This window comes from Bdellovibrio sp. HCB117 (genome assembly GCF_047305915.1).
Taxonomy (GTDB): Bacteria; Bdellovibrionota; Bdellovibrionia; order Bdellovibrionales; family Bdellovibrionaceae; genus Bdellovibrio; species Bdellovibrio bacteriovorus_B.
Window position 1 is genome coordinate 745,646 of sequence record NZ_CP178622.1, and the last position, 57,671, is coordinate 803,316.

General features: G+C 45.8%; 54 protein-coding genes, 2 tRNA genes and 3 rRNA genes (2 of these 59 running past the window's edge). 50 read left to right on the forward strand and 9 right to left on the reverse strand.

The window, feature by feature from the left end:
- The 33 genes from ACLWBD_RS03595 to ACLWBD_RS03755 all read left to right on the forward strand — a co-directional run.
- Positions 1-234, forward strand: partial view of a tetratricopeptide repeat protein gene (locus tag ACLWBD_RS03595; protein WP_413569547.1) — the 3' end only. The gene continues 624 nt to the left of window position 1, outside the view; the window shows 234 of its 858 coding nt (coding positions 625-858); its start codon lies off the left edge, out of view; the stop codon is at positions 232-234.
- 15 nt (positions 235-249) lie between these two features.
- Complete coding sequence (locus tag ACLWBD_RS03600; protein ID WP_063206671.1) at positions 250-558, forward strand: hypothetical protein; 309 nt, start codon at positions 250-252, stop codon at positions 556-558.
- Positions 555-2,660: an AgmX/PglI C-terminal domain-containing protein gene (locus ACLWBD_RS03605; protein WP_413569549.1), complete on the forward strand. Its 2,106-nt coding sequence runs from the start codon at positions 555-557 to the stop codon at positions 2,658-2,660. Before ACLWBD_RS03600 ends, ACLWBD_RS03605 begins: the two co-directional genes overlap by 4 nt.
- A 48-nt stretch (positions 2,661-2,708) precedes the next feature.
- Positions 2,709-3,374 (forward strand): MotA/TolQ/ExbB proton channel family protein, encoded by a 666-nt coding sequence (locus tag ACLWBD_RS03610; protein ID WP_253696992.1) that lies wholly within the window; start codon positions 2,709-2,711, stop codon positions 3,372-3,374.
- A 19-nt stretch (positions 3,375-3,393) separates the two neighbouring features.
- Positions 3,394-3,870 carry an ExbD/TolR family protein gene (locus ACLWBD_RS03615; RefSeq protein WP_063209825.1) on the forward strand — a complete coding sequence of 159 codons (477 nt, stop codon included), beginning with the start codon at positions 3,394-3,396 and terminating at the stop codon, positions 3,868-3,870.
- Positions 3,870-4,460: an ExbD/TolR family protein gene (locus ACLWBD_RS03620; protein ID WP_063243828.1), complete on the forward strand. Its 591-nt coding sequence runs from the start codon at positions 3,870-3,872 to the stop codon at positions 4,458-4,460. Before ACLWBD_RS03615 ends, ACLWBD_RS03620 begins: the two co-directional genes overlap by 1 nt.
- Before the next feature lie 22 nt (positions 4,461-4,482).
- Positions 4,483-5,508: an LPS export ABC transporter periplasmic protein LptC gene (gene lptC / locus ACLWBD_RS03625; protein ID WP_063209829.1), complete on the forward strand. Its 1,026-nt coding sequence runs from the start codon at positions 4,483-4,485 to the stop codon at positions 5,506-5,508.
- The gene (gene lptB / locus ACLWBD_RS03630) at positions 5,505-6,227 is read left to right on the forward strand and encodes an LPS export ABC transporter ATP-binding protein (RefSeq protein ID WP_063209831.1); all 723 of its coding nucleotides are present in this window, start codon (positions 5,505-5,507) and stop codon (positions 6,225-6,227) included. The genes lptC and lptB overlap by 4 nt, the downstream gene beginning before the upstream one ends.
- Before the next feature lie 41 nt (positions 6,228-6,268).
- On the forward strand, positions 6,269-7,699 hold the full coding sequence (gene rpoN / locus ACLWBD_RS03635; protein WP_063209833.1) for an RNA polymerase factor sigma-54: 1,431 nt from the start codon (positions 6,269-6,271) through the stop codon (positions 7,697-7,699).
- A gap of 362 nt (positions 7,700-8,061) precedes the next feature.
- On the forward strand, positions 8,062-8,559 hold the full coding sequence (locus ACLWBD_RS03640) for an adenine phosphoribosyltransferase (protein WP_063209835.1): 498 nt from the start codon (positions 8,062-8,064) through the stop codon (positions 8,557-8,559).
- Between the two features lie 16 nt (positions 8,560-8,575).
- Positions 8,576-9,121 carry a 5'-nucleosidase gene (locus tag ACLWBD_RS03645; RefSeq protein ID WP_413570714.1) on the forward strand — a complete coding sequence of 182 codons (546 nt, stop codon included), beginning with the start codon at positions 8,576-8,578 and terminating at the stop codon, positions 9,119-9,121.
- A gap of 146 nt (positions 9,122-9,267) precedes the next feature.
- On the forward strand, positions 9,268-9,765 hold the full coding sequence (locus tag ACLWBD_RS03650) for a hypothetical protein (RefSeq protein ID WP_413569550.1): 498 nt from the start codon (positions 9,268-9,270) through the stop codon (positions 9,763-9,765).
- 84 nt (positions 9,766-9,849) lie between these two features.
- Positions 9,850-10,200 (forward strand): ribosome hibernation-promoting factor, HPF/YfiA family, encoded by a 351-nt coding sequence (gene hpf / locus ACLWBD_RS03655; protein ID WP_063209839.1) that lies wholly within the window; start codon positions 9,850-9,852, stop codon positions 10,198-10,200.
- A gap of 92 nt (positions 10,201-10,292) precedes the next feature.
- Positions 10,293-10,904, forward strand: a complete 612-nt coding sequence (locus ACLWBD_RS03660) for a hypothetical protein (RefSeq protein ID WP_413569551.1) — start codon at positions 10,293-10,295, stop codon at positions 10,902-10,904.
- A 131-nt stretch (positions 10,905-11,035) separates the two neighbouring features.
- Entirely contained in the window at positions 11,036-12,199 is a 1,164-nt protein-coding gene (gene metK, locus ACLWBD_RS03665) for a methionine adenosyltransferase (protein WP_081112285.1), read from the forward strand.
- A gap of 122 nt (positions 12,200-12,321) precedes the next feature.
- Positions 12,322-14,121: a translation elongation factor 4 gene (gene lepA, locus ACLWBD_RS03670; RefSeq protein ID WP_413569552.1), complete on the forward strand. Its 1,800-nt coding sequence runs from the start codon at positions 12,322-12,324 to the stop codon at positions 14,119-14,121.
- A 9-nt stretch (positions 14,122-14,130) separates the two neighbouring features.
- The gene (gene lepB, locus ACLWBD_RS03675) at positions 14,131-14,898 is read left to right on the forward strand and encodes a signal peptidase I (protein WP_063209846.1); all 768 of its coding nucleotides are present in this window, start codon (positions 14,131-14,133) and stop codon (positions 14,896-14,898) included.
- Between the two features lie 3 nt (positions 14,899-14,901).
- Positions 14,902-15,606 carry a signal peptidase I gene (gene lepB / locus ACLWBD_RS03680; RefSeq protein WP_413569553.1) on the forward strand — a complete coding sequence of 235 codons (705 nt, stop codon included), beginning with the start codon at positions 14,902-14,904 and terminating at the stop codon, positions 15,604-15,606.
- 41 nt (positions 15,607-15,647) lie between these two features.
- The gene (gene lepB / locus ACLWBD_RS03685) at positions 15,648-16,325 is read left to right on the forward strand and encodes a signal peptidase I (protein ID WP_063209850.1); all 678 of its coding nucleotides are present in this window, start codon (positions 15,648-15,650) and stop codon (positions 16,323-16,325) included.
- Between the two features lie 35 nt (positions 16,326-16,360).
- Complete coding sequence (locus ACLWBD_RS03690) at positions 16,361-17,266, forward strand: aspartate carbamoyltransferase catalytic subunit (protein ID WP_413569554.1); 906 nt, start codon at positions 16,361-16,363, stop codon at positions 17,264-17,266.
- Positions 17,266-18,330, forward strand: coding sequence for a glutamine-hydrolyzing carbamoyl-phosphate synthase small subunit (carA, locus tag ACLWBD_RS03695; RefSeq protein WP_063209854.1), 1,065 nt, complete (start codon positions 17,266-17,268; stop codon positions 18,328-18,330). Before ACLWBD_RS03690 ends, carA begins: the two co-directional genes overlap by 1 nt.
- On the forward strand, positions 18,327-18,974 hold the full coding sequence (locus tag ACLWBD_RS03700; RefSeq protein WP_063209856.1) for a hypothetical protein: 648 nt from the start codon (positions 18,327-18,329) through the stop codon (positions 18,972-18,974). The genes carA and ACLWBD_RS03700 overlap by 4 nt, the downstream gene beginning before the upstream one ends.
- Before the next feature lie 12 nt (positions 18,975-18,986).
- Positions 18,987-22,181, forward strand: coding sequence for a carbamoyl-phosphate synthase large subunit (gene carB, locus ACLWBD_RS03705; protein ID WP_413569555.1), 3,195 nt, complete (start codon positions 18,987-18,989; stop codon positions 22,179-22,181).
- Positions 22,178-23,065, forward strand: a complete 888-nt coding sequence (gene phnD, locus ACLWBD_RS03710; RefSeq protein WP_063209860.1) for a phosphate/phosphite/phosphonate ABC transporter substrate-binding protein — start codon at positions 22,178-22,180, stop codon at positions 23,063-23,065. The genes carB and phnD overlap by 4 nt, the downstream gene beginning before the upstream one ends.
- A gap of 5 nt (positions 23,066-23,070) precedes the next feature.
- Positions 23,071-23,814, forward strand: coding sequence for an ABC transporter ATP-binding protein (locus tag ACLWBD_RS03715; RefSeq protein WP_063209862.1), 744 nt, complete (start codon positions 23,071-23,073; stop codon positions 23,812-23,814).
- Positions 23,807-24,577 (forward strand): ABC transporter permease, encoded by a 771-nt coding sequence (locus ACLWBD_RS03720; RefSeq protein WP_063209864.1) that lies wholly within the window; start codon positions 23,807-23,809, stop codon positions 24,575-24,577. The genes ACLWBD_RS03715 and ACLWBD_RS03720 overlap by 8 nt, the downstream gene beginning before the upstream one ends.
- Entirely contained in the window at positions 24,570-25,358 is a 789-nt protein-coding gene (locus tag ACLWBD_RS03725; RefSeq protein ID WP_063209866.1) for a prepilin peptidase, read from the forward strand. The genes ACLWBD_RS03720 and ACLWBD_RS03725 overlap by 8 nt, the downstream gene beginning before the upstream one ends.
- Positions 25,359-25,526: 168 nt before the next feature.
- Positions 25,527-26,582: a type IV pilus assembly protein PilM gene (gene pilM, locus ACLWBD_RS03730; protein ID WP_063209867.1), complete on the forward strand. Its 1,056-nt coding sequence runs from the start codon at positions 25,527-25,529 to the stop codon at positions 26,580-26,582.
- Complete coding sequence (locus ACLWBD_RS03735) at positions 26,579-27,178, forward strand: PilN domain-containing protein (RefSeq protein WP_063209869.1); 600 nt, start codon at positions 26,579-26,581, stop codon at positions 27,176-27,178. The genes pilM and ACLWBD_RS03735 overlap by 4 nt, the downstream gene beginning before the upstream one ends.
- Positions 27,175-27,771 (forward strand): type 4a pilus biogenesis protein PilO, encoded by a 597-nt coding sequence (locus tag ACLWBD_RS03740; protein WP_413569558.1) that lies wholly within the window; start codon positions 27,175-27,177, stop codon positions 27,769-27,771. Before ACLWBD_RS03735 ends, ACLWBD_RS03740 begins: the two co-directional genes overlap by 4 nt.
- Positions 27,768-28,496 carry a pilus assembly protein PilP gene (locus ACLWBD_RS03745; protein ID WP_063209873.1) on the forward strand — a complete coding sequence of 243 codons (729 nt, stop codon included), beginning with the start codon at positions 27,768-27,770 and terminating at the stop codon, positions 28,494-28,496. Before ACLWBD_RS03740 ends, ACLWBD_RS03745 begins: the two co-directional genes overlap by 4 nt.
- A gap of 25 nt (positions 28,497-28,521) precedes the next feature.
- Positions 28,522-30,654 (forward strand): type IV pilus secretin PilQ, encoded by a 2,133-nt coding sequence (gene pilQ, locus ACLWBD_RS03750; protein WP_413569560.1) that lies wholly within the window; start codon positions 28,522-28,524, stop codon positions 30,652-30,654.
- 14 nt (positions 30,655-30,668) lie between these two features.
- On the forward strand, positions 30,669-31,217 hold the full coding sequence (locus ACLWBD_RS03755) for a hypothetical protein (RefSeq protein ID WP_413569561.1): 549 nt from the start codon (positions 30,669-30,671) through the stop codon (positions 31,215-31,217).
- A gap of 226 nt (positions 31,218-31,443) precedes the next feature.
- On the opposite strand, the gene ACLWBD_RS03760 is transcribed toward ACLWBD_RS03755, so the two are convergent.
- Positions 31,444-31,722, reverse strand: coding sequence for a hypothetical protein (locus ACLWBD_RS03760; RefSeq protein ID WP_413569562.1), 279 nt, complete (start codon positions 31,720-31,722; stop codon positions 31,444-31,446).
- Between the two features lie 143 nt (positions 31,723-31,865).
- On the opposite strand from ACLWBD_RS03760, the gene ACLWBD_RS03765 reads away from it, so the two are divergent.
- Positions 31,866-33,179 carry a replication-associated recombination protein A gene (locus ACLWBD_RS03765; RefSeq protein ID WP_413569564.1) on the forward strand — a complete coding sequence of 438 codons (1,314 nt, stop codon included), beginning with the start codon at positions 31,866-31,868 and terminating at the stop codon, positions 33,177-33,179.
- Positions 33,180-33,232: 53 nt separating this feature from the next.
- Here ACLWBD_RS03765 and ACLWBD_RS03770 read toward each other — a convergent pair whose 3' ends face one another.
- Positions 33,233-33,538, reverse strand: coding sequence for a cupin domain-containing protein (locus ACLWBD_RS03770; protein WP_063209883.1), 306 nt, complete (start codon positions 33,536-33,538; stop codon positions 33,233-33,235).
- 223 nt (positions 33,539-33,761) lie between these two features.
- Here ACLWBD_RS03770 and ACLWBD_RS03775 point away from each other — a divergent pair, with 223 nt between their 5' ends.
- The 7 genes from ACLWBD_RS03775 (at position 33,762) to ACLWBD_RS03805 (ending at position 40,604) form a co-directional block, all read left to right on the forward strand.
- Positions 33,762-34,274, forward strand: a complete 513-nt coding sequence (locus ACLWBD_RS03775) for a hypothetical protein (RefSeq protein ID WP_253696994.1) — start codon at positions 33,762-33,764, stop codon at positions 34,272-34,274.
- A 155-nt stretch (positions 34,275-34,429) separates the two neighbouring features.
- Positions 34,430-34,505, forward strand: a tRNA-Ala gene (locus tag ACLWBD_RS03780).
- A gap of 261 nt (positions 34,506-34,766) precedes the next feature.
- A 16S ribosomal RNA gene (locus ACLWBD_RS03785) occupies positions 34,767-36,280 on the forward strand.
- A gap of 162 nt (positions 36,281-36,442) precedes the next feature.
- Positions 36,443-36,519 (forward strand) — tRNA-Ile (locus ACLWBD_RS03790).
- Between the two features lie 110 nt (positions 36,520-36,629).
- Positions 36,630-39,570, forward strand: a 23S ribosomal RNA gene (locus ACLWBD_RS03795).
- A gap of 276 nt (positions 39,571-39,846) precedes the next feature.
- A 5S ribosomal RNA gene (gene rrf / locus ACLWBD_RS03800) occupies positions 39,847-39,963 on the forward strand.
- The 16S, 23S and 5S rRNA genes sit together here with 2 tRNA genes alongside, the layout of an rRNA operon.
- Before the next feature lie 362 nt (positions 39,964-40,325).
- On the forward strand, positions 40,326-40,604 hold the full coding sequence (locus ACLWBD_RS03805; protein ID WP_413569565.1) for a hypothetical protein: 279 nt from the start codon (positions 40,326-40,328) through the stop codon (positions 40,602-40,604).
- A 103-nt stretch (positions 40,605-40,707) separates the two neighbouring features.
- Here ACLWBD_RS03805 and ACLWBD_RS03810 read toward each other — a convergent pair whose 3' ends face one another.
- Positions 40,708-41,721, reverse strand: coding sequence for an alpha/beta fold hydrolase (locus ACLWBD_RS03810; protein ID WP_413569566.1), 1,014 nt, complete (start codon positions 41,719-41,721; stop codon positions 40,708-40,710).
- 10 nt (positions 41,722-41,731) lie between these two features.
- Positions 41,732-42,394, reverse strand: coding sequence for a hypothetical protein (locus ACLWBD_RS03815; protein ID WP_413569568.1), 663 nt, complete (start codon positions 42,392-42,394; stop codon positions 41,732-41,734).
- Positions 42,395-42,678: 284 nt separating this feature from the next.
- On the opposite strand from ACLWBD_RS03815, the gene ACLWBD_RS03820 reads away from it, so the two are divergent.
- From ACLWBD_RS03820 to ACLWBD_RS03850, 7 genes are all read left to right on the forward strand, one after another.
- Positions 42,679-43,812 carry a hypothetical protein gene (locus ACLWBD_RS03820; RefSeq protein WP_413569570.1) on the forward strand — a complete coding sequence of 378 codons (1,134 nt, stop codon included), beginning with the start codon at positions 42,679-42,681 and terminating at the stop codon, positions 43,810-43,812.
- A 245-nt stretch (positions 43,813-44,057) separates the two neighbouring features.
- On the forward strand, positions 44,058-44,732 hold the full coding sequence (locus ACLWBD_RS03825; RefSeq protein ID WP_253696874.1) for a FliG C-terminal domain-containing protein: 675 nt from the start codon (positions 44,058-44,060) through the stop codon (positions 44,730-44,732).
- Positions 44,733-45,158: 426 nt separating this feature from the next.
- On the forward strand, positions 45,159-46,886 hold the full coding sequence (locus ACLWBD_RS03830) for an alpha/beta hydrolase family protein (protein ID WP_413569572.1): 1,728 nt from the start codon (positions 45,159-45,161) through the stop codon (positions 46,884-46,886).
- Entirely contained in the window at positions 46,883-47,497 is a 615-nt protein-coding gene (locus ACLWBD_RS03835; RefSeq protein WP_413569574.1) for a pyroglutamyl-peptidase I, read from the forward strand. The genes ACLWBD_RS03830 and ACLWBD_RS03835 overlap by 4 nt, the downstream gene beginning before the upstream one ends.
- A gap of 61 nt (positions 47,498-47,558) precedes the next feature.
- Positions 47,559-47,984 carry a Spy/CpxP family protein refolding chaperone gene (locus ACLWBD_RS03840; RefSeq protein ID WP_413569575.1) on the forward strand — a complete coding sequence of 142 codons (426 nt, stop codon included), beginning with the start codon at positions 47,559-47,561 and terminating at the stop codon, positions 47,982-47,984.
- Between the two features lie 6 nt (positions 47,985-47,990).
- The gene (locus ACLWBD_RS03845) at positions 47,991-48,479 is read left to right on the forward strand and encodes a sigma-70 family RNA polymerase sigma factor (RefSeq protein WP_413569577.1); all 489 of its coding nucleotides are present in this window, start codon (positions 47,991-47,993) and stop codon (positions 48,477-48,479) included.
- On the forward strand, positions 48,476-48,775 hold the full coding sequence (locus tag ACLWBD_RS03850) for a hypothetical protein (RefSeq protein WP_413569579.1): 300 nt from the start codon (positions 48,476-48,478) through the stop codon (positions 48,773-48,775). The genes ACLWBD_RS03845 and ACLWBD_RS03850 overlap by 4 nt, the downstream gene beginning before the upstream one ends.
- 52 nt (positions 48,776-48,827) lie before the next feature.
- Here ACLWBD_RS03850 and ACLWBD_RS03855 read toward each other — a convergent pair whose 3' ends face one another.
- Entirely contained in the window at positions 48,828-49,928 is a 1,101-nt protein-coding gene (locus ACLWBD_RS03855; RefSeq protein WP_413569581.1) for an OmpA family protein, read from the reverse strand.
- A 247-nt stretch (positions 49,929-50,175) separates the two neighbouring features.
- On the opposite strand from ACLWBD_RS03855, the gene ACLWBD_RS03860 reads away from it, so the two are divergent.
- Complete coding sequence (locus ACLWBD_RS03860; RefSeq protein WP_063208661.1) at positions 50,176-50,745, forward strand: hypothetical protein; 570 nt, start codon at positions 50,176-50,178, stop codon at positions 50,743-50,745.
- Here ACLWBD_RS03860 and ACLWBD_RS03865 read toward each other — a convergent pair whose 3' ends face one another.
- Together ACLWBD_RS03865 and ACLWBD_RS03870 are read right to left on the reverse strand one after the other, a co-directional pair.
- Positions 50,746-52,257: a carboxylesterase/lipase family protein gene (locus ACLWBD_RS03865; protein WP_413569583.1), complete on the reverse strand. Its 1,512-nt coding sequence runs from the start codon at positions 52,255-52,257 to the stop codon at positions 50,746-50,748.
- 84 nt (positions 52,258-52,341) lie between these two features.
- Positions 52,342-53,124, reverse strand: coding sequence for a methyltransferase domain-containing protein (locus tag ACLWBD_RS03870; protein ID WP_413569584.1), 783 nt, complete (start codon positions 53,122-53,124; stop codon positions 52,342-52,344).
- Positions 53,125-53,158: 34 nt separating this feature from the next.
- Between ACLWBD_RS03870 and ACLWBD_RS03875 the strand changes: the two genes are divergently transcribed.
- Positions 53,159-53,488: a DUF1904 domain-containing protein gene (locus ACLWBD_RS03875; RefSeq protein ID WP_413569585.1), complete on the forward strand. Its 330-nt coding sequence runs from the start codon at positions 53,159-53,161 to the stop codon at positions 53,486-53,488.
- Here ACLWBD_RS03875 and ACLWBD_RS03880 read toward each other — a convergent pair.
- Positions 53,485-54,576 (reverse strand): M24 family metallopeptidase, encoded by a 1,092-nt coding sequence (locus ACLWBD_RS03880; protein WP_413569586.1) that lies wholly within the window; start codon positions 54,574-54,576, stop codon positions 53,485-53,487. The genes ACLWBD_RS03875 and ACLWBD_RS03880 overlap by 4 nt on opposite strands.
- A gap of 36 nt (positions 54,577-54,612) precedes the next feature.
- Positions 54,613-57,671 carry the 3' portion of a hypothetical protein gene (locus ACLWBD_RS03885; RefSeq protein WP_413569587.1) on the reverse strand. 418 nt of this gene lie beyond the right edge of the window, so the window shows 3,059 of its 3,477 coding nt (coding positions 419-3,477); its start codon lies beyond the right edge, outside the window — the gene reads right to left on this strand; its stop codon occupies positions 54,613-54,615.

A 57,671-nucleotide genomic window follows, 5' to 3' on the forward strand; every position in this document is an offset into this window, starting at 1 on the left:
TTGTCAGCTCATCGCAAGTACGACAAAGCTGCAGATCTTTATGCGCAGATTTTGAAAGACAACGGCAATAACAAAGAAGCTCTCTATAATTATGCAACACTGCTAGTGGAAAATATGGGCAAGTATCAAGAGGGGCTGGACGTCATTAACAGACTAAAGTTTGTAGGTGGGCCTTCAGATACTCGGAATAAAATTATTGCTTTGGAAAATAAGGCGAAAGCTGGTTTAAAATAGGTGAAGGTGGAAACTATGTTGCGATTGGTTAAACAACTTACTGTAATGGTGGCAATGATCTTGGCTTTTGACGTGAGCTTTGCCCAATCAACCAGTCGTTCATCCACTACAACCACGACAACGACGACGGTTAAAAAAGAAAGAAAGGCGACGCTGAACTTCGAAGACGAATTGATCGAAGGTTCTACGCAAAAGCCGGATCTTTTCTATCTCTTCCAAAAGAAGAATTTTAACTACAAAAGATTGATTAAGCTTAGAGAAAACTTTTTACCCGAGATGAGACGTACAACAGAAGATATTCAGCGGGTTCGGGGTGGTAATTGAGAGCGCCTTTAATATTTAGAATTTTCAAAAACAATCAGCTCGTCGGTGTTAAGCAGTTTGATCAAGATCAAATCGTGATCGGTCATAATGCCGAAGTGCATTTGGATTTAGACGGTGACGGAGTTTCTCCTATTCACTGTTTGATTGAGTTGCGCGACAGCGGTTACTACGTCTGTGACTTAGGTTCTTTTTCTGGAACATTTAAAAATGGTCAGGCGGTCTTAGATGAAGCCGTCAGTTCTGGTGATGAAATCGAAGTGGGGCCTTTTAAAATTGCTTTCTTCGTCGGCGTTCCAAAACCGAAAGTAGCTCCTGGTCAAGCCGTGACGGCGACACCGGTGATTCCCGAAGCTCCGCCGGTGAAAGTAGAAAAGCCTGCCGCCGCACCAATGCCTCCGGCCGCGGTTGTAAAAACAGAAGAAATCAAAGTTGCTCCGCCGGTGATTCCAGTGGAAGCACCTAAAGTGGAAGAAAAGCCGGTTATTACGGCTGCTCCGGTGAAACCAGAAATTCGCCGTGAACGCACCTCGTACAAAAAATTAAAAAAATCGAAAACTTTTGCTCCGCCAAGTGAAGTGCAGGATCTTCGCACTCATTTGAAACCGGGCAAAGGTAACACCGTTGAAGTCCTGGTAACGTGGAAAGAGCGTATTCTTACGACCTATCACTTTAAAGGAAACAAAACGATCCGCGTAAATGCGGGTGGTGATCATTCCATTTCTCTTCCTGACGGACTTGTTCCTCGCAACTTCCCTTTACTGGATTTCGCGGGTGGATTGAAAGTCAATACGACGGGAGATATGGGTGTGGAGCTTGTGTCTTCAGCGGGAATTCAACCGGTTGAAGATTTGGCTCGCAACGGAAAAGCTCAACGTGGCGGACAAGGCTATAATGTTCGAGTCGATCAGAACGAAATGTTATGCGTGACTCTGCCAGGTGGGAACATTTGCATTTACGTTCGCTTTGTTCCGCAGTCCCCGATTGTACCAATGTTGCCTCCTTTGATGTTAACGGGTTCAGAGATGACGGGTGTAGTGATGTCCATCGTGATGGTGTCATTGCTGGCGCTTTACATCTCCGCAACCATCCCTAAAGACTGGCAAGAAAACAAGCAAGAGGAAGTGCAACGTATCGCTCAGGTGGTATTCACAAATCCACCACCAGCGGCGACACCAGTTCCTACTCCTCCGCCGCCAACGCCTCCGCCAGTAGCGCCGACTCCGACGCCAACTCCTTCGCCGACGCCACAAAAAGTCGTGGTTTCAGATCAAACGAAGGAAGCGCAGAAGAAGGGGCAGACCGGCCAGAAAGCACAAAAGGCGCAACAAGCCGCTCGTGCTAGTGAAGTGGCGCCAAAACCAAACGCCAAAGATCGTACGAAGAAATTCACGTCCACTCGTCAAGGTGGCGCGATTAAGACGGGCAATACGGCAGGGGCCAATGCCCAGTCTTCGAATAAAGATCTTTCTAAAGTGGGATTATTCAGTGCCTTCGGTGGCGGCGGAAGTCGCGCGAACATTGACAAAGCTTACTCGGGTGCGGGTGAGGTTTTGGGTATGGCCGATAAAGCGACGGGAACTGCCGGCTTCAATGAAGATCGTGCAGGTGATGATCTTGGATCAAGATTTAAAGATGCCGGTGCCGGCGGCAAAGGAACAGCGACTCAAGGTATCGCCAACATCGGTACTAAGGGACGTGGTTCGGGCCAAGCGGCTTACGGTGCCAGTGATGGATTCGGAAGTAAAACCACGGTCGCTATTGAGGGCGGTGGTTTTGAAGAATCCTTCGATGGAACTATTGATAAAGAAGCGATTCGTCGTGTGATTCGTGCAAAAAAACACGAACTGCAAAGCTGTTATGAGCGTGCTCTGAACACTTTGGAAAAAGGCCGTCGTCTTGAGGGTAAAATCGTATTGGGTTGGGAAATCGTAGCGCAAGGCCAAGCCCGCAACGTGAAGGTGAAGAGTTCAACTTTAGGTAACGCCCAAGTTGAAAACTGCATCCGCGATCGTTTGGCAAGCTGGACCTTCCCAGAACCTCCACCAGGTCTTGTGGCCGAAGTGCAGGCATACCCGTTCGTGTTAAACCCAGCTAGTAACTAATATTTAAACCGACACCGTCGGATAAGATTTTTTTAAGGAGGAGTCCCCGTGAACCCAACAGTAACAGCAGACAACATGAATTTCATCCAGCGTGCTTTCGCTGAGGGTGGCTTCGTCATGTACGTAATCGCGGTCATCGCTATTTTGGCTTTGTTCGTGATCGTGGAAAGACTGATGAAACTAAAAAACCTTTCTGTGGATAAAAAAGAATTCACAGATCAAATTTTCCGCATGGTTGTTGCCGGTGATCTTCGCCAGGCGATCAGCTATTGCGATGCTCGTCCAGCTCCTTTGACAAACACGGTGAAAGCCGGTCTTGTTCAGGCGATGAACAAACGCCCTGACGAAGAAGTTCAAGTGGCGATGGATGCAGCGGTGATGAGAGAAATGCCAAAAGTAGAAGGTTGGACATCCTTCCTTGCAGTCTTCGGTAACGTTGCCGTACTTGCCGGTCTACTTGGAACAATCATCGGTATGATCGGTTCATTCCGTGCCGTGGCGGCTGCGGATCCAGCGACAAAAGCTTTGGAACTTTCAAAAGGTATTTCGCATGCCTTGAACTGTACTGCTTTCGGTCTTTTGGTAGCGATCATCTCTATCGTTGCTTACGGTTTGTTCCAGCATCGCATTCAAAAAACAGAGAACGAAGTTGTTGAAACAAGCATGAGTCTTTTGAATCTGGTAGTTGCTAATAGAGAAAAGATTAAAGACTAAGTCGTCTTAGAGGTTTTCAATGGCTCACATAGATAGTGGCGATTCCAGCGGCAGAAAAAAGAATATCGAGTTGAATCTCGTGCCTTTCATCGACTTGATGAGCGTACTTATCACGTTCCTCTTGATCACGGCCGTATGGACTCAAGTGTCTATGATTCAAATTGGCAGTTCTCTTTATGGGAAGAAGTCCGACACTCAACCGAATCCGACACCTCCACCTAATGCCGACGTGGTATTGAAAGTGGATGTGAAGGAGGGCGGTTATGTCTTAACTGTTGGAAGACAAGTGATCAGTCTTCCTATGGTGAACGAACAATTTGACGACGCGGGCCTTGTCGCACAATTGCAACGCGTGAAGCAGCTTTATCCGGAAAAAGTGGATGCAGTAGTGAGCGTTGCAGATGCCATTCCTTATGAACAGCTTATTAAAGCCATGGATAATTGCTTAAGCGCCGGCTTTTCCGCAATTTCTGTCGCAACAGGAGGGCCTCAATAATGGCCATCTTTAGACCTGGCGAAAGACATCGTTATCATAATATTTTAAGCAAACGTAAAGGGAAGCGTGACGTGACGGCTTTGCTGTCTTTGACGGCGATGGTGGACATGTTCACGGTTCTCGTGATCTTTCTTTTGCAGAATTACAATGCTACGGGCGAAATTCTTTATATCCCTAAAGAAGTTGTTCTTCCTAAAGCATCGAGCGTGCGTGAATTGAAGCCTGCGCATGTCGTAACTATTTCGAATAAAGAAATCCTTCTGGATAAAGACACTGTCGCGACTTTCGAGGAAGTCAAAGCGGCAGAAGACTGGAATATCCAAAGACTGAAAGAGTCCTTGCAGGAAGCTTTGGCTAAATCCAAAGCCGAACAGGACAGCAAGCTTCAAAACAAAATTCGTGACGTTGTTGAAACAACACGTGGCGAAGTCGAAGAAGATCCTAATGCTTGGAGTAAAGTGACTATCCAAGCCGATAAAGGCGTGGATTTCTTAACTGTTAAGAAAGTCTTATTTACGGTGACAGAGGCGGGCGCAGGCGAGATTAATTTCGCAGTGACTAAACAGCCTCAAGAATCGACTTCCAATTAAAATTCCGATATGATGCGCAAATATGGCGAAATTTAAGAATCTCATATTTGCTGCACTTCTCATCATTCTGTTTGTTGAGATTCTGATTATTTTCCCAAACCGTCTTGAACATGAAGACGAAGCTGAAGTTCGTAAGCGCGTCGAAGCGCAAGAGCAGTTGGCTAAAGAACGCGATGAAGCTATCAAGCGCGGTGAAAAGCCCCCTGAACAACCAAGCAGTCTCATGGAGCAAAAGATGCAGGGCGTGCATCTTGTTGAAAGTCAGCAAGGCACTCGTGATTGGGAGCTATTTGCTGTCTCTGCCGAGGGAAGCCAGACGGAAGGCACTTGGAAGCTTCGCCAGGTGCGCGTCCTATTTTATAACAAAGAAAAAGTGGAGTTCACGGTGACCGGAGATACCGGCACTATCAACGACAAAACAAAAGATTTGAGCGTTGAAGGAAACGTGGTGACCCGCTCTGAAAATGGATACATTTTTAAGACGCCTTCGATCTATTACTCTTCTAAAACTCGTCAGATTGACAGCCCTGAAGAGGTTGTAATGCAAGGACCCGCGGATAATTCGGGGGGAGGCATGAATCTGAAGGGGCACCGTATGAAGGTGCTCGTGGATCAGTCGAAAATGTTGATTCAAGATCGAGTCAGTGCTGAAAAACCTCTTAAAGACGGAAAAAAGTTTGATATCGTAGCGGACGGTGCAGAATTCAGTGGAAAACACAACGAGGCGAAGTTTTTCGGCAAGGTTCGTATGAACTACGACAACATGAAGCTGGAAGGGCCGGCGGCCTCGTTTCTTTACGATCGCGCTTCGAACTTTCTGGGATCCGTCGCCGTCACCGGTGGCGTGCGCGTTAGTGATGTGGATAAATTTGCGACATCTGAGAGTGTGAACCTGGACCTTTTAGCCGATAAATACACCTTTAAAGGTCGTCCGAAGGTTATTCAGAACAATGACGAGCTCACAGGCGAGGAAATCATCTTTCTTGAGGGCGGAAAAAAGGTTAAAGTAGAACGAGTACGTGCCCGCGTGGAGAACAAAGAACAATGAGCATGCTCACCATCAAAGACATTTCTAAATCTTTCAAAAAACGCAAAGTCGTTGATGGCGTTTCTTTTTCCGTCGAATCCGGGCAAGTCGTGGGTTTATTGGGACCGAACGGAGCGGGTAAAACGACCTCGTTCTATATGGTGGTTGGCTTAGTGCAATCGGACTCGGGCACGATCAACATTGATGAAACGAATATCTCGTCAGAACCAATGTATCGCCGCGCGCGAGTGGGTTTGAGCTATCTCGCCCAAGAGCCCAGCATCTTCAGAAAACTGACGGTGGCTGAAAATATCACGGTGGCCTTAGAGGCCCATGGGTACTCGGGCGCTCAACGGTCAGAAAAATTAGAACAGTTAATTGGTGATTTCCATGTCGGTCATATTCGCGATAGTTACGGTTACGCCCTATCGGGTGGTGAACGTCGTCGTGTTGAAATCGCTCGCGCTTTAGCGGGATCACCGAAGTTCCTTTTGCTCGATGAGCCCTTTGCGGGGATCGACCCAATTGCGGTCGCTGACATTCAGAATATCATCCGCGACCTTAAGGCCAAAGGTATAGGAGTTCTTATCACGGATCATAACGTGCGTGAGACTTTGGGTATTTGCGATTATGCTTATATTCTGAAGGACGGGAAGATTCAGGTTAGCGGAAGTTCTGATGAAATCGCAAATTCTGAGTTGGCTCGCAAATTCTATCTTGGGGAAAACTTTAAGTTATAATTCTATAGACGCGCTCTTGTGCGCACGAAAGGATACTCTTAATGGCTCTCAGACAGACCATGAACCTGAGCCAGTCTCTGGTGATCACGCCGCAGCTGCAACAGGCGATCAAGCTTTTGCAGATGTCGCGTATGGAATTGGAGTCTGCGGTTCGTTCTGAGCTGGAAGAAAATCCTATTCTTGAAGAAGCAGAAACCCTCAAGGAAGAAGATCTTCAGCGCACAAAAGAAGCTGCAACTGAAGTGGAGCACTCTGAAGCTCCTGATCACAACGTTCAAGATCCCCAGAAGCAAGATGAGTTCGAGTGGGAATCCTACATCGAAGCCAACCAAAAGCCTCCTCAATCAGGAATGGCGGGCTCTGAAGAGATCATGAACTATGAGAACGTCATCACGGCGTCTCAAACTCTTCATGACCATCTTTATTGGCAAGTAAAAATGAACGGCTTTTCCGAAGAAGAGGAAAGAGCCGCAGACGCTTTGATCGGTGCGATCGATGACGAAGGCTATATCAAAGTTCCCCTTGAGCAAATCGCCGAAGAAGAAAAGCTGGATCTGGGTCTTTTGGAAGACACATTGACGTTGATTCACGAGTTCGATCCTCCGGGTGTCGGTGCTCGTGATCTAAAAGAGTGCCTTTTGATTCAAGCAAAGCACTTGGAAGAAGACACTCATGATCTTGTCAGCTTGATCAATAATCACCTAAAGGATCTTGAAAAAAAGAACTACGAAGCGATCGCAAAAGCCTTAAGCCGTGACGTTGAAGACGTTATCGAGATGTGTAAAATCATCTATGCGATGGACCCGAAGCCGGGCCGTGCTTTCGTTAGCAGTGACACACACTATGTGACACCGGACGTTTACGTGTACAAAGTGGGCGACGATTACGTTGTCTCTTTGAACGAAGACGGTTTACCTCGTTTGAAGATTTCGAATTTCTATAAAAACATGCTCAAAGGTGGAAAATCCACCGGCGATAAAACTCAAGACTATATCCAAGACAAATTGCGTTCCGCAGTTTGGTTGATTAAGTCAATCCATCAAAGACAGCGTACGATTTACAAGGTGGCTGAATCCATCGTAAAACACCAGCGCGAGTTCTTTGAAAAAGGATCTGAGTATCTAAAACCGATGGTTTTGCGAGATATCGCCAATGACATCGGCATGCATGAATCGACAGTGAGTCGTGTGACGACGGCGAAATACGTGCACACACCGCAAGGGATTTACGAGCTAAAATACTTCTTTAACTCAGGGATCAGTTCTTCAGATGGTGATGCTTTGGCGTCCGAGTCGGTGAAGATTAAGATCAAAGATCTTGTAGCTAAAGAAGATCCTAAGAATCCGCTTTCGGATCAGAAGATTGTGGATCTTCTGAAGGTGGAGGGGATTCAGATTGCTCGTCGTACGGTTGCTAAATACCGCGATATGCTTAAGATTCTTCCTTCTTCTCAGCGTAAGAAGTACTTCTAGTTAGTTCCCGGAGTGCGCGTTTGCTTGAAGGGTGGGCTTGGTAAAACCCCATGCTTCGAGCGGCACGCATCCGTGCTCAGTCGCCGCCGCGCTTTGCGCGGTTCGCGCCATCGTGGCGCCGGCGAAGGCCGCTCTTCGATGGGGTTTTACCAAGCCCACCCTTCAAGCAAACTTTGTTCTGGGTATCTGCCTTTCGTTCTGCTTTTCTGGAATAAGAAGTTCATCTTCGGTGCTTCATTACATTTGTCTTTTTTTGAGCTGGATCTGTTTTGAATTTTGCGTGGCTAAACTTTACTCGACAGGGTTCTGTATCTAAGATATGGCTTCGTGGTCGTTTTTCTTTTTCTGCTAGGAGATTTGCAGTGGATTTGAAGAATTTGATTCGGGATGTGCCTAATTTTCCTAAAGAGGGGATTCTTTTTAGGGATATGTCGCCGCTTTTGCAAAATCCGGAGGCGATGGATTTTGTTTCTCGGAATTTGGTGAAGGATGTGGATCTTTCGCAGATTGATTATTTTGCGGGGATTGAGTCTCGTGGGTTTATTTTGGCGGCGCATATGGCGGCGACTCACAAAAAAGGTTTTCTGCCGATTCGTAAGGCGGGGAAGTTGCCTCCTCCTACGTTGAAACTTTCCTATGCGCTAGAGTATGGTTCGGCAGAGATTGAACTTCCTTTGGGGAATTCACGCATTATGATTATTGATGATGTTTTGGCTACGGGTGGGACTTTGCAGGCGGCGATTGATCTTAGCAAGCTTGCTGGTTATGACGTGAAAGCGGTGGCGGTTCTAGTGAACCTGACATTTCTGAATAAGATGAAATTTAATAACAAAGAGGTACATTCCCTTGTTCAATATTAAAGATGTGGCTTTGGTGATGGCTCTTCCCGGAGAATCCCAAGGTTTTTTTGAGAAAGAAAATTTTCAAATTTACTATACAGGCATTGGTAAAGTGAACGCGGCGGCAACGGCGATGGATGTGATTCACAAAACCAAATGCAAAGTGATGATCAATCTTGGTACAGCCGGCAGCTCTAAATTTAAAACTCATGATTTAGTGGAAGTTTCGACTTTCGTACAAAGAGACATGGATATTTCTCCTCTGGGATTCAAAGTGGGCGAGACTCCTTTTGATCCGCTTCCGGCAGGGATTGAATTGATTCCTTATTTTAACGAACTCTCTAAAGGAGTTTGTGGAACGGGTGATAGTTTTGAAACAGGTACTCCGAAAGTGGCTTGTGATTTAGTTGATATGGAAGGCTATGCACTTGCAAAAGTGTGTCGCAAAATGGGAGTTCAACTAATTTCGCTTAAGTACATTACAGACGGCGCCGATCATAATGCCCATAACGATTGGCAAGAAAATCTCGTCCACGGCGCGAGAAAACTTTTAGAGTACTATAAAAAAATGGTGACGCTTTAGTCATCGAACCATGGCTGAGGCTCTGTTTGTCAGGGCTTCAGCCTTTCCAAAAAATCCATGCAGAAATTTTCGAAAAACGAAGTGGATGTCTCGGATTGAGACACGAATTTACTCATCTTTGGTCCTGAATTTCCGATAAGTTCTTCATGGAAAAGCAGCGTTTTTCATTCGGGCAGTGGGGAGTTCTATCCATCACCGCCGTCATTGGATTAAGTTTAGGATTTGCCAAAAATCCCTTTAAAAATCGTACGCCTTTGCAAAACCCGCAAGAAGTGGCGCAGTTTTATTCAAAGGCGCACGAATATTTTGATGCGGGAAACTTTGAAGGTGCGCTTGAAGCTTCGGAAAAGATTCAACATCCCGTTCCTCCGCGCTATGCAGACATTGAACAGTTGCAGCGCAAGGCGCGAGCACACCTAAATGAATACCAAAAGAAATTGAAGGAAGGAAAATTGAATCCAACCCACGTGGATCGGCTTCCCGCAGCGTTGCGTGATTCATACTTCGATGCGCGCATTGAGGCGGGACAGGGTCGTTGTCGCGCAGCTTACGATAATATGGCCCCAGTCAGCAAATATCTGAAAAACAGAGAAGACCTCGAAATTTTTAAGCGCTGCCAATTAACCCAAAATAAATCCAAGTGAGTCTCAAAATAAGGCTCATCTTTAGTCGGGTCTGGCCGATAAAGAGTTAAGGGCTGAATCAGCAGCCAATAAGGAGAAGAAAAAATGAAACTCAACTACACATTTAAGCACCTAGATCACTCCGATGCTCTTGTGAACTATACAGAGGAACGCATGGAGGAAATTGGGCGCTTTTTGCTTAGAGAAGGCTACGGCAATGTCTATTTCTCTAAAACAAAAAATGAATTCTGTGTTGAAGTTTCCATAAATACCCGGGAAAAATACTTTAAAGCCAGCGCCTTCGGCTCTGATGTTTACGGTGCCGTCGATGGTGTTGCGGAAAAACTTGAAAAACAATTTCTAAAAACGAGCAAGCAATACAAAAATCATAAAAAGCCGGAGCTTTCAAAAGAGGGTCGTTTGGATCAAGCGATTCGCTTCAAAAAAGCTGCTTGATCTTTCTTAGTTAATAAACGAGATTTTATGGAACGCAAACAGGGTGGTTTTGAACCGCCCTGTTTTTTTATCTGGTACGTTTTTGGAATAATATGAACACACCTGATTCTCATCACTATTGGGAGAGCATTCTTTTTTCTGCGACTACAGTCACAGATGATAAAATGACACTTCTTTATAAATACCGCCTTTTGCTTTTGATCACGCTGATCACGGGCTTGTTGATGTGGACGTATTCGTTCATTTCAATTTTCTTTGTACACGGAAAAACTTTAGGCATGATCGGTGTGACTTGTTCCACCGTCCACCTGCTTTCGCCCGTCGTATACCGGCTGACGAAATCAATGACCCTTGCGGCATACAACATGGTGATTGCCGGCATGATCTTCCAATTTTCCTTTTCATTTTATACGGGCGGTTTTTATTCTCCGACTCTGATTTGGTTTGCGATTCTTCCGCTGATCGTCGGTCTTTTAACCAATAAAATTCACGCGGCCGCGTGGACTCTGATCTGTGCTGGCGCCTACGTCACGATGTTCTTTCTTGAGGAGGCGGGCTGGGTGCCGGAATCTTCACTTTCAGAGCTGGGGCGCACTTTAGCGCAGTTCATGATTGGTTTGGGGCTCATTGGATTGGTAGGCGGTTTCACCTTGTTCTTCTTAGAGCTGAGCTATTTTTATTACCACAAACCCAAGGGTTCTTGACCCCTTTTGAGTCGTTTGGTAGGTTGGCCGTTCGCTAAATGCGAAGGGCATTTAGGATGGTTTGGGGTTATACTTTTCGAGGCCTCAAGCCGAGCTCATTAACACCTTTCTCTAATGAGGAAACGAAAGCAGTGAAAAACTACCTTTTTACGAGCGAATCCGTATCTGAGGGTCATCCCGACAAAATGGCAGACCAAATTTCCGATGGCATCTTGGATGCGATCTTGGCTCAAGATCCCAAGGGCCGTGTTGCCTGTGAAACTTTGCTAACAACGGGTTTGGTTGTTGTTGGCGGCGAAATCACTACTTCTGCGAAAGTGAACTTCTCTGAAGTGGCTCGCGAAGTTGTAAAACGCATTGGTTATGACCACTCTGACAAAGGTTTCGATTATAAAACTTGCGGCGTGATGATCGCCGTGGGTCAGCAATCTCCAGATATCGCCGTTGGCGTGAAAGAGACTCTGTCTGACGATCAAGGTGCGGGCGACCAAGGCTTGATGTTCGGTTATGCCGTCAATGAAACTCCAGAGTTGATGCCTCTTTCTATCGCTATGTCTCACAAACTTGTGAAAGACTTAGCGCAACTTCGTAAAGACGGTCGTGTGGACTGGTTGCGCCCGGATGCAAAGTCTCAAGTGACTGTGCAATACGAAAACGGCATTGCAAAACGCATTGATGCTGTTGTTATCTCAACTCAGCACTCTGACAGCGTTTCTAACGCAACAATCAAAGAATTTATCACTGAAGAGCTGATCAAAAAATCCATCCCAGGAAACTGGATTGATGCGAAAACAAAATTCTTCATCAACCCAACAGGTCGTTTCGTAACAGGCGGTCCTATGGGAGACGCGGGTCTAACGGGCCGTAAGATCATCGTTGATACCTACGGTGGTCACGGTGCCCATGGCGGCGGAGCTTTCTCTGGTAAAGATCCTTCGAAAGTAGACCGTTCTGCAGCTTACGCATCTCGTCATATTGCTAAAAACATCGTGGGAGCGGGCTTGGCTGACAGATGTTTGGTTCAAGTGGCGTACGCAATCGGCGTGGCAGAGCCTGTCAGCATCACTGTGAACGATTACGGAACAAGCAAAGTTGGACCCGAAGTGCTTGAAAAAGCCGTTCGTCAGGTTTTTGATCTTCGTCCGGCAAGAATTACGAAAGAATTGGATCTATTACGTCCAATCTACAGTAAAACGGCAGCTTACGGCCATTTTGGTCGTAACGAAGAAGGTTTCACTTGGGAAAAACTGAACAAAGTGGACCAATTGAAAGACGCTGTAAACACGCTAAAGTAAGCCTTAGCGAAAACCTGGCAAAATAAAGCCGGAAGCGGAAAAAAAGCTTAATCATTGCGCCGAGTTGTCTCTAGCAACTCGGCGCTTCTTTTATATAATGGGCGCACGAAAAAAGAGGCTCAATGGATCCTAAGTTTATACGAAATTTCTCTATCATTGCTCATATCGACCACGGTAAATCTACTTTGGCGGATGGACTTCTTACTGCCACAGGGGCCCTTTCTGATCGAGAAAAAAAGGATCAGTTTCTAGACAACATGGAGCTAGAGCGTGAACGTGGTATCACGATCAAAGCACAAACGGTCTGCCTTGATTTCAAATCTAAAGATGGCAACACCTATCAGATCAACTTGATCGATACACCGGGACACGTGGACTTCTCTTACGAAGTGTCGCGTTCTTTGGCTGCGTGTGAAGGGGCCATTCTTGTTGTCGATGCGGCTCAAGGCGTGGAAGCACAAACTTTAGCCAACGTTTACTTAGCTCTAGAAAATAATCTAGAGATCATTCCTGTTCTTAATAAAATCGATCTTCCTTCTGCAGATCCAGAGGGTGTGGCGAAACAAATCGAAGACACTGTGGGCTTGGACTGCACAGGCATCATCCACGCTTCCGCGAAAGAAAAAATCGGTATCACCGATATTCTTGAATCCATCGTTGAAAAAGTTCCGCCCCCTAAGGCGGATCGCTCGCTCACGCCGCGCGCTTTGATTTTTGACTCTTGGTTTGATGCTTATCAAGGCGTGGTCGTTCTGGTTCGTGTTATGGATGGAGCGATTAAAAAAGGCGACAAGATCAAGTTCATGGCTACAGACCGTGATTACGAAGTTTTGCGTATGGGTAAATACAAACCATTCCCCGCAATGCAAGATACATTAGAAGCGGGTGAAGTGGGCTTCATCATCTGCGGTATCAAAGATATCCGTGACGTTCAAGTGGGTGACACTGTGACGTCGGCAAAGCATCCAGCGACAGAACCTTTAGCGGGTTTCCAAAGAATCAAGCCGATGGTTTTTGCCGGTATCTTCCCGGTGGTTGCGTCGGAATATGAAAACCTGAAAGATGCCTTAGATAAACTTTGTTTGAATGACTCCTCATTGACGTTTGAAATCGAAAAGTCTGCGGCGTTGGGCTTTGGCTATCGCTGTGGTTTCTTGGGTCTTCTTCATATGGAGATCGTACAAGAGCGTTTGGAACGTGAATTCAATCTTGATCTCATCACGACGGCGCCAACGGTTGTTTATCGAATTACCAAAACAGACGGCACAGAGCTGATGTTGGAAAATCCTTCGGGAATGCCAGCGGAAACTCAAATCGTAAAATTTGAAGAGCCTTATGTGAAAGTGACCTTGCATACCCCGACCGACTACATCGGCGGTATCCTGAAACTTTGCGAAGATAAACGTGGTATCCAATTGAAAATGGAATACGTCACCGATAAAAAAGTCATCATCGAGTACAAGCTGCCGATGAATGAAATGGTGATGGATTTCTATGACCGCTTGAAGTCGATCTCTAAAGGCTATGCGTCTTTAGAATATGAATTCATCGGCTTTGAAGAATCCGACCTAGTGAAATTGGATATCCTGATTAACGGTGAAGCTATCGATGCCTTGTCTTTGATTGTTCACCGTTCTAAAGCTCAGAATCGTGGCCGTTTGTTAGCTGAGAAGATGAAAGAATTGATCCCTCGCCAACAATATCAAGTTGCGATTCAGGCTGCTATCGGTGCGAAGATTATTGCTCGTGAAACCTTGGGTGCGATCAGAAAAGACGTGACCGCGAAGTGTTATGGTGGTGATATTTCTCGTAAGCGTAAACTGTTGGAGAAGCAGAAAGAGGGTAAAAAGCGCATGAAGGCCATCGGCCATGTGGAAGTCCCTCAAGAAGCCTTCCTAGCAATCCTCAAAGTCGAAGACTAAGGAGACAGCATGACAAACAACAAGAATGGCTGGAACTGGCGCACAAAGTATTTTTGGACCGAAGGTTGGGGATCGCTTTTCCTGGCGGTGTTCATTGCTCTTTTCATCCGCTGGGGATTTATCGAAGCTTATGTGATCCCTTCGGGTTCTATGCTTCCTTCCTTGTTGATTCATGACCATATCTTCGTAAACAAGCTGACTTACGGTTTGCGCGTTCCTTTTAGCGAAAACTGGCTGGTTAAATTCAACGAGCCAGTTCGTGGTGAAGTGATTGTCTTTAAATATCCTAAGGACATGAGCACATTCTTCATCAAGCGCATCGTAGGTGAACCCGGCGACAAGATTTATTATGAAAACGGCACTCTTTATATCAATGACAAACCTGTTGATAAAAAAGTTCCGGCGAACATGGATGACTTCAACTGGTTGCGCGATGCCGACTTCCAACGTGATGGAAATATCAACGATAGCAAAGAAAACTACGTAGAGTTCACTGAAGATCTTCCGGGTGGGAAAAACCATGCGATTCTTCTTCGCAAAGGTGATATCTACGAAACCTTCGGACCGGTGACAGTTCCGCCAGATCACTTGTTTGTGATGGGTGACAACCGTATGAACTCTTCCGATGGTCGTGTGTGGGGATTCTTGCCGAAACAAAACATTTTAGGTCGTGCGATGTTCGTATGGCTTTCTTGTGAAGAGACGATTCCGGCATTGCCTTTCTTGTGCAATCCATTGACGATCCGTTGGGGACGTTTCTTCCATCCTGTTAACTAATTGATGAATCAAACCGGCGAAACTCGCAATTTAAAAGGAACGTGGAATCAGGCGATTCTAACGTTCCTTTTTCCTATTTTGCTGGTGATGGGACTTCGTTGGGCCTTGATTGAGCCCTTCGTGATTCCGTCAGGAAGCATGATTCCCAATCTTCTAGTGCATGACCATATCTTGGTAAAAAAACTTGCCTATGGTTTGCACATTCCATTTAGCAACAAATGGCTTTTGCAATGGGATCAACCTCAGCGTGGTGACATCGTTGTTTTCAAGTATCCCGAAAATCCTGATGTCTATTATATCAAGAGACTTATCGGTCTTCCTGGTGACAACGTAGAAGTGCAAAGCGGCCGAATCACTTTAAATGGTGAAAAGCTGCCCTTAAGCTCATTCGAAGATCCTCAAGGCGAAAACGGTTTTCACTATTTTCAAGAAACTCTCGACGGTCACAAATATATTGTTCGTTTTCTTTACGAAGAAAATACGGGTGATGTGCAGGTTTTTAAAGTGCCCGAAAACCAGTACTTCTTTATGGGAGACAACCGCGATCAATCCAGTGACTCGCGTTTTTGGGGATTTGTTAAAAATGACTACATCGTTGGAAAAGCTTGGATGATCTGGCTTTCTTGCAATAGCACTTTGCCTACAATGACATTTGTCTGCGATCCCGCGCAAATCCGTTTCAATCGCCTTTTCCAAAAACTCCAATAAAAAACCTTTTCGCCCTTCAGCGGATTAGGTAGCATTTAGGCATGAATCGTTGGCGTGAGTATCTGACCACATTAATTTTAGCTGTCATCTGTGCCCTTGTTGTGCGCAATTTTTTGGTCACGGCTTATAAAGTACCAACAGGTTCCATGCAGCCCACTTTGAAACCGGGCGATTTCATTTTCTCATCACGCATCTCCTATGGATTTCCCATTCCTTTTTCGCAGCAAAGATGGGGAGCCACTTTGCCGGAGCGGGGGGATTTGGTGGTGTTCAATTACCCAAATCAACCCGGTGTCACGTATGTAAAGCGTGTTGTAGGTTTGCCTGGTGATCGCGTGCAAATCGTCAAGGGTCGTTTGGTTTTGAATGATGAAGCTTTGAAATATGAAAAAGCTCAGGAAGTTTCTGGCGACAATCCGAATCCAGAGCTTTTTGATATCTATGAAGAAATCACGCCTGAAAAAACCTGGAAGGTGATCTTTCAGAAGCAACCGGAAGAAAAAGACTTTGGCCCTCTGGTCGTTCCACCCGGAGAAGTCTTTTTATTAGGCGATAATCGAGACGCAAGTGACGACTCGCGCTATTGGGGTACGGTCCCGATGCCTCAGGTGATTGGCCGAGTTGTGTTTATTTGGCTCTCGCTGGATTGGCAAAGCAAATGGGGTGGAGATCGTTATCCTTCAGTGCGTTGGCAAAGAGTTTTTTCTACGGTGTATTGACATCTTTTAAGTCGGGCCATAGGCTTGGGTTCTAGATGTCATCTAGAAACAATAAATCCATTCTTGATCTTCGTTCCCTTGAAAAAACAAAAATCGACTTTCTATTCTCTGTGGCGGACAAGATTGCTGCCTCTGACAAGGCGTTGACCTTTGAGGGCTTCGGAAAAACCGGAGCCCTTTTGTTTTTTGAGGCCAGCACTCGCACAAGAATGAGTTTTGAAACGGCCTGCGCTCGTTGGGGGATTTATCCGCTTCGTCTTGATGGAAAATCAGGTACAAGTTTGGAAAAAGGTGAGACTTACGAAGACACAGTTCTCAATGTCGACGCGATGAAGCCGTCCTTCTTGGTGATTCGCTGTGGGGACGACTTAGATTTAGAAGATCTGTCCAAAAAAGTTCAAGCCCCCATTCTGAATGCGGGCTGGGGAAAAAAGGGCCATCCGACCCAAGCTCTGCTAGACGCCTATACAATTCGTAAGCATTTAGGAAGTTGTGAAAAGCAAAAGGTGTTAATTGTCGGGGACGTTCGTCACAGTCGTGTGGCTTCCTCGCATTTTGAGCTGGCTGAAAAACTGGGTTATGATGTCGCTCTATGTGGTCCTTCTGAATTTTTGCCAGAGAATCCAAAATGCAAGGTATTCTCTTCGCTAAAAGAAGGACTGTCTTGGGCAACAGTGGCCATGGCGTTGCGTGTGCAGTTAGAACGTCATTCGACAAAACATTCTTTGTCTGATTATCGTGATCAATATGGATTCACTCAGAAGAATTTGCAGTCTTTGTCTGCGAAAGCTTTGATCATGCATCCAGGGCCAATCAATCAGGGAACGGAACTTGATAGCGAAGTTTTGCAAGATCCACGCTGCCAAGTCTTGGATCAGGTTTCTAATGGAGTTTTAATTCGCCAGGCCCTCGTGTATGCGACGGTCACGGAGGGGAAATAATGAAGGGCTATCTCGTACTTGAAAGTGGTGAAGTTTACGCAGGTCTTTGGCAGGGTGGTGAAAATCGTGCCGGAGAAGTCGTCTTCAATACATCTCATTCCGGTTACGAAGAAATCGCTACGGATCCTTCCTACTTCACGCAAATCGTGGTGATGACAGCTCCTATGCAAGGAAACTACGGGGTTGAAGATGAGGTGTGGGAATCCAACCGACTTTGGATCGAAGGTTTTATTTGCCTAGAGATTCAGGACACCGAGCGCGATCAAGCTTGGAAAAAACGTCTGACTGAAAACAAAATCCCTCTTTTAACAGAGATCGATACTCGTAATTTGGTTCTTCGCTTGCGCCAAGGAGGTACGCCTTGGGGAGCTTTGGTTCAGGCGTCTTCCGAAACGGACGCTCGTCAAAAAGCGGATGCTTTAATCGCCGAGAAAAAGAAGATGGATAAAGATTGGGTTTATCTGGCTTCTCGTAAAACAGCTGAAACTCGTCGCGGCGACAATATGGTCGGTCCTCGAGTTGCCGTTCTTGATTTTGGCAGTAAAGAAAACATCCTCCGTGAATTGCAACAACGCTGCTCGGAAATCCGCATTTTTAACAGCCGCTCCACGGTTCAAGAGATCATGGATTACAATCCAGACGGAATCATGCTCACGAACGGTCCCGGCGATCCGGCAGATGTAAAAATGGCGGCGGGAACAATCCGTGAACTGATCGGCGTCAAACCGATCTTTGGAATTTGCATGGGCCACCAGGTCTTGGGCCTCGCTTTAGGGGCTAAAACGTATAAATTGAAGTTTGGCCATCGCGGAAGCAACCATCCTATTCGCGACACTCTGCTTAATCAGATTTACATGAGCAGTCAGAACCATGGATATGCTGTTGAAGCCAGCAGTCTGCCTGCGGACGCGAAAGTCACCCACACCAACTTAAATGATGGCACTGTGGCAGGTTTTTATAGTGAAAAGAACAAGTATTTGGGAATACAATATCACCCTGAAAGTTGCCCGGGACCGCATGAAGCTTCCGGGCTGTTTAGTTTCTTTATTGAGCGGATGATATGAACGAATACGAAAAACTGATTGAAAAAATTCTGAATCACTTTGTCAGCGACTCTTTCAAAGATGAATTGGTCATGGCTAAAAAAGAGTTCTTCGACAATGCCGGAACTCTGGATGAAAACTCAGAGCACTACGAGTCCCGTATGGCTCAGTTTTATGATTGGTATTTTTTCACTCGCGAGCTGAAAGGTTTCGGACAGACTCCTTTGGATGCTTGTTTGCTAGTGCGCGAGCTGCGCTTTTCTGACGAAGAGCTGAAAACTTTGGAAGTTCTGAAGCAGCACCGTCATTCTATTTTTGAATTTATCAAGATCAAAAACGGCGACGTTTATATCAAAGATCTGTTGGCGAACAAAAAGCTGATCGTGAAGCAGTCGTCTTATGTTTTTGGTTTTGATCCAGATGAACTCTTTGAAGTGCGTTTGATCCCTCACGGGGATTCTTACGTTTTCACGCGCGGTTTCTGCTTCCATCCAGAAAGTGCAAAAAAGTTTATCTTGAGTGAAGTGAAACGCCATCGCAAAGATCCGGATTTGGATCCTGATGTGTTGATGCTTCGCTTGATTAAAATGCGTTATAAATTTGAACAGTACAAACATGTAAGGCCTGAAATGATTTACTCCAATGAGGGGAAATTAGGCATTTAAAAGGGGGAAAGAGTGTCGCGTAAGTCCAGCCTAAAACGGGTATTAATTATTGGATCTGGACCCATCGTAATTGGACAAGCCTGTGAGTTTGATTACTCCGGCACTCAAGCCTGTAAGGCACTGATGAAAGAGGGATTGGAGGTTATTCTTGTAAACTCCAATCCAGCAACCATCATGACAGACCCGGAAGTAGCGACCCGCGTTTACGTCGAACCTCTGAAAGTCGACTACTTAGAAAAAATCATCGAAAAAGAAAAGCCAGATGCTGTTATCCCAACATTGGGTGGCCAAACGGCTTTGAATTTGGCACTTGATCTGCACGCTAAAGGCATTCTGCAAAAACATAAAGTTCAGTTATTGGGAGCTACTCCGGAAGTCATCAAAGCGGGTGAAGACCGTGAAATCTTCCGTGGCCTTCTAGATAAAATCGGCGCTCGTTATCCGAAAAGTCACCTGGTGCGCACTTTCGAACATGGGATGCAAATCGCTGAGGATTTGGGTTACCCCATGATCCTTCGCCCGAATTACACATTGGGCGGGGGCGGCGGCGGTATCGCATACTCTCCTGAAGAATATAAAAAAATGCTAGTGACAGCTCTTCATGAAAGCCCGACGTCGGAAGTTTTGGTTGAAGAAAGCATCTTGGGTTGGAAAGAGTTCGAACTTGAAGTGATGCGCGATCATAAAGGAACCTTCGTTGTCGTCTGTAGCATCGAAAACTTGGATCCTTGCGGTGTGCACACGGGGGACAGTATCACGGTGGCTCCTCAGCAAACTTTGAGCGACCGTGAATACCAACACATGCGTGATGAAGCTTGTAAAATCATCAATGAAGTGGGCATTCAAACTGGAGGAGCGAATATTCAATTTGCGGTTCACCCAACAACGCGTGAACGCGTGGTGATTGAAATGAATCCGCGAGTCAGTCGGTCTTCTGCGCTGGCAAGTAAAGCCACCGGATTTCCTATTGCGAAGATCGCCGCTTTGCTAGCTATCGGCTACAGCCTTGATGAGCTTCAAAATGATATCACAAAGGTGACTCCTTCTTGTTATGAGCCGGCTTTAGACTATGTCGTCACTAAAATTCCTCGTTTTGCTTTTGAAAAATTCCCGGGTTCTAAAGATTCCTTGACGACGCAGATGAAGAGCGTCGGTGAAGTGATGGGCATTGGCAGAACTTTGCAAGAATCTATGATGAAAGCCCTAGCGAGTTTAGAAAAAAATCCGCAAGGCATTCCTGAAGTGGCATTGGAAATTGGCAAAGTCTCTTACCCAAACAGCCAACGCATTTACCATCTGTTCCAAGCCTTCCGTGATGGAAAATCTGTTGCTGAGATCGAAGAACTCACGCGCATTAATCCCTACTTCTTAGAGCAGATCGATGCGCTGATTAAGTTTGAAGGTAAAATTAAAACAGATTTCAACGAAGGAAATGCGGATTTACTTTTAGCGGCAAAACGCAAAGGCTTTACAGATGCTCGGATCGCCGCTTTGATTGGAAAGAAAGAAGCGGACGTTCGTGCCCTTCGCGAAAAACACGGTGTTTTGCCGAAGTATCAGCAGGTCGACACCTGTGCCGGTGAGTTTGAATCAACTACACCTTATTTCTATTCTTCCTATTGGCCTTCTGTATCTGCAAAAGTCGATGCTCCGAACGCGGTTGTTGTTATCGGAAGTGGTCCTAACCGAATTGGACAAGGTATCGAGTTTGATTATAGCTGCGTGCGCGGGGTAAAGGCGTTCCAAAAAGCGGGCAGTAAAGTGGTGATGGTCAACTCCAATCCAGAAACCGTTTCGACGGACTACGACACTTCCGACGTCTTATTCTTTGAACCGCTGACTGCCGAAAGCTTGACCGAAATTATGCGCTTTATGAAGCCGATGGGTTTTGTCGCTCAGTTGGGCGGGCAAACTCCTATCAACGTGGCTCCCGAATTAGTGAAGGTGGGATTTAACCTCTTAGGTTCGTCACTTGAAACTATCGATCTTGCTGAAGATCGTGGATTGTTCTCTAAAATCTGCCGCGAGTTGAACTTCGCAATTCCGAATTCGGCGATGGCAGGATCTGTCGTTGAAGCTCTTCAGCACGAAGCCGCGGTCGGTTATCCGATGATCTGCCGCCCAAGTTATGTGTTGGGGGGACGTCGTATGGAGGTGATTGAAAACCGCGACGAGCTTCTTTCTTATTTCCAAAGACACAAAGATTATATCTCTGCTGATAAACCCTGCTTGATGGACCAATTCCTTGCTGGGGCGCTGGAAGTGGATGTCGACTTAGTTCGTGGTCAAGATTGGACTGTCGTCGGCGGAGTGGTTGAACATATTGAAGCTGCCGGAGTTCACTCTGGTGACTCGATGGGCGTTTTACCTCCGCACCGTTTGAAGCCTGAAACTTGCGAACGCATCGAAGATTTAAGCAAGCGCTTGGCGGATCGAATCGGTGTGATCGGTCATTTGAACCTTCAGCTGGCCGTAAAAAATGATGTGGTCTACATGCTAGAAGCCAATCCGCGCAGCTCACGCTCTGTGCCTTTCGTTGCAAAAGCTACTAGCATCCCACTGATTGATTTGGGTGTGGCCGCAATGCTGGGTAAAAAGAAGAAAGATTTGAAACTTGACGGATTGAACTGGAGAAATACGCAAACGGTTTCCGTTAAAGGCGTTGTTTTCCCATTCAAAAAGTTCCCGGAGGCCGATTCGTTATTGGGGCCAGAAATGAAATCCACGGGCGAGTCGATGGGCCGCGGAAAGAATTATTCGGAAGCTCTGTCGAAAGCGTTTCTTTCAAGTAACATAAGACTTCCGAAGATGGGTCAGGTCTTTTTCTCTCTTCGTGATAAAGACAAAGAGGGTATGCTTTCGTTGGCCAAAGAACTGCAAAGAATGGGTTACGGAGTTTCGGCAACAACGGGGACGGCAAGCTTCTTTAATGACCACGGTGTAAACTGTCTGTCGTTAAGAAAGGTCGATGAGGGTCGTCCACATTGCGTGGATAAAATTCGTTCTGGCGAGGTGGCGTTTGTGATCAATACGACATCCGGTCGACGTGCGATCGAGGCGAGCTTCGACATTCGTCGAGCTTGCACAGACTACAACATCCCTTGCCTAACCGAAAGTGATGCGGCTGAGGCCTTCGTTCTTGCTTTGAAAAATGAAAGAAATGAGTCATCATCTGTCGAGGCCCTGACCCCGATGGAGGAATTTTGAAAAGACTTATTCTTGGACTTTGCACGCTGTTGGTTTTTTCAACTGTTCAAGCTGCGGAAACGAATGGCGCGGAAGCCAATCCGCCTGCGATCACAATTGGTGTGATTCCAGGTGGAAACCCGGAGATTCTCAGAGAACAAAGCTTAGCTTTGGCAAAAGAGCTGCAATCAAAGCTCAGTATTCCAGTAAACATCTATGTTTCCAAAAATTATGATGGTTTGATTGAGGCTATGAAGACGAAGAAAGTGGATTTCGCTTTCTTTTCTTCGATGACTTACGTAGTTGCTGAACAACAGGCGCAGGCGAAGGTCCTCCTAAAAAAGGTTTGGCACAACCCTTATTACTTTTCGGCGATTATCACGCCCGAAAAGTCAGGTATCAAAAAGCTGAAAGACCTCAAAGGGAAGCGTATCGCCTTTGTGGATGATAAATCTTCTTCGGGCTATCTGTATCCCCAAGTGGCGTTAAGAAAAGCGGGTCTTAAAGACAAAGACTTTAAAGAGGTTGCATTTACTGGAAATCACCAAGCCTCCATCCAGTTCTTAGAAGCCAAAAAAGTTGAAGCCGCTGCTGTTTTCAGTGATGACGAGAAAGGTGAGCAAGGGGCTTGGAAGCTTTTTGCCACAGATAAAAAAGCGAAATACCGTGTATTGTGGATGAGCGCGCCGATCCCCAATGACCCCTTCTGCGTTCGTCAGGATTTTTACGATCTTTATCCTAAGGCGACCCACACACTGATGTTCACGCTCATCGATATTTTGGAATCCTTGCAAGATAAAAACACTTACTCCGAAATTTTAGGGACTCGCGACTTGATGCCTGCCACTTCTAAACAGTATGATCCTGTGAGGGAGATGGTAAAAGCACTTGAGCTTAAGCCTTAAGTTTCATGTCGGTACTTACAGTTCGTAAGCTAAACAAGACGTTTAAAGGCGGTCTTTTTGAAAAAGATCGCCACGTTCTTCGTGACGTGAGCTTCTCTTTGCCCGAAGGACAAACTTCTGGTTTTGTTGGCAGCAACGGGTCGGGTAAGACCACTTCCATCAAATGCATCTTTGATTTCATTCGCCCGGACAGCGGCGAGATTCTATTTTTCGGTAAGCCTTTAAGCAGCGAAAGCAAGACCCGCATTGGTTATTTGCCAGAGCGTCCCTATCTTTATGAATTTCTTACGGGCATGGAGTTTTTAAAGCTCCATTGGAATCTTTGTTATGGTTCGTCACTTAAAGACTTCTACGAGCGTGCTCACGAAGCTTTAAAAAAAGTCGATTTAATGGAGGCTAAGGACCGCCGCCTACGCACGTACTCAAAGGGGATGTTGCAAAGAATCGGAATTGCGCAGGCAATTCTAACTCGTCCCGAGCTACTTATTCTAGATGAACCCATGTCGGGCTTAGACCCTGATGGTCGTGCTATGGTGAAGGATATTTTGCGTGAAGAACAAAAACGCGGAGTCACTCTTTTCTTTAGCAGTCACTTACTTCAGGATATGGAAGAACTTTGCACTCATCTTGTTGTCATCAATCGGGGGCAAATTCTGTATGACGGTGTTCTAAGCTCCTTTATGTCTGAATTCCAAAGTCTTGAGCGTGCGTTCTCTGTATTAAAAGGCAAGGAGGAAGCTCATGGCTAAGGTGTGGGCTTTAGCGCGAACCACTTTAAGAGAAATGCTGCGAGAGCGTGTGTTCTTGGTGGTGGTCCTTATTGCCGTCGCATTGCTGGCACTCAGTTTTCTCTTAGGAGCTTTGTCTTTCGCAGAACAACAGAAAATTCTGACTGATTTTGGTTTTCTGGCGATTCAAATAGCGGCCTTGGGTGTCTCTCTTTTTTCAGGTTCTTATCTACTTGCGAAAGAAATCGAAAAACAAACCTGTTTATTAATACTTTCTCGCCCCGTCAGTCGTGATCAATTTATCTTGGGAAAACTTTTTGGCGTTCTGGCTTTAAATACCCTTTTGATCAGTGCCTTGGCTTTGCTTTTGTGTGTTTTGTTAGGTCTTTGGAAAACACCGGAAGTCTTAGGAACTTACGCCATCATCTGCCTTAGCTTATGGTTTGAAAGTGCCATCATTCTTTGTCTGGTCATTTGTTTCAGTCTTATTGTTCGTCCGGTACTGGCGCTTGGTGCCGGAGTGATGGTGTTTCTTTTAGGACATTGGCTGGGCGATCTATCGTTCTTTGCTGAAAAAAGCAAAGAGGCGTTGTTCATCCAAGCAGTTCAGGTTTTCCACTGGATTACTCCCAATTTTTATCGCATGAACTGGAAGTCTTTCTACTTCCTGGAAAACGGCATCCCTGCGCAAAACGTTCTATGGATGGTCGCGCACATGACGGGATGGGCCCTTTTATTAGTTTTAATTACGAATTTCTTCTTCAGGAGAAAAGACATTGTTTGATCAGGACGTTTTCTTTCTTATCGTCTTCTTTATTCTGGGTGCTATTTTCGGAAGCTTCGGTAACGTTGTCATCTATCGTCTTCCTAAAGAGGAAAGTGTCGTTAAGCCTCGCAGTTATTGTTACAGCTGCAAAAAGCAAATCAAATGGTACGACAATATTCCAATTCTTAGCTGGTTTGTTTTGCGCGGTCGTTGCCGTAACTGTGGTGCCAAATTCTCTTTCCGCTATCCGCTAGTAGAAATCATCATGGCCTCGCTGTTTGCTCTCAGTTACCACTACGTAGGCTTTTCATGGTCTCTCCTTGAATACTTAATTTTTATCTTCGGCCTTGTGGTTTGTACCTTCATTGATTTTGACCATATGATTTTGCCCGATGAGTTCACTCTTTCGGGTATTGTTATTGGTTTGGTTGGAGCCGCTTTAAATCCTCACCGTGAATTTATGGACGCTTTTTTGGGTGTTCTCATGGGGGGCGGATTTTTGTGGGGTATGGCTTACGTTTACTACTTGCTCACAAAAAACGAAGGTATGGGTGGGGGAGATATCAAACTTCTTGCCTGGATCGGTGCACTCTTAGGATGGAAGGCCATTCCCTTTGTGATCATGTCATCCGCCATCGTCGGAAGCGTCATTGGTATTATCATGTCCAGAAAACAGAAAGCTGGACTAAAGACGGTGATTCCTTTCGGTCCTTATCTTGCTTTAGGAGCGATTTTCTATCTTTTCGGCGGAGAGACTATCGCTCTTTGGTACTTTGACCTGTTCTTGCCCGGAGTCTAGCTTCGCCTAGACTTAGGACTATAAGCTCATATTCATCTGATTTGCTAGACCCCTTATTTGACATTCACGTTTCAACCAGAAATAATTTTATTATTTAGGACTTGTGTCTAAAGGACGTAAGTCTTTGAAAATACATCTGGTAGATACAACTGGGGAAGCAGCGTAAGCATGTTTTTTAAGTCAAAGAAAGTTATCGGACTCGATATCGGAACGAGTTCCATCAAGCTTGCTGAAATGGACTTCAATGGCAAAGGAGCCCAACTGCTTTCTTTTGGTTTCGCACCAACTCCTCCGAACGCCGTATCCGGTGGAGAAATCGTGGACATCGGCTCCGTTGGTGTAGCGATTCAATCCTTAGTAAATGAAGTTAAATCCAAACGTAAAAGTTTAGCGACAGCGATGTGGGGAACGGCGGTGATCGTAAAAAAAATCACGATCCCGCGCATGGATAAGAAGCTCATTAAAGATCAGATTCGCTTCGAAGCCGAACAGTACATTCCTTTTGATATCAACAACATCAGCTTAGCCCATCACATTCTCACTGGCAGTAGCTCTCCAGATACGATGGATATCTTGTTGATCGCGGCCCAGAACGAACTCGTCACTCAATACACTCAAGTTATTGAGATCAGCGGGCTTAACTGTGGCGTTTTGGATGTGAGCGGTTTTGCTCTCGCAAATGCCTTTGAATTGAACTATGGAAAAATTCCTGGCGAAGTGATTGGGCTTCTGAATTTCGGAGCCGCCATTACGAACTTCGTCGTGGTTCAAAATGGCGAAGTGATTTTCTGCCGCGATATCCCTGTTGGTGGTGCGAACTACACAAACGAAATCCATAAAGCGATGGGTGTGACGGTGGCTGAAGCCGAAGCATTGAAGCTAAGTGCAATTTCCCGCCGTGAAGTTCCCGATGAAGTTCACTCTATCATCAGTGCAACAAATGAGGCAGTGACCGAAGAGATTCGCAGCAGTTTGGATTTCTTGAGCGCGACGACAAATGGTCTGGTTTTGAACCGTTGTTTCTACACGGGGGGAAGTTCTGCGACCTCAGGTCTGACAGAAACTGTTTCTCGCGTGACCGGCATTCTAATGGAACCGTTCAATCCGTTCTTGCGTGTCAAAGCCAATCCTAAAAAGTTCTCGCCAGAATACTTGGAACAAATCAGCTCTTTTGCGGCGGTTGTGACGGGCTTGGCATTGCGTGAAGTGGGGGATGCGACATGATTAAAATTAATCTTGCCACATCCACAGTCAGTCCTTCGGTAGGCGCTTCTTTAGGGATTTCTTCCGACGGCTTTGTTTCTCCAGATGAAGCCCGTAAGGAAGCGTTAAAGCGTCTGGTTCTTCTTTTGGTGGGACCGGCAGCTTTATATATTTATGAAAACCAGAACATCCCGGGAAAGATTGCGGATCTCAATGCTAAAACTCAAGTTTTAAGCGAGCTGCAAAGTTATAACTCCCGTCAGGCCGCTTCAGTTGCTGAGATCAAGAAGTTTAAAGAAGATGAAGCTTTGATGGCTGCGCGTATTTCTGCATTGGAAAAACTGGCAAAAGATCGTCAAAGAGAAGTGCGTGTCTTGGACCTTTTGCAGTCTGTGATTCCTGAAAAAGCCTGGCTGACACGCGTGCAGATCAATCCGGATCGTGTGAATATTCAAGGTCTCGCCCTTAGCGATTTTGAAGTTTCAGCTTTCTTAGAAGCGTTAACTAAAAGCGTGTTTTTAATGGACGTTAATCTTGTCAGTTCCAGCGAAGTCACTCAAGACGGTTCGGTCCTTAAGAAGTTTGAAATCAGCTGCTTGTTGGAGAGACCCGAATGAATAAGTTTTTTGAAACTCTCGCAGCTCAACAAGTCGGTAAGATTCTGCTCATCGGTTTAGCGCTGACAGGGTTTTACTGGTACGCACTCTATGATGACGGCTCGGCTATTGATGCTCAAATAGCCAGTGTGACTCAGCAACTGCAGGAAGAAGAAAATAAAAAGAAAGATACCGACGCGACTTTAAAGCAAGTGCAAGAGATGCAAGAAAAAGTCGGGCAGCTTAGCCAAAAGTATCAAGAAATCTCTCGTCGTCTTCCTTCGGCGTTGTTTTCCATCGACATCAATAAAGCCATTGATGATTTCGCTCGTAATTCGGGCGTAAGTGTGAAGGCGAAAAAGCCTGCGGAAAACGTGAAGAAAGAAGTCGTTGAAGAAGTTCCTGTGGACGTGACCTTAGAGGGAACTTATGCCGAATTAGCGCAGTTCGCATTCATCGTTTCGAATGCAGAGCGTATGTCACGTGTGAAAAATGTGGTGGTAACAAGACCGGAGCCGGTAACGGGCGGTAAGTTGAAATTTGAAGGTCAGGTTGTCGGTTATAAGCTGGCTCCTGAAACCAAGAAACCTGAAGGTACGGAGACTCCCAAGTGAAGTCTGTAAGATGGATTGTATCTTACATTTTAGTCGCGGCGATTGGACTTTGGCTGGCATTTGCTGTCAGTGTGCGTTTCATCACGCCTGCGCAATCACAAGAAGCTCCTTCGGCAGGGGATCTTCCACCTGAATTTTTAAAAGAAGTGGAAGCGACCCAAGTTCCTCCGACCGGGGGAACACCGAAACCGGTAACACCTCCTGCGGGAAGTCCTCCGGCGGGTGCGCCATCGGCGGGAACGCCTCCCATGGATCCTCCAGCGGCGCAAGTGCCGCCACCCGGGCAACCTAATGTTCCCCCTCCACCAATGGAAACTCAGTTTGGTGATGGAGCAACGGCGCCGGCTCCGCAAAATTCAAATATTCTTCCTGGTGATGGATATTCCTACGACCCAACAGGGAAAAGAGACCCGTTCAAACCATTTAGAACGATTCGTCCAACGGTCACAGACGCGGGTAAAGCCGCGGCCGAAGTCTTAGAGCCCTTGCAGCGTTGGGAAATTGATCGACTGCAAATCGTCGGTATTTTGTGGGATGTGACAACTCCAAGAGCCATGGTTCGTGATCCAGATGGAGCTGTGTTTACTGTAACTAAGAACTCTAAAATTGGCCGAAACGAAGGATTTGTAGCGGCGATCCGCGAGGGTGAAGTGGTCGTCATCGAAACAAGATACGACGACGGGAAATCCATCAAAGAGCCTCGCGTGTTAGAGTTGAGAAAATAGTTTTTAATACCTTAAGGAGGAGCTAATGAAAGGATTCATTAGATTATTAATCCTAAGTGCAATGATTGCATCTTTGACCTCTTGTGCAAGTCGCCCGGTGGAAGACGATGATTTGTCTTTGGACGGTGCTGAGTCTGCGGAAGTAGCGCCGGCTGATTCCGGTGCGCAAGATGATTTCGCCGAATTTGAAGATTCCGGTTCACAGCAGCAGGCAGAGGCCGCTCCCGCACCAGAAGGTGATCAGGATCTAGCGATTGAAGAAGAAGTCAATCAGTCGAGCGATGTTCCTCAGCAGGCGGAAACTATTCCTCCGACGCCTGCTCCAGAAGAGACTTCGCCAACAGAAGATCCTTTCGCCGATACAACCGTCGCGGATGCGCCAACGCCAGCTCCTGAATCTGCTCCAGCACCAGATGTGCCTTCAGAATCAACGGTGACAGAGACAATTCCGACTCCAGTTGAAGAGTCGGCTCCGCAAGTCGTGAACAACGGTGAACCGGCAATGATCACGGACCTTCAGTTCAAATCCAATGAGACGGGTGGAACTGTGATCGTGAATGCGAACAAGCCTTTGACGTACACAACTCGTACGAACCCGGACTTGCGCCAGTTCATTATCGAAGTCGACAACGCCACTTTGCCAGATCGTTTGAAGCGTTCATTGAACACTCGCGATATCAAAGGCAGCGTAGGAGCTATTGATGCTTATCAAAATCCAGGCTCATCAACAGCTCGCTTTGTAATTCAACTTCGTGAAGGCGTTTCAGAGCCAACAGTTCAATCTGAAGGTAACGCTCTATTAATCGTAGCTAACAGCACTGGCGATACGAGTGTGGCTGAAGCGGCTCCGGTACAAGAACAACAAATTCTTCCAAGCCAAAATTTGCAAGAATTCTTGGCAGGAAACACTCAGTTCTACGGTAAAAAGATTTCGATCGAAACAAACAATATGGATATTCGCGACGCTTTAAACTTCATCACTGAAGAAAGTGGCGTGAACATGGTTCTTTCCGAAGACGTGAAAGGCAATATCAGCCTGAAACTTCGCCAAGTTCCTTGGGATCAAGCTTTGGTTGTGATCATGAAAGCAAAAAAACTTGGCTACACTCGCCAGGGCAATGTTTTGCGTATCGCTCCTTTGCAAGATTTAAGAGCGGAAGAAGATGATGCCAATAAACTGGCTCAAGCTCGCAAAAACATCGAACCATTAAAAGTTCGCATGTTCCCGGTGAGCTACGCTCGTGTGGATGAGCTGGAAAAGAAAATCAAAGATTTCTTGGGCGACCGTGGCCGCGTGGTGGGCGATGTTCGTACGAATGCTTTGGTGGTGACAGATATCGAAGAGAATCTAGAGCGTGCGGCAAAATTGATTGCAAGCTTAGACACTCAACCTCCGCAAGTCCTTGTCGAAGGTAAAATCGTCGAGGCCAAAGAAAGTTTCACGCGTAATATCGGTGTGAACTGGGGAGCGACAGGTTCACCTATTAAGTTGGGATCCACATCTCGTGGTCCGGTGAATATGAATCCAAGCTTTAACGTCAATCCGACGGCAACAACTCCGGGTAACTTCAATTTCAATTTGAGTGTTGGTACTTTGGATGTTTTCGGAACTCTGCAAGCGGCGTTGTCTTTGTCTGAAACGGAAGAGCAAGTAAAAGTTATCTCGGCTCCCAGAATCATGACTATGACGAATGAAAAAGCCGACATCACTCAAACGACAGAGGTTCCAGTTCGTCAAGTGACTCAAAACGGGACAGCGACTCAAGAAACGTTCCAGTTCAAACCGTTAACCATGAAACTTGAGGTTACACCTCAGGTGACAGCCGACGGTTCTGTTATAATGAAAGTGAACGTGAATAGACAGTTCCAAGGTGCTGACACGAGCGGCGCGGGCCAAGGGGCTTTTGCGGTGAACAGTCGCGAAGCTAACACTCGCGTGCTTGTGAAAAATGGTCAGACCGCAGTTATCGGTGGTATCTATCAGAGTGATGCCACAGACGGGGAAACAGGTGTTCCTTGGTTGCGTGAAGTCCCTTATCTCGGCTACCTGTTTAAGACGAAGAACGTGAGAAAAGATAAGACGGAACTTTTGGTATTCTTAACTCCAAGAATCATTGGGGCAGTTGATTCCTCAGGTCCGCAAACTCAAGACTTCTAAAAAAAGGAACGCGTATGAAGAAAATAATGTACGTTTTGCTCCTTCTAATGAGCGCGAACCTCGTAGCTTGTTCTCAAGAAGATAGTAACGTGGAAGTGTCGATCACTTCCTCGCCACTGCCTTTGATTCCAGCCACAGCGGTTAGTTGTTTGGCTCAAGAAAATGCCGGTGATGACGTAGCCACAGCGGATATCTCTGCCAGCTACTTCAAAATACCGACAATCACATTCAATCGTAAAGACACCAGCAAAACCCTGATCGTCGCTTTCATCCGCGTATCGATTCAGATCCCAGGAAGCGCCACTCCAGTAACTTGTGAATATGGTGGGGACCAGTTAGCAGCATTACGAGGGAATTGGTTTGATAGTCTTACCAAAGAAGCCGCAATACCTGTAGGCGAAGCATCTTATGCTACTACGTGTCCAATGTATTGTGGTGGAATCAACGCCACCAACCAATTCGTTGCGACCGGCACGATGGAAGTCTTCGGACTAGAGCGCGATACTAATCAGGATGAAACTCCAGTGAAGGTTCAGACTTCTATAACAATCCAATCATACTAAGATAGTATTTCAATTATTATGGAGAAAAGCCTCAGTCAAAAACTGGGGCTTTTTTTTTGCACTATTGAAGTTAGAAATACCTAGGGGAGACCTTACACCATTCCCCATAAAAAAATGTGTTTGCGGAATCCTAATAATAGTTTTTTCGCCCTTTGATCGAGCGGAAGAAAATTTTAAAGAAATTATCGCCGATATGTTCGGAACCCAATTTAGAACTTCCAAACACTTACTTTACGCAGGAGATTTGCGGCGCGGAAATAACATTTCCCGTAACTCCAGAAATTCCATAGCAAATAGTCCCGTCAGTCTGTTTGATTTGATAAAGATAGGCTGTAATACTTGAGCCAGTGACGACTAAAGAAACTGTTTCTACGAGCGTCCCATCTGAAAAAGCGCCATTTGCTTTAACTCCAATGCTCTGGCTTTGCCCCACGGCCTGATATGCCGCGACCGACCCACCAATCAGCATGGCGATGGCCGCCACAATAATTAAAGACTTTTGCATTTGCTCCTCCATGCATTCAGTGAACAAGCACCACTTTGCGTCGGCAACACAAACTCCTGCAATGTCAGCGTGTTAGCTAGCAGTTCCCAAAAGTCACACAATCTTTCAGTGCTTTCTGCGGGCAAATGGTTTAGGACAAGGGCATGGATCTTTTCTCTTCTTCCAACGCCGCTTTAAGTTCATCTCCGCTTTCTGAGATTCTTCGCCCAAAGAATCTAGATGAAATTATCGGCCAAGATAAAACATTGGGACCCAAATCGAAGCTGGGTCAAATGTTGCGAAAAGGATATCTGCCAAGCCTCATCATTTGGGGACCTCCAGGAACGGGCAAAACCACCTTCGCGTTGGCTTTGTCTCAACACTTCAACGCGCATTTTGAAAATATCAATGCGGTCGATGCAGGCGCAAAAGTTTTACGTGAAGTGGGAGAAAAGGGCCGCGATCGCCGATTGCAGTTCCAGCAAAAAACCGTTCTTTTTGTTGACGAGATTCACCGTTTTAATAAAGCCCAACAAGACGTCCTTTTGCCTTTCGTGGAAAAAGGCGATTTGGTCTTAGTCGGAGCGACAACGGAAAATCCCAGCTACGAGTTAAATCGAGCCCTTTTAAGTCGCTGTCGTGTCGTCGTTTTCGAACGTCTTTCTGAAGAGGACTTAAGTAAAATCGTTCTCCGCGCCGAATCTCATTATAAAAAGCCTTTAGAGCGCATTCTTACCAAAGAAGCTATCAACAATCTTTTAGAGTACTCCGACGGAGACGCCCGTCGTCTCATCAACAGTCTCGAAATCCTTTATAACTTTACAAAGGATCAAGAAGACGGGGAGCGCCTCGACGTCAATGACATGCGCGAGCTTTTGCAACAAAATCCCTTGGGTTACGACAAAAGCTCCGAGATGCACTATGACCTTATCTCTGCTTTCATTAAAAGTGTGCGCGGAAGTGATCCTGACGCCGCCGTTTACTATTTAGCTCGCATGATTGACGGCGGAGAAGATCCTATCTTTATCGCTCGCCGGTTGATTATTTTGGCTTCGGAAGATATCGGAAATGCGGACCCGCGCGCAATTTCGGTGGCCGTTTCTGGCCTTCAAGCGGTCGAGGCCATCGGCCTTCCGGAAGGCGCGATCACACTTGCGCAGGTAACAACTTATTTGGCGTGTTGCCCAAAATCGAATGCCTCATACATGGCATTGAATAATGCTCGTGCACTAGTAGAGAAAACTCGCACGCAGCCAGTTCCGCTTCATTTAAGATCAGCGAAGACCGCCTTGGCCAAAGACTTAGGCTACGGCCGTGACTATAGATATCCCCACAATTATCCAACGGGTTGGGTAGAGCAAAACTATCTGCCTGAAGAGCTAGAGACAGAACCACTCTATGAGCCGACAAATAGGGGCTTCGAAAAAAATATCCGAGATTATCTAAATTGGATGAAAGGTCAAAAGCCTGAGAAATAAAAAAAGAGAAAGGGATCACCTTTCTCTTTTTTTATTTTCGGAGCTTGCGAAGTCTATATAGCTCTTTGCGCGCAAACACAGATGCAACCCTGCGCACCTTGAGCGGTGTGCGAGTGCTTTGTGTTGGCAGGAATTTCCACACGATCGCCAGGGCGAAGAACAAACTGATTTCCAGAGATATTAAAGATCATTTCTCCAGAAACAATAACACGAACTTCTGCGAACGGATGGCGATGATCCTGCACTTTCATTTGCGGCTCGTAAACTTCGTCGTAAGGTTCCAAGCCTTCTGATTCAAGAATCATATGAACCTGTTCTTTGCTTGGAACGATCGGAGCTTGCCAGCGTGTGATGATCATAAGTTGCCTCTTTCGAATCCCTTTATCTCAAATCGGCACAGCGAAAACAAGTCACGGTGCCGCTGAATCTCTTGATGAAACACTATCACGAAACTTTGTTCAAATTGCGACAGGATAAGGGACCTGTTTATCATCTTTTTGTGTTTTCTTGTTAAGTCCTTTTGTGGATTGTCGATACCTAACATGTAAGAGAGGGACACCCTGTATTTAGGGGAGGGGTATTTTGAGCATTAAATCTAAATCGACACATGCTGAATTAGATCACATCTTGAATTTTGTCGATGCATCGAAGGGTCTTCGTGCAAAGATCAACGAGTCAGGACGAGTTCAAATTCGTCAGGACCTAGACGGAAAACTATTCAGTTTTAATTCTCAAGATGTAAACGAAGTCCTTCATCGTGCAGACTCAGAAGGTAAGCCGTTCGTGCAAGTGAACTTTAAGAATGGAACGAAAGTTCTTCTGACGGAAACGCTTGTAGGCTTTAAACCTCTTGAAACTTTAGGTTTAGACATGGGCCGCATCCCTAAAGTGGTGACGACACCTGATTTAGTAAGCGTTTTTGATGCTATCGAAGAGTCTCTAGGGGCTGATAATGGTCTTGATCACGAGGTTGAGATCCTAAAAAAGGTCTACATGGCTATTGTTTCTGGTGGAGAAAAGGTCGGTTTCGATCTAACCACAGAAAGATTATGGCTAAACAGACTTATTGCGTCAAAATTCAAAGCCAGCGCTTAATTTTACGTAAAATCAGACACTTAAATCAAAGTTGCTAAAAACCGAGGCAGAGACCTCGGTTTACTTATTAGGCAACTTCGACCGCGGAATTAAATTTTCGAAAAAAAGCTATTGACCTTTTGGGGCCGTTACGAGAAAACAGCTCCACTTTGTTCGGGGGCATAGCTCAGCTGGGAGAGCATCTGATTTGCATTCAGAAGGTCGCAGGTTCGATCCCTGTTGCCTCCACCAATTTTCTTTATTTCATGACGTTCGTCTCGGACCGAAAAAAATAAAGAAAGAACATTGACGGGGACAAAAAAATCATTAAGATTGGTTCCTCGCGCTTCGGTAACGAAGCTTTGAATTAAGAATTTTCGCTCTTTGAAAACTGAATAGCTAGAATGATAGATTTTTGGGCTCTTAGAATATTAAGTAATTAATATTCACAATTTCAAAAATAAATTCGAACAAACACAGCGTAAGCTAGTTGTTTGGTTGAGAACAGAATTATAACTGGAGAGTTTGATTCTGGCTCAGAACAAACGCTGGCGGCGTGCCTAATACATGCAAGTCGAACGGGGAAAGTAGCAATATGAGTACTAGTGGCGCACGGGTGAGTAACGCGTGGATAATCTGCCTTGAAGAGGGGGATAACTAGTCGAAAGATTAGCTAATACCGCATAAGACCACAAGAACTGAGGTTCAAGGGGTCAAAGGTTTTTCGCTTCAAGATGAGTCCGCGTAAGATTAGCTAGTTGGTGAGGTAATGGCTCACCAAGGCAACGATCTTTAACTGGTCTGAGAGGATGATCAGTCACACTGGAACTGAGACACGGTCCAGACTCCTACGGGAGGCAGCAGTAGGGAATATTGCACAATGGAGGAAACTCTGATGCAGCGACGCCGCGTGAGTGATGAAGGCCTTCGGGTCGTAAAGCTCTGTCGCAGGGGAATAACACAATGAATGTACCCTGTAAGAAAGGATCGGCTAACTTCGTGCCAGCAGCCGCGGTAAGACGAGGGATCCTAGCGTTGTTCGGAATCATTGGGCGTAAAGCGGGTGTAGGTGGCTTTGTAAGTCAGATGTGAAAGCCCAGGGCTCAACCCTGGAAGTGCATTTGATACTGCGAAGCTTGAGTGCTAGAGAGGTTACTAGAATTCTTGGTGTAGTGGTGAAATACGTAGATATCAAGAGGAATACCGGTGGCGAAGGCGGGTAACTGGCTAGACACTGACACTCAGACCCGAAAGCGTGGGGATCAAACAGGATTAGATACCCTGGTAGTCCACGCCGTAAACGATGGATACTTGTTGTTGGAGGTATTGACCCCTTCAGTGACGAAGCTAACGCGTTAAGTATCCCGCCTGGGGAGTACGGTCGCAAGATTAAAACTCAAAGAAATTGACGGGGGCCCGCACAAGCGGTGGAGCATGTGGTTTAATTCGATGCAACGCGAAGAACCTTACCTAGGCTTGACATGTACTGGAAGACTGGCGGAAACGTCGTCGCCCGCAAGGGCCGGTACACAGGTGCTGCATGGCTGTCGTCAGCTCGTGTCGTGAGATGTTGGGTTAAGTCCCGCAACGAGCGCAACCCCTGCATTTAGTTGCCAGCATTCAGTTGGGCACTCTAAATGGACTGCCGGTGTTAAACCGGAGGAAGGTGGGGATGACGTCAAGTCCTCATGGCCCTTATGCCTAGGGCTACACACGTGCTACAATGGTGGTCACAAACTGAAGCGAAGCCGCAAGGTGGAGCAAATCGGAGAAAAGCCATCTAAGTTCAGATTGATCTCTGCAACTCGAGATCATGAAGTTGGAATCGCTAGTAATCGCGGATCAGAATGCCGCGGTGAATACGTTCCCGGGCCTTGTACACACCGCCCGTCACACCATGAAAGTCGGCTGTACCAGAAGTCGCTGCGCTAACCGCAAGGAGGCAGGCGCCCAAGGTATGGTCGATGATTGGGGTGAAGTCGTAACAAGGTAGCCGTAGGGGAACCTGCGGCTGGATCACCTCCTTTCTAAGGATTATCCGGTCAATCTTCACTCGGGACTTGTTCTCGAGTAAGTTAAAATGACCCAATCTTAGGTCAACTCACTCTTCCCGAGTGGGTGAGTCCCAAAAATCTTATCTAGCTATTTAGTTTTGAAAGAGTGAAAGCTCTTTACCTCGCATCTAACAAGGGCCAGTAGCTCAGTTGGTTAGAGCACACGCTTGATAAGCGTGGGGTCGGAAGTTCGAGTCTTCCCTGGCCCACCAACTAATTGAGTTGGACTGTTGGTGTGAGAAGAGTTTTTGCTGAACGATTTTCGTTCTTTGACAATTGAATAGATTGATTTAGTTGATTTTTAGCGAGGTTAGTTCCATTTTTTTAAGCTACAAAGGGCTTACGGTGGATGCCTTGGCACTAAGAAGCGATGAAGGACGTGGTAAGCTGCGATAAGCTTCGGGGAGTGGCACACACACTTTGATCCGGAGATGTCCGAATGAGGAAACTCACCATTTATGGTATCTTTCACTGAATACATAGGTGTAAGAAGCGAACGAGGGGAAGTGAAACATCTCAGTACCCTCAGGAAGAGAAATCAAATCCGAGATTACCCTAGTAGTGGCGAGCGAACGGGTAACAGCCTAAACCTTGTTCATTAATTTGAATAAGGGGTCGTGGGACCGCAATGTGGGACCGGAGAAGTTAGAAGAACAGTCTGGAAAGTCTGGCGAAACAGGGTGATAGCCCCGTAATTGAAAACTTCAATGGCCCTAGCGGCATCCCGAGTACCACGAGACACGTGAAATCTCGTGGGAATCCAGGAGGACCACCTCCTAAGGCTAAATATTCCTTAGTGACCGATAGAGGACAAGTACCGTGAGGGAAAGGTGAAAAGAACCCCGAGAGGGGAGTGAAATAGAACCTGAAACCGTAAGTCTACAAGCAGTTAGAGCCCTTTATATGGGCGATAGCGTACCTTTTGCATAATGAGTCAGCGAGTTATGTTTGCATGCGAGGTTAAGCCGTTGCAGGTGGAGCCGTAGCGAAAGCGAGTCTGAATAGGGCGATTTAGTATGCAGGCATAGACCCGAAACCCGGTGATCTAATCATGGACAGGTTGAAGCGAGGGTAACACCTCGTGGAGGACCGAACAAGTTGAGGTTGAAAACTCTTTTGATGATCTGTGATTAGGGGTGAAAGGCCAATCAAACTGGGTGATAGCTGGTTCTCCCCGAAATATATTTAGGTATAGCGTTGAGTAAAAAGTATCGTGGAGGTAGAGCACTGAATGGGCTAGGGGTCTTTACCGGATTACCAAACCCAAATAAACTCCGAATGCCACAGATATGTTCCTCAGCAGGCAGACTCAGGGTGATAAGGTCATGAGTCGAGAGGGAAAGAGCCCAGACCAACAGCTAAGGTCCCTAAATGCACGCTCAGTGGAGAACGTTGTGGAGTTACTTTGACAACTAGGAGGTTGGCTTAGAAGCAGCAATCCTTTAAAGAAAGCGTAATAGCTCACTAGTCTAGTGACTCTGCGCGGAAGATACAACGGGGCTAAGCGTGTTACCGAAGCTTTGGATTAAGATATTTTATATTTTAGTGGTAGGGGAGCGTTCTAGTGTAGGATGAAGGTTGACCGGTAGGACAGCTGGACGAACTAGAAGTGATCATGCTGACATAAGTAGCGTTGAACTCGGGTGAAAAACCCGGGCGCCGAAAACTCAAGGATTCCTGGGCAAGGATAATCCTCCCAGGGTTAGTCGAGTCCTAAGACGAGGCCAAATGGCGTAGTCGATGGCAAAACGGTTAATATTCCGTTACCTAGCTAAGTGTGTTTAAGGAATGACGGTGTAGGATATCACAGCCTCTTATTGGATTGAGGTGTAAGCATGTAGGAGGATCAGTAGGCAAATCCGCTGGTCGTAACTCTGAGGTGTGAATGCGAGGGACTTTGTCCCGGAAGTGTGAAAAGCCATGCATCCAAGAAAAGTTTCGTAAATTTAGCTTAGTTAGCTCGTACCGTAAACCGACTCAGGTGAGTGGGGTGAATATCCTAAGGCGATGGGGTGAATTTTGGTTAAGGAACTCGGCAACTTAACACCGTAACTTCGGGAAAAGGTGTGCCTGAGAGAGTGTAAGGACTTGCTCCCCAAGCTTTTTCAGGTCGCAGAGAAATGGGAGTAGCGACTGTTTATCAAAAACACAGGTATGTGCAAAGTCACAAGACGACGTATACATACTGACGCCTGCCCGGTGCTGGAAGGTTAAAAGGATTAGTTAGCGTAAGCGAAGCTGAGAATTGAAGCCCCAGTAAACGGCGGCCGTAACTATAACGGTCCTAAGGTAGCGAAATTCCTTGTCGGGTAAGTTCCGACCTGCACGAATGGCGTAACGACTTCTCCGGTGTCTCAACCAAATGCCTCGCGAAATTGAATTCTCGGTGAAAATGCCGAGTACCCGCAGAAAGACGGAAAGACCCCGTGAACCTTTACTGTAGCTTGGCAGTGATTTTAGAGTTGGCATGTGTAGGATAGGTGGGAGACTTTGAAGCCAGGGCGCTAGCTCTGGTGGAGTCAACCTTGAAATACCACCCTTGGCAACTTTGAAATCTAACCTGCTCCTCGAAACGAGGAGAGGGACACTGTCTGGTGGGCAGTTTGACTGGGGCGGTCGCCTCCCAAAAAGTAACGGAGGCGCGCGATGGTCCCCTCAGCCTGATTGGAAACCAGGCGTCGAGTGCATTGGCATAAGGGGGCTTGACTGCGAGACCTACAAGTCGAGCAGGTGCGAAAGCAGGCCAAAGTGATCCGGTGGTCCCGCGTGGAAGGGCCATCGCTCAACGGATAAAAGGTACTCCGGGGATAACAGGCTTATTCCATCCAAGAGTCCATATCGACGATGGAGTTTGGCACCTCGATGTCGGCTCATCACATCCTGGGGCTGGAGCAGGTCCCAAGGGTTTAGCTGTTCGCTAATTAAAGTGGTACGCGAGCTGGGTTCAGAACGTCGTGAGACAGTTTGGTCCTTATCTTCTGTGGGCGTATGAGATTTGAGCAGACCTGTCCTTAGTACGAGAGGACCGGGATGGACGAACCTCTGGTGTTCCTGTTGTCGCGCCAGCGGCAATGCAGGGTAGCTATGTTCGGAATTGATAACCGCTGAAAGCATCTAAGCGGGAAGCAAACTGCGAGATTAGATCTCACTGGGGCTTCGGCCCCCTAAAGACTCCTTGGAGACTACGAGGTTGATAGGCGGAAGGTGTAAGCGCTGTGAGGCGTTCAGCTGATCCGTACTAATAGGTCGTGAGGCTTTTTTAAATTTTTTCTTCTTTAAGAAGAATATCGTCTCTATAGTAACTCTCTTACGAATGTAGGACTGAGCGAAAGAGACTAGTTCTCTGGATGAATCCCAAAAGGATGAGTCAATGAGCAGAGAATGAAGATTTGGGACTAACCACAAATCGCTAAAAATCAATTAAATCAATCATTCGATTGCTAAATCAAAAAAGTAACTTCTCCATTTGGATTGGAAGTAAGTTGCAAAGAAACGAAACGGAGTCTATAACGACTCCACTTTGACTTAATAAACGCTTTGCTGGTGTTTATAGCAGAGGGGCCACACCTGATCCCATTCCGAACTCAGAAGTTAAGTCCTCTTGCGGCGATGGTATTGCACGGGCGACCGTGTGGGAGAGTAGCACGATGCCAGCTCTATTTTACTTGAACCCAGGTTACGAAAGTAATCTGGGTTTTTTTTTTTGCCTTTTCCAAAAGGTATCTGCTTCCCTTCCTATTAAAAAAGGTACACGGTTCTTTAATAAACGATCTCTTCCTGAAGAACGATCTACTGCTAATCTTTACTGCCACCGTGGCAGTAAGCTGATGCGTTATCCCGTGTTGTTCTTGCCCGAAAATTACTTCCACGATGGAAGTGAATCTAAAGTTGTCTTTAAATGGTGCGATTAAGCGCTCACAACCAGGGTAAAATATCCATCTGCAACGAGTTTTCCTATAGTGTTGTAGCCTTATTCTTTCTGCTTAATGAGAGTCATCAAGCTTGATACGATGGAAGCATGAAACAAAACGTGGAAATCTGCTCGGGCTGTGTTGTGAGATCGGCTGAAGGAGTAGAGGAAAGTACATTTCTTATTAAGAAGAAGTTTTTGGAAGAGCTCGTCGCTCGATTGAAGGAACTTCGTCCCGATGTGGAGTGGAATGTCTCACTCACTTCCTGTATGCGCTTTTGTCCCGATAAAAGAATGTCCCTGGTGATTAAAAATCAGATGGGTATGTCGACTGGGAACTCAGTTGATGTCGTCGCTGAAGATATTATTTCCCGCTCACTATCTTGAATTAAAATCTGCAACTGAAAGTTTAGATCTCGCTTCGCAAAAAAAAAGGGAAAGAATTTTCTTTCCCTTCTAATTCAAAGATTTAAATCTCTAATCTCGTAACCTATAAATTCTTTGTTAGTGCTTTCCAGAAAGCCTCGAAATCTTCGATGAAAGGCATGTGGCCTAGGCCTTTGAGTTCTACGAGGTTTGCTTTTGGAATCATCTTAGTTACCTGACGGCTGATGACGGGGTAATTGCCCATTTTCTTTTTCATGTCTTCAGAAGCCCACGCTTTGCCGACGGCGGTGCGATCGCGGTCGCCGATAATTAAAACAGTCGGAACTTTAATGTTTTTGAATTCATAGAATACCGGCTGAGTAAAAACCATGTCTGAAGTTAAAGCGGCATTCCAAGCAATCAGTGGATAGTCTGGGCCTTGCAACCAGCCAGTAGGGATCTCTAACCACTTATCGTATTCTGGCTTCCATTTGCCGTCGTAATAACTATCAAGCTGGTATTGCTTAATCTTTTCTGGCGTTGTCGCTAATTCAGATTTGTAAGACTCATCGATATTTCTATATGACGTCATGGTCTTCCAATCTTCTAAACCAATCGGATTCACTAAAAATAATTTCGTTACTTTTTCGGGATACATCAAAGCGAAACGAGAAGCGACCATTCCACCCATGGAGTGTCCTAGCAGATGAAACTTTTGAACATTTAAACTTGCTAGCAAATTAGAAGTATTTTGAGCCAGAGTTTGAAAGCTATATTGATACTTCTGCGGCTTTGATGATTTTCCAAAACCGATTTGGTCAGGAACGATTACGCGATAACCTTCTTGATTCAAGCCTAGGATCACTTGTTCAAAGTAAGCTCCAGGGAAGTTCTTGCCATGAAGTAGGACAATGACTTTGTCGCTAGGACGACCGGCTGGAATATCCATGTAAGCCATTTTCAAATCTTGCTCTTGGGATTTAAAAGAATAGTACTGCACCGGAAATGGGTATTGATAAGTTGAAAGTTCTGCGTTGAAACCCTTAGACGTCGTTGTTTCCGAGGCATTGTCTTTTACTGTTTTTCCCGCGCACGCAGTGAGTGCTAATAAACCTAAAGCGACAGTCCATTTTTTCATTTACGTTCTCCTATTTCTGAGGTGCCGATGGAGTTGCTGTTGGAGTGGAGTTTACAGCGGGAGCCGGAGCTTGTTGAGTATTTGTGTTTTGACCTTGCGCAGGTGCGACGTTTTGCTGTGCTTGCGCAGGATTTGTATCGGGGGCCGCAGTTTGTGTCGGAGCCGCACTCGGTGCTGGAGCTGCTGGCGGTGGAGTTGGAACTTCCAGCGGAGTAATTTTGTTTAGGTTGTCCATCGTATAAGTGCGACCGACCTCAAAGATTTTATTTTTTGATTTAATATCGAAAAGGCTCGCTTGAATAATGATCCCAGGATTTTCCTCATCTGGCAGATCCATGAACTCCATCTCTAGAAATGCCGTGCCCTCTTTCACTCTTTGAATGTGAGGACGCTGTTTGCCGAGAATGGCCTTGGCAAGTTCAGAGTTCATGCGGATCTCTACGGTCGCAATTGAGTTCCACTGCGCAGGAAGCTGTTGTGCTTGCGCGAGGGCATGAAAATCATCGTTGATCATTTGAGCCAGTTGTTGCGCGGGAGTCAGTTGAACACAGGCTTGCTCTTTCTTTTCTTTTTTGCCGACTCCAAGAAGACCACCGTCATCTTGTTGAAGGGTGATGTAAGCCAGAACTCCTGCGGCAGCGATAATTAAAACGCCCAAAATTTTGTAAAGCATGGTGCACCTCGCTTGAATATTATTGGAAAGTTTTGAGGCAGCCTCAAAGCCTTTCGCCTCAGAGCCCAAAATCGCTTCTTCGGACTAGGTCTCTTGAAAGAGATAAGTCTTCGAAATTTCACGGCAAAAAAGTGTCCTTCGCGGGCTCTTGTCTAAGACTTCGACAACCAGGAAGGGCCACTGTGTAAAAGAGATAAAGGTATAAATCGAGTAAAATCAAACACTTAGGTCGCGCTGCTTTTTCTGGCATCAGGCTTGGAAGTAATTGAGTGAGAGAGGTGTCTATGAATACGCTCACTAGAATGGCAGCATTGTCCTTTTTGGTAGGACTTTATGTGGGATGTTCCCCAGTGAAGTTCTCGTTGGACGACAGTAAATGTAAAGATAGCGGCTGCGTGGTCGTTGATGGAAAGTATTCTTTCGAATACTCGGCGACAGCTGGTTATGGAAAAGTAGACATTCTAATTGTGAATGACAACTCTGCTTCAATGTCGTTTGAACAAGCTCGTCTTGCTCAAAGATTTCAAAACTTTATTTCTGATCTGGACAGCAAGAAAATTGACTATCGGATCGCAATGACGACTACGGATGTAGCTGGCACCAGCGCGGGAGCCTTATTAGATTTTAGACCTGGTGTAAAGTTTCTCACGAACAAAATGAATGAACGATACACTTGGTTTGATGAAACTATTAGAAGACCAGAAACTTTGGCGTGTGAGAAGTTTATCGCAAACTGGATCCGTAATAATGGTGGTAACAGAGAGTCTATCAACTCTTCAGCTTACTCTTCTGCTTATGCTCAGAACTGTCCATCAGGTGACGAGCGTGGCGTTTATGCGGCGAACTTGGTGGTGAATAACAATCCTTCTAGCTTTATCCGTTCGGACGCTCACTTGGCTGTGATTTTCTTGGCCGATGAAGATGAAAGAAGTGGTCTTTATGGAAACCAAGGTTACTACTTGGATCAAATGGATCAACCGTCTTACTTGATCTCGAATGTGAAAAGCAAATTGGGTGAAGATAAGTACAACTCTTTGAGTGTGCACGCGATTGTTGTTAAAGATAATGCCTGCTTGAATCAACAGAACAGTCAGACTTTGGATGGCTACTCTGTAACAACGGGTATGGTAACAGGTAGCATTGGTAACGTTTACTTGGCTTTCACAAATCAAGGCTGGGGTAATGCGGCTGATATCTGCTCTTCGGATTATACGACTCAGCTTGGTCAAATTCGCACGAAGATCACAGAGCGTATCAAAGATATCGTGTTGAACTGTTCTAATCCTACAGACCTTGTGGTGACGGTGTCTGGTTCGCCGGTGTCTCACTACATGGATGGAAAGACATTGAAGTTCAACCAATATCTGACCCCAGGTACAAGCGTAAGCTTGTCTTATAAGTGTGAGTCTTTGCAGTAAGATTTAATTTAAATCTGAATAAGGTTTTTAAAAAAAGGATTCTATAATGGAGTCCTTTTCCTTTTATTGGTAAGAGCTTATCTGCAGTCCCGCGATGAGACGTGAACTGATGTGATTAATTATATATGTGTTGCAAACTAGAACGGTGGAAATAGGCCGTGCGGTAATTGTGCGGGTGAATCAGATTTATTTTCGTTAATGCTTTAGTCCTGGATTGTGTTTCCGATACATCTAAACATATGGGCATGTTAGACAGATACAAAAAAAAGGGCGGCTTTTATCAATTATTACAATTGTTGGAGACATCACCAGCGACAAAGCGGGAACAGTTTCTTACATTGATTGCGGGGGAAAGTCCTGCGTGGGAAGAGGCACTTCGTAAGCGCATTCTGACTATTACGCGCGTCTATTCTTGGGATGGTCAATACTTGGTCGAGATCTTTTCTCGTGTGCAGCCATTGACGTTGGCGAATGCAATGCACGGAAATCCTCCAGAGCAAGTTGAGCAACTACTGGGTTGTTTGCCGCCGATTTCAAAACGCAAAATCACGGATCTTATGGCCGAGTCGAACCCCACTCCCGCAGAGAAATCGACGTGCATTTCAAAAATGCTGTCTGATGTGCGTGGATTTGTTTCTCAAGGTATTATCCGTCTTGAAAAGGTAGATCCCGAGCTTCATATTCCTGAAAATATTGAAGAGATGTTGAGTGTGAATGCTTTCGCTGTCCCAACATATGAAGTGGATGTGGCGAAGAAAGATGCGAAGCCTAATATCGTTGGTGAGTCTTCAGAACCTGCTTCCCAAGAGGTGGAGTTCTTAAAACGTAAGATGAATCAGTTGGCTTCAGAAGTGAATGCTTTGAAGCACGAGAACTCTGTTCTTAAAGACAAGTTGGCGCAGATTAAGAAGATCGCTTAGTTTACAGAGTTAAAAGAAAAAATAAAAAAGGTGGAGTTTAATACTTCACCTTTTTCATTTCTATCCATCGCACCAGATTTCCATTGATTCGTCATCATCACAAACTCAAAGTCACGAACCGGGACGACTGGTTTCGTGAATCCTTCTTTCTTCAATCGCAATTTTCTATATGGGCCACCATCATTCTGTCTTGATGGCTGGTCCGGAGAAGTCGTTTTGGAATGTGAGTCGTTGCGATTTCAACCTCTTAGTTCGGACATAGGTAGATCCTCGAAAAGACGCGAGAAATGTATCGTGGTGAAACGAAATTCGGGGAGTTTCCAGCGAAAAGTCCCTAATTTTGTAAAGAGTTTTGACGAAATTAGTTTTCTCTAAACCCCGACGAAACCCTAGTCGATAGGCCTCATGAAGTACGTGAGGTAAAAAATGTCAGCTAAGATTTTCAGCATGTGTGTTGGAACGTTTTTGTCAGTAACTGCGATCGCTCAGGCGCAATCCGTCGGAAAAGCGGGAGTCGATTCTGAAACTCTTTTTTATCAAGAACTAGCCAAAGAGTCGGGTGAGGATGTTGCCAAGGTTCAAGGTCTTATGGATGAAGTCCCAGATGGACTGAGTACAAAAGATATGAGCCCTGAGTGTGATCCGCGTCGCTTTGAAGATAGTGTCGTTGGTAAGAAACTGACGACGGCCCAATACTACGCAACAGTAAACAAATATTTTAAAAACTGCTCTGCGGAGCTCACTCGTCGTTCGACGTTAGGTATCTTGGGACTTTTGAAGTATTCAAGCTATATCTATCCAATGTTCACGCATCCCCAAATCAAGCAAGTGGTGATCAAACTTGCTGATGGTACAAAGGTGCCTGCGATTTTGGCGATGAAGAACGATCCACGCCCACGACCTTTAGTGATCGTGCGCTGCGGGGTCTTCTGTTCCGCCGTGCAGTCAGCTTCGATCAAAGCTTACACGATGATGTTATTTGACCAGAGCCCGTTCAACCTTCTGTTCTTAGCGAATCAGACGGGAATGGACTATATCTACAGCAACAAGCGTGTGACGTTGGGCGGTTGGGCTGAAGGTTATGAGTCTTTGGAAGTCGGTAAGTGGATGCTAGAGAAGTGGGAACACAAAGACCGCATTTCAAGTGTTCACTTAATGGGTATTAGCTTGGGAGGAAACGCGGCGGTGATGGGCGCGGCCTTCAATGACAAGTACCCTTTAGCGAATGGCAAAAAGGTTTTTAATTCCGTGACATCTATTTGCGGTGTCGTGAGTCTTCGCCCAACATTGGATAAGCTTTATGGAAGTCAGATCATCGGCCGCATCTTTACCAAGATGACGAAAGATCATTTCAATGAAGCTCGCGAATATGTCAAAGACGTACCGGATCTTATTACGGATGAGAATATTCCTGGAAGTCGCAGAAACATGCCGGACTATATCGGCTTGTTAGCCTCTGAGTCTTTAAAACGTCGTGGAATTGCGAGTACACCGGAATCTTTCTTCAAAAGTAATAATTTCTGGAATTGGAAAGATGAAGTGAAGACACCATTGATGTTATGGGCTTCTCGCGATGATATGGTCGTTAATAACAAGATCAACACCGAAGTAGTTGAGTACAGCGATCAATATGAAAATTCTCCGATCGTGGGGACTTTGAACTTGAACCATGGAAATCACTGCGGCTTTTCTTCAGCGTACGGGATGGCAGCTTCGGCGGCTGTTCTAAGAACATTCGTATTGAATCACAGCCCTGAGTTCGTAGAGTCCTACAGCAAGAAACAAGAACTTCCTTGGACGTTTGGGTTTAAAAAAATCGGAACGACGCAAGAGCACGTAGGACAAAGCTTTACCTTCTACTCTCAGTCTGAAGAAGTGAAAGTGACTTTCCGTTTATTCAATTGGAATGGGGCTGACAGCTGTTCTACCGCAGGTCCTTGGAATGCGTCCGGCGCTTGCGTGCAAAAGCGTGAGTATTGGGTGCCAGTCTCAAGCCTCAAGGCCTTAGGGGCTCGTGTGCCGCGCACCGATGCGGAAGCGCATGCCTTAACTCGCGAATTCAATACGAAAGTGGAATTCCGTATCAAAGGTCATCCCTTAAATGGTACAAGCAATAATGAATTTTATATGACATGGAGAAGCCATTTTGAATGAGGAAAGTCCTCGTAACTGGGTTTGAACCCTTCTTAAATGAAAAAATAAATCCAAGTGAAATCCTTCTTGATTGGCTCAAGAAGGATTTTGCTCATCAAGCCGAGACGCTTTTGCTGCCAGTTTCTTTTGCGGAGGCACATAAGAATATTAAAAGTCATCTGCAGCTGAATTCCTATGACGTCATCCTTATGCTTGGGCAAGCCGGGGGAAGAAATAAAGTTTCATTAGAACGAGTGGCTTTAAACTGGATTGAGACCGAACATCCGGATGAAGAAGGATTCAAACCGTCGCGGGGAGTGATTGAAGAAGGTGCGTCAAGCGCCTTATTTACCTCGGCACCTGTGACCGCGTGGAAAGACGCTTTGATTCAAAAGAATCTGCCCGTCGAAATTTCTTTGAGCGCCGGTGGCTATGTTTGCAACTACACTTACTATCAAGTTTTACAATGGCTTGAAACGAACCAGAAGCCCTCTGCCGCGTGTTTTATTCATGTGCCGTATCTCAAAGAGCAAGTGACCGACAAAGCCGCAGGAACGCCGTATATGGAGCTAGAGACCATGAAGGCGGTTTTAACTGAAATCCTTTCGCAACTGACCGCAATTCCAAAATGAGAAAAATAAAAATGAACCTTCCCAACGCCTGCTTCGTCTAAGGAAGCAAAGAGGAGGAACAATGAAATTGAATCAATTTCTTGCATCCATCGTGGTCCTATCAGTTATTTCCAGCACGGCTTTAGCCCGTGGTCCTGGACGCGACGGCGGCCGCCACAAGGATGAAATTGTCCCAATGGAAAAGCACTTTAATCCAGAGAAGATGAAAGAGCTGGGACTGAGTGAAGAGCAATCCGCAAAACTCAAAGCCATCCGTGAAGCTAAACAGGCGGAGTCTGAAAAGCTGCGTGTGGAAGCCCGAGAAGCGCGCCATAAGTTTAAACAGTCGATTCGTTCCAACGCTTCTCGTGAAGAAGTTCGACAAGCGTTCCAAGCTATGATTGATAAAAAAGAACAGCTGGGGAAGCTTCGCTTAGAAAGCATTTTGGACGCTCGTGATGTTTTATCAGATGAACAAAAGGCGAAACTTTTTAGCCAGGGAAAATAAATCGACGTGAGCGCTAAAACTGCAGAGTCATTTCATAAACTTTATGAAGTCCATGCCACGAAAGTGCGTGGGCTTCTTTTTCGTTTAGCGGGAGAAGGTCCTTTGAAGGATCTCACGCAAGAAACGTTTATGAAGGCCTGGGAGTATCGAGATAAGTTTCGTGGCGAAAGTGAAGCTTCGACCTGGATCTTTCGAATCGCCTATAACTGTGCCGTCGATTATCTTCGTAAGAATAAAAAATTAGAAGAGCTTCCAATCATCGAAATGGAAAACTCTTTAGAGTCTGATCTTTCCAACCGTCAACTGGTGGATCTTATGCTTTCCTCTTTGAGCATTGCGAATCGTGCCGTTGTCGTTTTGTTTTATCTGGAGGATCAGAGCATTAAAGAAATATCTGAAGCGCTGAGTATTCCGGAAGGCACGGTAAAGTCGCGTTTGAATCAGGCGCGCACGAAGATGACTGAGCTCATGGCCAGAAAAGGAGTGCAAGTATGAATGACAAATCTTTAAAAGACTTTTTAAAGGCTCACGCCGGCAAAGCTCCTGAAGCGGATTATGCGGAATCTTCTCGCATCTGGGCTCATATTCAGGCAGAAAGACCGCGACGTATTGCGTGGATCTTATTTCCTACTTTGGTGACATCTTTAGTAGCTGTGGTGTTCCTGCGATTTGAAAAAGCGCCTTCGCAAATGAATGAAGAAGAAGTTTATCTTCAGCAGGAGTGGGCCGAGATGCAAAATGAAGTCGATGCGGAAATAGATCAAGAATTCGTCACGGTATTTGAAAAATAAAAAAGATCTGACTTTACTAAGCCAGATCTTTTTTATCGTCAGCTATCAAAGATTATTCAATCGTTGATAAAGCCTCACGAAGTTTCGCCTCATCTTTGACCCCAATAAAGATCAATTCGGCGCGACGATCCGAATCTTGCATGCCGGTAGAATCGGCAGTTCCTTTACCGACTGCAGCGACATCGACATCATCTAAACCATTTTGTTGTAAGATGGAACGAACTTGTTCCGCACGTTGCTCTGACAACTGTTGGTTGAATTGTTCACTACCTGTAGAATCGGCGTATCCGTGAACTTCAACTCGATCATAAAGGTCTTTATTTTCCTCTAGAACAGTCGCGATACTTGCCAACTTCTCTTGATCTTCTGGAGACACTTTGGCTTGAGCAGTTGGGAACTCGATATTGGATTCATCCTCAACCAACGCAGTTAAACCGACGGCTCCTAAGGCAGCAGCGGGTTCAACGTCAGCGACAGGGCGAGCCGGTTCGACAACTTCTTCAACGATAGTCTCTTCAGTTTCTACGGGATTCTCTGTAGTTCGGACTGAAGTTCTATACGCAGATGGATTCCAACCGATTTGCAAATCAATCAAATACATGTAGACGTTATTATCTACAGTATTTGTCATCGCCATCGCGCGGGCTCCTAAGCGGGCTAACCAACTTGGTGAAAGATTGAATTCTTTCAAAGCTTGCAAGCCAACGAAGTGCGCGTCCCCTTGATCGGCGCCTAAGTCCTGACCTTGTTCATAAAATTGGTTGCCTACGACACCGGCTTGCCAACGTGTACTATCCCAGCGATAGCGAGCCGCAAATTCCAACGCGCCACCTGTCATGGCTGTGTCTTCATTGTCACCAGCTTGTGAGAATTGTTGGTTGTTCACCCCGTAACCTAGGTCAAAAACCACGGGGGCCTGTAGGTACCAGGAACCTAATAATTTGAGTGTTGCGGGTGTTCCTTCCGCGGAACCATCTTCGTCATATCCAGTGTAACCACCACCTAGCCCAATGAAGGGTAAGAGGCCTCGGGGAGCTGTTTCAGCTTCTTCTCGAGTGAACTCCATCGTACTGGATGTTGACTCTTGGTCTGCTTGATTCGCGTAAGAAAAGGAACCAACGCATAGTATTGCAGTGAGGATCAGTGTTTTCATGGTAGTCTCCTTTTTTGTCAGCTTTAGTATTTACCTCTCATGCACAGAATCAAATTTTCACAGGCCTAAAGAATGTAGGTTTGTCGAGATAAATGACGCAGACTAGGCATCTGTCCCAAAAAGAAGTTACCGTGGCGTAATTCGATCCTGGTCTTAATCTGAAACGTCTTGGGATCGTCATGGCGCATAGAATTTGACCTTGTCGGTTGCCCTGCTACAGTGAAGAAGCAGAACTCGTGGAGGATGTATGCGTAAGTTACTTCTAGTATGTGCAGTGTTCGCTGTTGCAGCCTGTTCATCAAAACACAAAGCAAAAGACATTGATACGACCGTAGGTATGTCAGCACCCGTGCGTGGTGATTCCGTCGTCGGCGTGAAAGACGGAGATATGGTGTACCAACGCAAAGTCGTCATGAGCGAAGAGCTTCGCCGTCTAGAGTTAGATGTGTACGATTTAGAAGCGAAGGTCCTGGGTGGCCCTCGATACCTAGACAATCGTGGCCTTTACGGAGTTTTGCGCGATTGCAGAGTTTCGCTTGGCAGTGTGGAAAACAGTGGGGATGGCAAAGTACGTTGGACGGAATCAAGACAGTACGTCACTCCGGATGATGATTTTTCATCCATCGGTGTGGAAGATAAAAAACGTATCGTCGGAGTTTCTGAGGAGTATTTAAAAGACCGTTTGGCGCGCTTTAAAGACTACAAAAACACTTTAGAAAAGCGTCAGGACGAGTACGAAACAAAAGTGAAAGTCTGTGAATTGGAGCTGGCAGCGCAAAAGAAAAAAGGTAAAGCCTCAGCTGCTAACAACGAATAATTATTCAAAAGTGATTTCTTTTTCCCAGGGAGGAAGCTTCTTGGGAAGAAGAAGGTTGGGACTTCCTGTCCAAAAAAAAGATCTAAAATAGTGTGACATCGTCGCACGCAGTTCTTCTCTGGATTTTTTATTTTCTTTTGTCCAAGCAAAGCGCGCGAAATTTTCTTTTTCAGTTTCGAAGTTACCTAAGTAAAACATAGTGTCCATTCCGTGAACGGCGCCGAAAACTTCCTTCCAAGGGGAAGGGGTCTGCTTCCATTTAAAAGTGTATTTATAGACGTTGTCATGACGAGTGCGCAGAAGGTGCGAAAGAGCGTCTATGGTTTGAGACATCGCAAGACTTCCTGACGCCGTTGTCGCACGATAAGTGTTGGCGTCAACCTTGATTAAATCATGCATTGAAAGATCCGCCGGCGAGTTTTGAATCAGATTCCAAAGTTCCGTGGCGGAAGGCTTTAAGAAGTAGCTGCCAATAAGATAGGTGGCTTCATCGTCCGTAGAACCTATTATTAAAGGAACCTGGTGGTACTTTCCTAAAACGGTCTCTTGGAGGCCCACCGGAAAAACAAAATCGTCCACGAAATGCTGAAGAGGGACCGAATAATGTTGAGCACGAATGATTTCGTCTGTGCTCAAAGAAGACATAAATTTTCGGAGCCATTCACGGCTTCTAGTTTTCAGGAAGTCAGCGGCTTCGTCTTTGGAATCGACAAGTCCTCTATTCAGGATCAGAGTTTCCAAAAAATCTGTGGCGCGGGACTCAGCAAGCTTCCGAGGATAAATATTCGGGAGGCCTGCAGAGCACACCGCTTTATGAAATAGATTCTTTGCAAGGGGCGTTTGCAAAAGTCCCCAGACATTCATACACCCAGCGGATTGACCCATAATGGTTACGTTATTGATATCGCCGTCAAAGTGTTCAATATTTTTTTGCACCCAGGTTAAAGCACTGACTAAATCCAAGGTTGTGAAATTTCCGGACCGGTCCCATTTATTTCCATCTAAATAGTGAGAAGATATTGCCCCCAGAAGTCCTAAACGATAATTGACGCTAACGAATACGACATGAGCGCTCGCGGCTAAATAGGATCCATCATACAGAGGGTCCGATGCTGTTCCTTTAAAGTTAGACCCACCGTGAATCCAAAAAACGACGGGGAGTTTTTCTTTGGAAGCTTTCGGTTTCCATACATTAAGGTAAAGACAATCTTCGTTCCCTACGGGAACTCCGAATTGTGAAGAAGGAACATTTGAAAAGTAGTTGCCGATCTGAGGACAGACGGCGGGAAGCTCCTTGGCCTTTAAATTTCCCTTCCACGCCCTCACGGCCCGAGGGGCTTTCCAACGAAGATGGCCCACGGGTGGGGAGGCATAAGGAATTCCTAGAAATGCTTCCGTATCATAGGCCCCGAGAGTCCCCTCAAGTTGGCCTGTGCTAATTTGCAATCGGGGAGAAGCGATTGTTTGGAGTCCTATCATCATTGTGGAAAGCACAAATAAAAAAAGCTTCATAGTCTTTTAATACTTTGAAGCTTTCTAACGATAAAGTTTAATAACTGTAAGAAACTTACTTACCACTCTAGGTGTGTAAACCCTTTACAATCGCGCCCACATTAGGATGCGTTTGAACGGATAGAAAAAAGGTTTGTCATCAGGAAGTTCGTGAAACAGACGCTCTTTGTATTCTTCCGTAAAATCGGAAAAATCATCTGCAGAGAGTCTGCTTTGGAAATAAGTGAGCAGGCTTCCTTTCACCCAACTGATGACATCTTCACGTGAGTTCATAACGTGGGCATAAACTCGTTGAAGGACTTTCTGCTCTTTAAAGCCCAATCTAAAAAGAAGGGTGGCGTAAGCTTCGGGTGTCAACATGGTCAGATGTTGTTTGTAGGATTCCCCTTGCAAAAGTTTTAACCACTTTTTTTCTTCACTCATGCGTACGGCAAGAATATGTGTCGGATAGTCGTGATTCATTGGCATTTGAACGGCGAGCTGTCCCTGAGGTTGCAAAGAATCTTTGAGCTCTTTGTAAAGGGCCGGATGATTCTCACACCATTGAATTGCCGCGTTTGAAAATATCAAATCAAACTTTCCGTGTTGCCCGATATTTTCAATAGATTCTTTTTTAAAATGCAAACCTTCGACAGAAATATTTTTCGCCTTTTCTAGCATCGCATCTGAAGTATCAAAACCCAAAGTTTCTTGAGCATGCATCGTCCGATGTAGAGTTTCGGTCAAATCCCCGGCGCCGCAGCCCAGGTCCACCACGCGTCGTAGGGAAGTTTTACTGTCCACCATTTCCATCAGATCGAAGAAGGGCTGAGAACGTTCGTTAACGAATTTATGATATTGCTGGGGATTCCAAGTATCTTTACTCATAGACAATGTCCTTGGTTTCAGTGATACTTCCATCATGCCTCATATTCGCATGCGCGCAATTAAAACCGAAGTTGTAAGCCAAATGAGTTTTGAACTGCCAAAAATCTTGGCGGCAGAGATGAGTACCTCTGAAGATAATTTCACTTTCGAAGCTGTTGCGACTCAATTTTTCAATATGGGAAAAGCCGACGCTTCTTATCCCTTTATCGAAGTTCTGTGGTTCGCGCGTTCACAAGAAGTGCAGAATCGCTGTGCCGAAATTATTACTAAAAAAGTAAAAGAAGCGATGAAGTGTGACGATGTCGTCGTTGTGTTTCAAGTTTTGGAAAAAACAGCGTATTACGAAAATGGAAAACATTTCTAAGGTTCTTTGATCCAAGGTTGAGGACGGCGCAGTCCTTCGTATTCTTGTGTTGGCCAGCGCTCGTCAACAGTAAGGATTTCTAGACCTTTATCGTTTACTAATATCGTATCTTCAATTTTTGCTCCTGGCAGTGTTGGGTTCCACGCGACCGCGCAAGAATCAAATATGCGAAAGTCTTCTGGCGACTCGGGACGCGCCACGTGTTCCCGGGAAAGATACCCTGTGAGCCCCCCTTGATGATGGCGATGAACCTCTTCCGGATATCCGCGCTGAGCGTAACTGCTCTTTAAAACTTGATACAAAGAACTCATACTTGGTTTTTTCAGACACGCTTTTAAGACGGCGTTTTCGACTTCCATCACATGTTGATGATGCCGCTTTTCTTCGTCTTTCAGTTTGCGAAAGTAAACGAAGCGGGTGAGATTTGCATAAAGCCCCCCTTGGCGGGCGCAGAACACCATCATGGCGGCGTCACCGATTTTTTCTTCAGTCGCGATAGGATGGCGATAAATCTGCATGCGTCGATGACTGCCCACCATGACCAATGTGGGATCGATTCCTCGGCGAAGTAAAGAACGCGCGCCTTCAGAGGCGACGTCAAACTCAGTCCACTCAGGTGTCGCAAAAGAAAGCGCTTCCGTCATGGCTTCTGCGGCGTCTTTTCCTAGTTTCCGATAACGTTCCACCTCGTCATCACCTAAGGTCATTTTTGCCTTGTGAAAGTCAAAGTGCAGCGGAAGTTCTCGACTGGAGGGGCGATCCGAAGCACATCGCGAAATCTTTAAGTGTTGATGAACGAAGTCTTGGGAGGAGTTGATATTTTCCCAAGGAAATGCCAATAGCGCGAAAATCGGTGGCACTTCCTCATTGAGAAGCCTTTCGCGCTCAATAGCATCGGTAAGAACCCAGGCTTTTTCTTGTGTTATAAGAACTTCAGCGACACCGACTTCGGAAGTATAGATGACGACGCTATTCCCGCCACCGGTGACCCAGCTAAACCAGTCTACACCTTTTAGTAAGACGGCCTCTAGGTCATGAGCCTTCATGAGCTCGCGCACAATGTCGATTTTTCTGACCGCCTCACTCATAGAGTTAGGATCGGCCAGCCTGTCCGCACAAACAAGTTATTGGAATACCGGTTGCAATAACACAGTTCGACGGAAGCGATCTAAATAGCTGTGACCTTGGTACTTCCCAATCTCGGGACCCCAAAATTCACTTTGTTTCTGGTGCCTAAAGGTCGGGTGACTGAGCTCTAGCATGTTGGATATATTTGTTGTCACCCAAATTTTTTCGTCTTTTGTTAACTTACGAAGCTGTCCTATGTACTCGGCTTTTCGTCCAATTAAATGATCTAGAACATAGATCAGATCTTTTGCTTGGTCACTCAAAGGGTAAGGTTTTCCAAATGGTGTGGTGCCCTTTTTAATTCCATAAGACAGTTTGTAGGCACGATCTTTAACTTGCGATCGAGCGTCCGAAACCGAGTTTTCATAGTGGTCGTGGAAACGCCCTCCACCGGGTAAAAGATATTCGAGATTATTGATATTAGAAGCGGCTGTCAGGATGTCATGAATAGCTTCTTTTGATATTTGCCAGCGCATGGTGCCTTCAAGCTCAGGATATGCTCCGAGCTCATCGGGCATCACAAAGCGGATATATCTGTTAGATCCTGAACGAGAGTTGAAAAACTTTTTGAAATCGTTTTCAAACTCTTTACGAGTGCAGTAATTATCAAACATCGAAAGTGTGATCATCACTTCCATTTCAGAAAAGGTTTTGCTACTGGCACCTACAACACCTTCAAAAGCTAGATTTACATATTTTCCCTCACCCCAAAATTCACCGACGAAGTTTACGGCAGGCTCCGCCAGTCCGCCTTTAACTTTGTCGTTCCAGATGCGACTTAAAGATCGATCATAGGTGTCAGTTTTGTGAGCGACATAAAGTTTTTGACCATTGACCGTCAACTCGCTGACGCCAGAGTTTCTTCCACGATTCCAAACGAAGAAGGCAAAGTGGGAGTTTTTATTTCTTGCGGACTCCGTCCATTCGTGTGGTTTCACGAGGCGAGCCAGAGTGCTAAAGTCATTATCTATGAGAGCCGAGTCGAAGGACTCTTGCAATTGTGCTTGTCCCAAAGGGTCCTCATTAAGAGTGTCTACGCGATAGATTTTATATGTGCGCTGAACTTTTTCAGCTCGAAAATTCGCTGCTAAACGCACGTAGGTGCGAACGTCCAGACCGGTTTGAAAAGAGGCGACGTCGACATAGTCTGTTGAAATTTCGAATAATGTGGGGTGCGGTTTTGCGAAGTACAGAGTCTTCACCGAGGCATAGCTCAATCCTAAAAGGGCGGCTTCGATTTGAATATCTTCGATGACCTTTAATTTAGTTTTTCCTACTGAAGCTCCGATAGAGTGGGTGACTTGCAGTTGCTCACCGATTCCCAGGGAACGACGAATGTCTAAAATACTAAAGGGATTTAACAAGGCAAAGAAACGGCTCGTTCCCACCTCTTTCATCGTCGAAACACTATGCATGTATTCAAAGGTGTAGGTGTAATACAAACCTACGGGGGTTGTGATTCTGTCTGAAACCAGGCCAATAGGGATGCTGATGCTGAGTTTGTCTTTAAGAAGATAGCGTTTTTGCCCAGGTCCAAGTTCGGGATTTACACTGACACTTCGAGAAGCATCATAACCGATATCGCCATGAACAGTGGCGTGACCTAAATCGATGGTGAAGTTTCCCGCGTTTTCATAAGTCGCCGGATTAAAAATTTGGAGAAAGCGGTTTTGAAGATAGTTGATTGTATAGACGACTCCAGCCTGCAGTGGCGTGAAACGATTTCCTAAAATCGGAAGAGTGTTTTCTGGATATTCTTGTGCGCCTTCTTTAAGAAAGCCCTTTTCACTAATGTATTCTGGATAGCTTGCCGCCAAAGATTCTTTTGAAAGTACAGGATGAAGGGAGTAACCTTCCTGATCTAAGTTAAAATCAGTCATCATTTTATTCAGGCGAGATTTAAACTTTTCTGCGTAAAGTTTCGCAGCGGGTTCCGGAAAACCCGAAGTCGCCATAATAGCATCAATCTGTGCGGTACTGATGCGAGCCAAGCGACGGGCTAACCACTTCACATCGCTATAAGTGGTGTCCTTCCATGTGCGAGAATTAAATACTGAGAACCAGAATAAACGAACCTGTCCATCGCTCCTTTTCGTGAACTCCCAGGTAAATTCATTCACGGCTCCCACATTCCCTAACATCGCGGGAAGCCCTAGGGCAGAGCTTGTATCAGAAATGAAGAAAATAGGAAGCCAGCCTCGCGCTTCATCTTTAACGGCGTCGACACGAGCCTGATACTCAAACTGGTCTTGTAAAGAAATCAAGGCATTATAAAGTACCATCGCGCGATATTCGCGGCGATTGCGAAGGCCATTGTCTCCCATGCGGAAAGGACCCATTCGACGGTACTCTTCTTTATCGGGATAAGCCTCTAAGGTCACGTTTTTCAGAATGACTGCGTTTTCACCGACGATCCGCTCAACGTGAGTGATGGCGCTTCCCATTTCTGTTCCGTGGACACGCTTCCACTGAGTCACGAATTCTTCAAAACTAACATCACCCAGTTCCAACTTGATATGGCGGCGGAAAGTGGTGGGGTTGGCTGGATAACCAATGATTCGCGCAAGATGATTTACGACCGAAGCATTGTAAGCTTCAAATCCGACACGCAAGGTGACGTCTTTCTTTTTAGGCTTTCCTTTTTTGTTCAGTTCATTTTCATCAAACCAGTGCGTTTTAAATTTAATCGTTCCATTCCCCATTCTTTCATAGTGAAAAACGGGAAGTTCAACATCAGGGGCCGGGAAGAACTTTTTATTCCAATACACTTCAGCGTACGGATCGTAAGCTTCAACCTCATTATCAGTCCAGATCGGTGAAGAGGGCGGGTTTAATAAGCTGATGTCTCCGCCGGATGCTTTGAATTTCGCTAACGCCGTCTGTGTGGCAAACTGACCGTTAAGAAGCAAGTTACTGGCTTGAGTCTTGCCTTGCTCATTCACGGGAAATTCAAAAAAGTTTTCGATTAAGTTTTTTGCGCGATCGATGGCATCTGTAAATAGCGTTTTAGGGTAAGGTGTGTATCCTGCTCCGATAAACAGAAGAATGAGTTCGA

Excerpts from the sequence above, each read along its gene's own strand:
- ACLWBD_RS03820 (WP_413569570.1), top strand. The coding sequence starts at position 42,679 with ATGAATACGCTCACTAGAATGGCAGCATTGTCCTTTTTGGTAGGACTT.
- ACLWBD_RS03645 (WP_413570714.1), top strand. The coding sequence starts at position 8,576 with ATGGCTCTTCCCGGAGAATCCCAAGGTTTTTTTGAGAAAGAAAATTTT.
- ACLWBD_RS03770 (WP_063209883.1), bottom strand. The coding sequence starts at position 33,538 with ATGATCATCACACGCTGGCAAGCTCCGATCGTTCCAAGCAAAGAACAG.
- lepB (WP_063209850.1), top strand. The coding sequence starts at position 15,648 with ATGAATCGTTGGCGTGAGTATCTGACCACATTAATTTTAGCTGTCATC.
- ACLWBD_RS03660 (WP_413569551.1), top strand. The coding sequence starts at position 10,293 with ATGAACACACCTGATTCTCATCACTATTGGGAGAGCATTCTTTTTTCT.
- ACLWBD_RS03805 (WP_413569565.1), top strand. The coding sequence starts at position 40,326 with ATGAAACAAAACGTGGAAATCTGCTCGGGCTGTGTTGTGAGATCGGCT.
- ACLWBD_RS03620 (WP_063243828.1), top strand. The coding sequence starts at position 3,870 with ATGGCCATCTTTAGACCTGGCGAAAGACATCGTTATCATAATATTTTA.
- ACLWBD_RS03600 (WP_063206671.1), top strand. The coding sequence starts at position 250 with ATGTTGCGATTGGTTAAACAACTTACTGTAATGGTGGCAATGATCTTG.
- ACLWBD_RS03875 (WP_413569585.1), top strand. The coding sequence starts at position 53,159 with ATGCCTCATATTCGCATGCGCGCAATTAAAACCGAAGTTGTAAGCCAA.
- ACLWBD_RS03615 (WP_063209825.1), top strand. The coding sequence starts at position 3,394 with ATGGCTCACATAGATAGTGGCGATTCCAGCGGCAGAAAAAAGAATATC.
- ACLWBD_RS03815 (WP_413569568.1), bottom strand. The coding sequence starts at position 42,394 with ATGCTTTACAAAATTTTGGGCGTTTTAATTATCGCTGCCGCAGGAGTT.
- ACLWBD_RS03735 (WP_063209869.1), top strand. The coding sequence starts at position 26,579 with ATGATTAAAATTAATCTTGCCACATCCACAGTCAGTCCTTCGGTAGGC.
- ACLWBD_RS03840 (WP_413569575.1), top strand. The coding sequence starts at position 47,559 with ATGAAATTGAATCAATTTCTTGCATCCATCGTGGTCCTATCAGTTATT.
- lepA (WP_413569552.1), top strand. The coding sequence starts at position 12,322 with ATGGATCCTAAGTTTATACGAAATTTCTCTATCATTGCTCATATCGAC.
- ACLWBD_RS03830 (WP_413569572.1), top strand. The coding sequence starts at position 45,159 with ATGTCAGCTAAGATTTTCAGCATGTGTGTTGGAACGTTTTTGTCAGTA.
- ACLWBD_RS03690 (WP_413569554.1), top strand. The coding sequence starts at position 16,361 with ATGTCATCTAGAAACAATAAATCCATTCTTGATCTTCGTTCCCTTGAA.
- ACLWBD_RS03700 (WP_063209856.1), top strand. The coding sequence starts at position 18,327 with ATGAACGAATACGAAAAACTGATTGAAAAAATTCTGAATCACTTTGTC.
- ACLWBD_RS03835 (WP_413569574.1), top strand. The coding sequence starts at position 46,883 with ATGAGGAAAGTCCTCGTAACTGGGTTTGAACCCTTCTTAAATGAAAAA.
- ACLWBD_RS03865 (WP_413569583.1), bottom strand. The coding sequence starts at position 52,257 with ATGAAGCTTTTTTTATTTGTGCTTTCCACAATGATGATAGGACTCCAA.
- ACLWBD_RS03755 (WP_413569561.1), top strand. The coding sequence starts at position 30,669 with ATGAAGAAAATAATGTACGTTTTGCTCCTTCTAATGAGCGCGAACCTC.
- pilM (WP_063209867.1), top strand. The coding sequence starts at position 25,527 with ATGTTTTTTAAGTCAAAGAAAGTTATCGGACTCGATATCGGAACGAGT.
- ACLWBD_RS03715 (WP_063209862.1), top strand. The coding sequence starts at position 23,071 with ATGTCGGTACTTACAGTTCGTAAGCTAAACAAGACGTTTAAAGGCGGT.
- ACLWBD_RS03870 (WP_413569584.1), bottom strand. The coding sequence starts at position 53,124 with ATGAGTAAAGATACTTGGAATCCCCAGCAATATCATAAATTCGTTAAC.
- ACLWBD_RS03760 (WP_413569562.1), bottom strand. The coding sequence starts at position 31,722 with ATGCAAAAGTCTTTAATTATTGTGGCGGCCATCGCCATGCTGATTGGT.
- ACLWBD_RS03860 (WP_063208661.1), top strand. The coding sequence starts at position 50,176 with ATGCGTAAGTTACTTCTAGTATGTGCAGTGTTCGCTGTTGCAGCCTGT.
- carA (WP_063209854.1), top strand. The coding sequence starts at position 17,266 with ATGAAGGGCTATCTCGTACTTGAAAGTGGTGAAGTTTACGCAGGTCTT.
- lptB (WP_063209831.1), top strand. The coding sequence starts at position 5,505 with ATGAGCATGCTCACCATCAAAGACATTTCTAAATCTTTCAAAAAACGC.
- ACLWBD_RS03855 (WP_413569581.1), bottom strand. The coding sequence starts at position 49,928 with ATGAAAACACTGATCCTCACTGCAATACTATGCGTTGGTTCCTTTTCT.
- ACLWBD_RS03765 (WP_413569564.1), top strand. The coding sequence starts at position 31,866 with ATGGATCTTTTCTCTTCTTCCAACGCCGCTTTAAGTTCATCTCCGCTT.
- hpf (WP_063209839.1), top strand. The coding sequence starts at position 9,850 with ATGAAACTCAACTACACATTTAAGCACCTAGATCACTCCGATGCTCTT.
- lepB (WP_063209846.1), top strand. The coding sequence starts at position 14,131 with ATGACAAACAACAAGAATGGCTGGAACTGGCGCACAAAGTATTTTTGG.
- ACLWBD_RS03810 (WP_413569566.1), bottom strand. The coding sequence starts at position 41,721 with ATGAAAAAATGGACTGTCGCTTTAGGTTTATTAGCACTCACTGCGTGC.
- lptC (WP_063209829.1), top strand. The coding sequence starts at position 4,483 with ATGGCGAAATTTAAGAATCTCATATTTGCTGCACTTCTCATCATTCTG.
- ACLWBD_RS03740 (WP_413569558.1), top strand. The coding sequence starts at position 27,175 with ATGAATAAGTTTTTTGAAACTCTCGCAGCTCAACAAGTCGGTAAGATT.
- ACLWBD_RS03880 (WP_413569586.1), bottom strand. The coding sequence starts at position 54,576 with ATGAGTGAGGCGGTCAGAAAAATCGACATTGTGCGCGAGCTCATGAAG.
- ACLWBD_RS03720 (WP_063209864.1), top strand. The coding sequence starts at position 23,807 with ATGGCTAAGGTGTGGGCTTTAGCGCGAACCACTTTAAGAGAAATGCTG.
- ACLWBD_RS03650 (WP_413569550.1), top strand. The coding sequence starts at position 9,268 with ATGGAAAAGCAGCGTTTTTCATTCGGGCAGTGGGGAGTTCTATCCATC.
- ACLWBD_RS03825 (WP_253696874.1), top strand. The coding sequence starts at position 44,058 with ATGTTAGACAGATACAAAAAAAAGGGCGGCTTTTATCAATTATTACAA.
- lepB (WP_413569553.1), top strand. The coding sequence starts at position 14,902 with ATGAATCAAACCGGCGAAACTCGCAATTTAAAAGGAACGTGGAATCAG.
- ACLWBD_RS03850 (WP_413569579.1), top strand. The coding sequence starts at position 48,476 with ATGAATGACAAATCTTTAAAAGACTTTTTAAAGGCTCACGCCGGCAAA.
- rpoN (WP_063209833.1), top strand. The coding sequence starts at position 6,269 with ATGGCTCTCAGACAGACCATGAACCTGAGCCAGTCTCTGGTGATCACG.
- pilQ (WP_413569560.1), top strand. The coding sequence starts at position 28,522 with ATGAAAGGATTCATTAGATTATTAATCCTAAGTGCAATGATTGCATCT.